We start from the raw sequence: 56,117 nt of genomic DNA, 5'->3' as shown, positions 1-56,117 counted from the left end.
CACGTCGTGAACAGCTCGGTGTCGTCGGGCACCGCGAACAGCCCGAGCCGCACCCCGGCGTCGAGCCAGCCGTAGCCGTACGAGTACGACGCGAGCGCGTTCACCGGGTCGCCGTCGGCGCGGAAGTGGCGCCCGTCGTCGAGGTACGACTCCGCCATCTCGGTCACGTCGGCGGCGGCCTCGCCGAGCGGCGTGTCGGCCGGGGGGCGGGGCTCCGCGACCGCCAGCGCGTCCGCGAGCATCCGCTCGTAGCGGTCGGTCTTCTCCTCTAAGTCGGCGGCCATACGCGAGTGTCCCGGCGGGCGGACAAAAGCGGCCGGGTCGGGCGGGGGCGAACGGGACGCCAGGTCGGGCGGGGGCGGCGACGACCGCGACGGCGACGAGGCCGTCGACCCGAAGGTTTTCGGCCCGCCGCCGCGAGCGGCCGGTATGAGCGGTGCGGCATCGTGTGACTACGTCCACGACGTCGGCGGGGAGCGGTTCGACGACGTCGACGGCGACGAGTGGCGCTGCCCGCGCGACCGCTACGCCGACACCGACTACTGCGTGTTTCACCAGCCGATCCGGTCGCTCTCGGAGCGGGGCGTCACGCCCGAGCGGATCGGGGAGGCGATAGTCGACCTCGTCGAGTCCGAGGAGACGGACGCGAACCGGCTGTTCGGCGCAGTCTGTCCGGGCGTCGACCTCGAATACGCCGTGGTAGACGGGGAGACGACCCGCCCGGTCGACCTGCGAGAGTCGTGGCTGCTCGGCCCCGTCGAGTGCGGCAACTGCCGGTTCGCGAACGTGGTCCGGTTCGACGGCGCCGTCTTCGAGTCTCGCGTCGTGTTCGAGGACGGGACCTTCGCCGCGAGCGCGAGCTTCTCCGACGCCGAGTTCCGGGGCCCGGCCGCGTTCAACCTGACCGCGTTCCGCCGCTGGGCCGACGTGAAGGACGCGACGTTCCGCAGGGAGGCCTGTTTCAGGGGCGCCTCGTTCGCGAAGGGCCTCTTCGGCGTGGGCGTCGCCTTCCGCGGCGCGGCCGACTTCATGAACGCCGACTTCGAGTCGGTCGCGAACTTCTACGACGCCGCGTTCGAGCGCGGCGGGCTGTTCTCCTCGGCGACGTTCCGCGGCGACGCGAAGTTCACCGCCTGCGACCTCGGCGCGCCGGTGGCCGTCGGGACGAACTTCGTCGACGACCCGTCGCTGGACGACTCCGAGCTGCCCTATCGAGACGGAACGGTCCCGGAGACCTGCCTCGCGCTCTCGTCGGCGCGCTGCGTGGGCGACCTCCAGCTGGCCGAGACGACCGCCGAGTCGCGGATCCTCGTCGCCGACGTGGACCTCCGCGGCGATGTGGAGCTGCGCGGCATGGAGTCGGCGTCCGGCGATCCGATCACTGTCGACCTCCGGAACGTCGACTCCGTCTCTGGGGCGATAGAGGTCACCGGCGACCACGTGTTCGACTTCGGCGGGAGTGTGCTCGGCGACGTGCGCCTGGAGGGGGTGGCGGCGGTCGAGCCCGACCTCGACAGCTTCCGGTTCGAGAACGCGGTGTTCGAGGGGTTCGACTTCGGCGCGTACCGGTCGCTGTTCGACCGGCTGGAGTGGCGCCTCCACGCGGACGACGACGCGACCCCGTCCGAGCGCGAGAACACGTACCTGCGGGCGAAGAACGGGGCGATCGAGGTCGGCGAGAACGCCGCCGCCCGCGAGTTCCACTTCCGGGAACTGCTCAACCGCGGCCGGTCCCACCGCCGGTCTGCGTTCGGCCCTGCGGACGCCGGGGCGGGGGATCTCGGGGGGCGGCTCCGCTTCGCGCGGAAGTGGCTGAGCAACCAGGTGCTCAGGTACACCTGCGGCTACGGGGAGCGGCCGGGGCGCGTCGTGTACGCCTCGGTCGGCGTGATCGGCGTCTACGCGCTCGTCTACGCGTGGCTCGGCGTCGAACTGACGTACAGGGGACCGTTCGCGCCGCTCGCGTTCAGCTTCCAGTCGTTCAACGCGCTCGTGTTGGGGATCCCGGAGGTGTCGACGCCGGGCCTCGGCGTGCTGGTCGCCAGCGAGGCGTTCATCGGCCCGTTCTTCGTCGCGCTGTTCGTCTTCGCGATCACCCAGGCGGTCGGCAGGTGACGCAGCCGGACGGAGCGGGCGGGCGCGACCGGGGAGCCGCTCCAGAACGTTTAGGTTTACCGCCCCGTGGTAACGGACAGATGGTCGCCCGCACTCGCCCTCCGGCGGGGAGCCGTTCGGCCCTCGCCCTCGTCGTCGCGACGAACCTGCTCCCGCTCGCCGGCGTGGTCGCGTTCGGCTGGCGCGTCGGCGAACTCCTCGCGGTGTACTGGATCGAGGTGGCCGTCCTCGTCCTCGCGCACGCCGCCGCCGCGATGTTCGCGGAGCGACCGATCGTCTTGGCGGACCGCTCGTTCTACATCACCGGCTACGACGAGGACGCCGAGCGCGACGAGGTGTGGGAGCGCGAGCCGGAGCCGACCCGTCTCGTCTCGTGGCTCCCGCCGATCTACCGGCGGAACTTCCGCGTCGTCCGCCGCTCGCTTGGGGTGTTCGCCTTCCTCCTGTTCCCGCTCGTGCCGGTCGGCTGGGACGCGCTCTCGTATTTCACGCCCACGGTCGCGCTGGCGACGCTCGGCGTCTGCGGCGCGCAGGTCGCGGAGGTGCGCCGGGAGTTCTTCGCCGAGCGCGCTTACGAGGAGCAGTCGCCGTACATGGTCGTTGAGGCCGCCCAGCGCGTCGTCTTCTTCTACGTCGTCATCGGCATGCTGACGGTCGTCCCGGTCACTATCGGCATTTTCGTCGTCGAGGCGGCGCTCGCTCCCGGACTGCTCGACCGCGTCGGCGACGCGTTCGGCGTCGGGGCCGTCCTCCTCCCGTACCTCCTCCCGATCACGCTCGCCAAGGCGGTCGTCGAGTGGGGGCGGCGACGGGCGTTCCGCGAGGACGATCCCGACGGCGTCGCGACGTGGTTCACCGGCGAGGACCCGCGCCGCGAGTGGAAGAAGGAGGAGGAGTCCGCCGGAGAGGGGTGACCGGCCGACGGGGGGCGGCGCCGAAGCGCAACGCCGATACCCGCGGCCGCGAAAGGAGGGGACATGTACGAGGCCGTTCACGCCGCCCCCGATGGGGAGGCGACCGCCGCCCGCCAGGCGGCGACCGCCGCGCGACACGGCTACGACGGGATCGTCGTGCGGTCGCGCGACGCGCTGGACCCGGCCGACGACGGCTCCGCCGCGGCCGCCGACGCGAGGGGGTCGGTCGGGACGGACCGCGCCGAGAGCCCGGTCCGCGACCCGGCCGCCATCGGCGAGGAGTACGGGATCGACGTGGTCGACGCGGTCGAGGTCGACGCCGACGACCCGACGAGCGCCTCCGGGGCGGTGGGGAACTACCGTTCGGACCGCACGGTGGTCTGCGTCGTCGGCGGCGACGACGCGCTGAACCGGTTCGCGGTCGAGCAGCCGCGCGTCGACGTGCTCGTCCGCCCCATGGCGGCCGGCGGCGACTTCAACCACGTCCTCGCGAAGGCGGCGCGCGACAACGGCGTCCACGTCGAGTTCGACTTCGGACCGGCGCTCCGCGAGACCGGCGGGAAGCGGGTCCGGGCGCTCGCCGACCTCCGGAAGCTCCGCGAGATCGTCGGCCACTACGACGCGCCGTACGTCGTGAGCGCGAACGCCCGGTCGCACCTCGAACTGCGGGCGCCGCGCGAACTCGTCGCGGTCGGCGAGGCGATCGGGTTCGACGCCGAGGCCGTCCGCGAGGGGCTCCGGGCGTGGGGCGACCTGGTCGACCGCAACCGCGAGCGCCGCTCCGAGGGCTTCATAGAGCCGGGGGTCCGACGTGGCAGGTATGAAGAAGACCGTCGCTGAACACGCGGAGCGGTTCTCCGAGAAGGCCGCGGAGTACGACGACTCGAAGAGCGAGGAGTACCACGCCTGCGCGAGCCTCGTGATCGACCACGCGTCGCCGGAGCCGGACGACGTGGTCCTCGACCTCGGCGCCGGCACCGGCGCCATCGCGCTCGCGGTCGCCGAGGACGCCGAGCGCGTCCTGGCCCGCGACATCAGCGAGGGGATGATGGACGAGGGGCGCCGGAAGGCCGAAGAGCGCGGGCTCGACAACGTCGAGTTCGCGTACGGCGAGTTCCGCGACCCCGAGGTCGACCCGGACCAGGGGGTCGACGTCGTCACCTCGAACTTCGCGCTCCACCACCTCGCGGACGACGAGAAGCGCGAGGCGATCCGGGTGATGGCCGAGACGGGCGCGCGCCGGATCGTCCTCGGTGACGTGGCCTTCTTCGAGGCGCCCGACCCCGACGAGCCGTTCTACAGCCCCGAGGTCGACGACCCCGCGACCGTCGGCACGCTCGTCGAGGCGTTCACGGCCGAGGGGTTCGCGGTGACCGCGGTCGAGCGCGTCCACGACCAGGTGGCGGTGATCGTCGCCGAGCGGATCCGGGAGCTCCCGGCGTGAGGGGGCCGTCGTGAAGCACCTCCCGAAACACCTGCGGCCGCGGTGGCGCTACGTCGCGGTCGGCATCGAGTCGTGGGCGGGCGCCGAGGTCGGTCGGCGGGCGTTCCAGCGCGCGCTGTGGTACAGCGCCGGCAACCTCCTCGGCGACGCCGGCAGCGCCGACGCCGACCTCACGCTGCTGTCGTTCGACCACGCGGACGGGAGCGGCGAGGCCGTCGTCCGCGTCAGACACGGCCACGTCGACGACGCGCGCGCCGCGATAGCCTGCGTGAGCGAGGTCGGCGGCGAGCCGGTCGGGATCCTCGTCAGGGGGATTTCGGGGACGGTGCGTGCCTGTGAAGAAAGATATATGGGTCGCGCGACCGCCAGTTCGACACAGCGAGACGTCGCGTTCGAGGGCGCCGAGCGGACCGCGACCGTGCGCGGAGACGCGTGCGACGTGCGGACCGAGTCGGGTCGCGTCGGCGCGACGACGTTCGACACCGAGTGATATCATGCAGGGCCAATCCCAACAGCAGGCGTACGACCGCGGCATCACAATCTTCTCTCCGGACGGCCGACTCTACCAGGTCGAGTACGCCCGGGAGGCGGTGAAGCGAGGGACGGCGAGCGTCGGCGTCCGCGCCGAGGACGGCGTCGTCCTCGCGGCCGACAAGCGCGCCCGCTCCCCGCTCATGGAGCCGGAGAGCATCGAGAAGCTCCACAAGGCCGACGACCACGTCGGCGTCGCGAGCGCCGGTCACGTCGCCGACGCGCGCCAGCTCATCGACTTCGCGCGGCGGCAGGCGCAGATCAACCAGCTCCGCTACGGCGAGCCCGTCGGCATCGAGACGCTGACGAAGAACATCACCGACCACATCCAGCAGTACACGCAGGTCGGCGGCGCGCGCCCGTTCGGCGTCGCGCTCATCGTCGGCGGCATCGAGGACGGCGAGCCGCGCCTCTTCGAGACCGACCCCTCGGGCACCCCCTACGAGTGGCAGGCGCTGTCGATCGGCTCGGACCGCAACGACCTCCGCGACTACCTCGAAGCGGAGTACGAGGAGGGCATCTCGACGGACGAGGCGGTCGGGCTCGCGCTCGACACCCTCGCGCAGTCGAACGACGGCGAACTGGAGCCCGACGGCGTCGGCGTCGCGACGATCACCGTCGACGACCCGCAGTACGGCGAGCTGCCCGCGGACGAGGTCGAGGGGATCCTCGACGAGCGGGACCTCCTCGCGACCGACGAGGACGAGGACGCGGCGGACGACGCCGAGAGCGACGAGGAGTAAGTCGTCGCCGCGGGCGCGACGGCCGGCGCCTCCCCGGCTCGACCGCCGTCGGTCGGGAGAGTTATGCCGTCGGAGGCTGACCGGAGACGCGTGCAGAAGACGGTACTCATCACCGGCTGTTCCTCGGGCATCGGCCGCGCCGCGGCGCACGCGTTCCTCGACGAGGGATGGACCGTGTACGCCACCGCGCGGAACCCGGCGGACGTCGAGGCGCTCGGCGAGGCGGGCTGTGAGCTCGCCACGCTCGACGTCACCGATCAGGACGACATCGACCGCGTCGTCGAGCGGATCCTAGACGAGGAGGGCGCGATCGACGCCCTGATTAACAACGCCGGCTACGGCCAGTTCGGCCCCGTCGAGGACGTCACCACGGACCGCGTCCACGACCAGTTCGACGTGAACGTGTACGGGCCGCACCGGCTGATCCGCGCGGTCCTGCCCGCGATGCGCCGCGAGCGCGACGGGACCATCGTCAACGTCTCCTCGGTCGCCGGCCGGGTGTCGATCCCCGGCGGCGGCGTGTACAGCGGCTCGAAGTTCGCCCTGGAGGCGATGTCGGACGCGCTCCGCAACGAGGTGGCCGACCTCGGCATCGACGTGGTCGTCGTCGAGCCCGGCCCCGTCAAGACGAACTTCTCCGAGCGCGCGGAGCGGGAGGCCGACCCCGAGGAGCGCGAGGGGATAGAGCGCACCGACGCCTACGAGGACTTCTACGCGATGTTCGAGGACGCCCAGCTGATGGGCGGCGACGGCCCCGGCGCCGTGGAACCGGAGCTCGTCGCGAACGCCATCTACGACGCCGCGAGTGCGACCCAGCCCCCCGCGCGGGTCCAGCCCGGGACGGTCGCCCGCGTCGGCGTGCTCGCGCGCTTCGTCCCCGACGCGCTGCTCGACCGGGTGTACGGCCTCGTCAGGAACGTCACGTCGTAGACGGCCGCGCGTCCGTCACCCGCTACCCCCCGCGTCGACCGCGAACGGGCTCTCTCCCTCCCGCCAGTCCCAGCCCGGCAGCCGCGTCTGGAACCCCGCCGCGAGCGCGGCGTCGAGGTCGTCAGCGCCCGCGGCGCCGGCGCCGGCCCGCTCCGTCTCGGCCGTCGCGTCCCGATCAACGTGGATGTCAGAGATGTGAAACGTCGCCTGCGCGAGCAGCGAGAGCGGGCGACCGCCGGCGATCGTCGCCGCCAGCTCGCGGCCCAGCACCTCGTCGACGACGAAGCCCGGGTAGTCGCCCTCGACGTCGAGGTCGCGCAAGAGCGCGACGCAGCCCGCGACGTTGACCGCGACCTCGCCGTCGGCGAAGACCGCGTCGACCTCGCGGCGATACGCGTCCGGCGGAACCGCGTCCACCTCCGTCTCGAAGAGGCGACCGAGGCGGTCGCGGGTGTCGTTGAGTATCGGGACGACCACGTCGGCGCGGTCGCGGACCCAGGCGTGTTCGTCGCGGACCGTCTGCGGCGTGACGCGCATGGCCCGGCTTGGGCCGGCCGGGGCTTGCCCTTTGCGAAGGCTTTTATAACGGCGGGGCAGTACCGTGATCCAAGCGGGTTTTCGCTGGCTGTTCCCGCGTACGGAACCAGTACGGACAGTACTTCCACTATGCCTACCCCGTCACGGTCGATCGATCGGCGCCGAGTCGCCGCGCGACGCGATTCGACGACGACGGCGGCCCCGACGACCCGCAGTGAGATATGAGTCAAGTCGACAAGCAGCTCGATACGTTGAAATCAGAGATCGAACAGGAGATTCCGAACGACATCACGGTCACCGACGTGAAATACGAGGGGCCGGAGCTGGTCGTGTACACGCGCGACCCGAAGCGGTTCGCCGGCGACGGCGACCTGATCCGGCGGCTCGCCTCGAAGCTTCGCAAGCGGATCACGGTCCGACCGGACCCGAGCGCCCTCTCGCCGCCGGCGCGGGCCGAGGACCAGGTCCGCGAGGTGATCCCCGAGGAGGCCGGCGTCACGGACCTCGACTTCCACGAGGACACCGGTGAGGTCGTCATCGAGGCCGAGAAGCCCGGCATGGTGATCGGCCGCCGCGGCTCGACGCTCCGCGAGATCACCCAGGAGGTCGGCTGGACCCCCGAGGTCGTTCGGACGCCGCCGATCGAGTCCTCCACCGTCTCGAACGTCCGCGGCTTCCTGAAGAACGAGCGCGAGGAGCGCCGCGACATCCTCGAACGCGTCGGCCGGCAGATCCACCGCGAGGAGATGTCCGACGACGAGTGGGTGCGGATCACGACGCTCGGCTGCTGTCGCGAGGTCGGCCGCGCCGCCTTCATCCTCTCGACGCCCGAGACCCGGATCCTCATCGACTGCGGCGACAAGCCGGGCGCCGAGGGCGAGGTGCCGTACCTCCAGGTCCCCGAGGCGCTCGGCGCGGGCGCCGCGACCCTCGACGCGGTCGTGCTCACCCACGCCCACCTCGACCACTCTGCGCTGGTCCCGCTCCTGTTCAAGTACGGCTACGACGGCCCCATCTACACGACGGAGCCGACGCGCGACCTGATGGGCCTGCTCACGCTCGACTACCTCGACGTGGCGGCGAAGGACGGCCGGACGCCGCCGTACGAGTCCGCGCAGGTCCGCGACGCGATCAAACACACCATCCCGCTGGAGTACGGCGACGTGACCGACGTGGCGCCGGACGTGAAGCTCACGTTCCACAACGCGGGCCACATCCTCGGCAGCGCAGTCACCCACTTCCACATCGGCGACGGCCTCTACAACGTCGCCTTCTCCGGCGACATCCACTACGAGGACACGCGGCTGTTCAACGGTGCCGTCAACGACTTCCCGCGCGTCGAGACGCTCGTTCTTGAGTCCACCTACGGCGGCCGCAACGACTACCAGACCGACCAGGAGGACTCCGAGGAGGCGCTCAAGCGCGTCATCAACGAGACGTACGAGCAGGGCGGGAAGGTCGTCATCCCCGCCTTCGCGGTCGGGCGCTCGCAGGAGATCATGCTCGTCTTGGAGGAGGCGATGCGCGAGGGCGAGATTCCCGAGATGCCCGTCCACCTCGACGGGATGATCTGGGAGGCGACGGCGATCCACACCACCTATCCCGAGTACCTCCGCGACGACCTCCGCGACCGCATCTTCCACGAGGACGAGAACCCGTTCCTCGCCGACCAGTTCAACCACATCGACGGCGGCGAGGAGGAGCGGCAGGACGTCGCCGACGGCGACGAGTGTATCATCATCTCCACGTCGGGGATGATCGAGGGCGGGCCGATCATGTCGTGGCTCCGCCACATCGGTCCCGATCCGGACTCGAACCTCGTCTTCGTCGGCTACCAGGCGCAGGGGACGCTCGGCCGCCGGATCCAGAACGGCTGGGACGAGATCCCGGTCGACGGCTGGGGCGGCGGGAGCCGCGGCGACACGCTCACGCTGGAGATGGACACCGAGGTCGTCGACGGCTTCTCCGGCCACGCCGACCGGCAGGGGTTAGAGAACTTCGTGAAGACGATGAACCCGCGCCCGGAGAAGGTGCTGTGCGTCCACGGCGACGAGAGCTCGGTCCAGGACCTCTCGTCGTCGCTGTACCACGACTACAACATGCGGACGTTCGCGCCGAAGAACCTGGAGACGTTCCGGTTCAAGTAAGCGCGGTGACGCGGCGGGGCCGCTTTCAGTTCACGACCAAGATCGCGACGCCGACGAGCGACAGCGCCGCTCCGAGGACGCGGTTGAGCCTCACCGCCCACTCCTTCGGTTCGCTCTCGGACCCGGACCGTCGGCTGCCGACAGCGTCGATCTGCTCGCGCAGCTTCGCGGCTTCGAGCGGCCAGATCGCGTGCGGGACCCCGACGACCACGAGGAGCAGCGCCGCGAGCGACTCCATGGGAAGATCAGTGAAACCCGCGTAATAGGCTTTCTGCGCGACGAGGGGCGACAGCACCACTCCGGGGCGGCCTCGTCTCGGTCTCGGTCGCCGCGGCTCAGTCGTCTCGCTGCTCAGCGGCGGCGGCCTCGTCCGGCGGCTCCGTGGCGTCGGCGTCACTGTCGAGGAACGTCGCCAGCGCGCCGGTGCGAGCGGTTCGCGAGCGCGCGTACGCCAGGTACCACGCGAGGCTTCCGAGGGTGATGCCGACCGCGCCGAGGATCGAGAGGCGCCCCATCTGGACGATCAGCACGGCGCCGCCGATCACGCCGAGTATCTGTAACACCGGGTACCCGGGAGACCGGAAGTCCGGGTCGTAGAAGTCGACGTCGGCCTCCCGGAAGACGATCACGGAGAGGTTCTCCAGCGAGAAGACGAGGATGAGGAAGGCGCTCGCCAGCTTCGCCAGGTCGACCACCGGGACGAACGCGATGAGCGCGAGCAGCAGCGCGCCGGTGACGAGCACGGCGTTCACTGGCGTGAGGAACCGGGGGTTGATCCGGCCGACGCGGGCGGGGATGAGCGAGTCGCGGCTCATCGCGAGCAGGAACCGAGAGGTCCCCAAGACGCCCGCGTTCGCCATGCTTGTGAGCGCGAGGACCGCGGTGACCGCGACGACGGTGACGCCGGCGCCGCCGAACACCCGCGCCGCGCTGTCGGCCATCGGCGTGAGGGAGGTCCCGCCGCCCGGACCGCCGGTGACAAGGGTCTCGCCCGGCACGACGCCGACGACGACGGCCACGACCGCCGTGTAGATGGCCATCATCACGCCGATTGAGACGAGCATCGCGAGCGGGATGTTCCGGTCCGGGTCGGCAATCTCCTCGGCGACGGACGCGACCTCGCCGATCCCCGCGTACGAGACGAACACGAAGGCGGCGGCGGTCGCGACCCCGCCGACGCCGTGGGTCGTGAACGGGACGTACTGCGCCGACTCCGCCGGCCGGATCCCGCCGACGACGTAGGCGCCCAGCACGAGCACGACGAAGGTGACGAGGACGCTTTGCACCTGCCCGCTCTTCTCCGTGCCGACGACGTTGAGCAGGATGACGACGACCCCGAGGACGAGTGCGACCGTCTTCACGAGGCCGACGGGGATGTTCACGAGCAACAGCAGGTAGGCGCCGAGGCCGACGAGCGCGAACGCGCTCTTGAACACGAGCGAGAACCAGACGCCGACGCCCGCGATCGTTCCGAACAGGGGGCCCATCGCGCGGTCGATGTAGATGTAGGTCCCGCCGTCCTCGGGCATCGCCGTCGCCATCTCGGCCTTCGAGAGCGCGTTCGGGAGGACGATCAGGCCGGCGATCAGGTACGCGAGGATGACCGCCGGGCCGGCCTTCTCGTAGCCGACCGCCGGGAGGACGAAGATGCCGCCGCCGATCATGGCGCCCATGCTCAGCGTCACCGCCGAATAGAGCCCGAGATCCCGGCTCAGGTCCCCTTCACCCATTACCTATCGCTTGGAACACCCACAGTTAATCCTTCGCGATCGGTAATACAGGGCTCGCGTATTTCGGGTTCGATAACGCGGCGGACGGCCGCCGCTCACTCTCGCCCGTCGTCGTCGGCTCCGTCGCCGCTCGCGTCGACCTTCCCGTCGCGCCGGTCTCGCTCCCGCGCCTCGGGGTCGCGCTCGGCGGGGTCGCCGTGCCCGCCGCCGCCCGGCGTGCGGACCGAGACCGTCGTGCCGGCCGGGACGTCGACGGACGCCTTCGCCGCGACCGGCTCCCCGTCGATCAGGTTCTCGCCGAGCGCGCCGTCGTCGCCGCCGTCGAGCCCGCGCGGCGCGGTCCGGCGTCGCTCCGTCAGCAGCGAGACAGTCGCGTCCGCCTCGACGGTGAGGCGCCGCTCGACGCCGAGGCCGCCCCGGTGCCGGCCGTCGCCGCCGCTCGACGGGCGGAGGGCGTAGCGCTCGACCCGGAGCGGGTACGCCGCCTCCAGCGCCTCGACCGGGGTGTTGAGCGTGTTCGTCATCCCGATTTGGACGCCGTCCATCCCGTCCTTGCCCGGCCTGGCGCCGAAGCCGCCGGCGATGGTCTCGTAGTAGGTGAACTCGCCGGCGCGGTCGCCGATGATCAGGTTGTTCATCGTCCCCTGACCGCCGGCCGGGACGACCTCCGGGACCGCCTCGGCGAGCGCCGCCAGCGTCACGTCGGTGACGCGCTGGCTCGTCTCGACGTTGCCGCCGACGACCGCGGCCGGCGGGCGCGGGTCGAGCAGCGACCCCTCGGGCGCCGATATCGACACCGGCTCGTAACAGCCGTGGTTCGGCGGGATCTCGGGGTCGGTGATCGCGCGGACCACGAAGTACACCGCGCTCTTCGCGACCGAGAACGGGGCGTTCAGGTTGCCCGGCACCTGGTCGGCGGTGCCGGCGAAGTCGACGTCGAGGGACGCGCCGTCGACGGTGACGGCGGCTTCGACCGGGATGTCACCGTCGGTCACGCCGTCGCCTTCGAGCACGTCTCCCGCGCGGTAGGTCCCGTCCGGGAGGTTCCGGATCTCGGCCTCGATCCGGTCGCGCGAGTAGTCGATGACGGCGTCGAACGCGTCGAGGAGCGCGTCGCCGTGCTCGTCGAGCAGCTCGCCGACCCGCTCCTCGGCGCGCGCGTTCGCGGCGCGCTGCGCCCGGAGGTCCGCCGCCCGCTCGTCCGGGGTGCGGACGTTGGCGAGGATCAGGTCGCGGACGGCCTCGTTCGGCTCGCCGCCGTCGACGAGCCGGACCGCCGGGAGCCGGAGCCCCTCCTCGTATATCTCCCGCGCGCCGGGCGGCATGCTGCCCGGCGCGCTCCCGCCCACGTCGGCGTGGTGCGCGCGCGACACCGCGTAGCCGACGACCTCGCCGCGGGGCGCGACCGTCGAGACGAGCGTCACGTCCGGGAGGTGGGTCCCGCCCGCGAACGGGTCGTTGACGACGAACACGTCGCCCGGCTTCGGGTCCTTCCCGAGGACGGTGTCGACGGCGTCCGGCATCGCCCCGAGGTGGACCGGGATGTGCTCGGCCTGGGCGACCATCCGGCCGTCGGCGTCGAACAGCGCCGTCGAGCAGTCCTGGCGCTCCTTGATGTTCGGCGAGTACGCCCCGCGGATCAGCACGTGGCCCATCTCGGCCGCGACGCTCTCCAGTTGGTTCCGGAGGATCTCCAGCGTGACCGGGTCGAGGTCGGCGCCCGTCACGCCTCGCTCACCTCCGCGACCAGCGCGCCGTCGCCGCGGAGCCGCACGCCCCACCCCGGCGGGACGACGACCGTGCTCTCCGGCCCCTCGACGACGACCGGCCCTTCGACGGTCTCGCCGAGCGGGAACCGGTCGCGGTCGTAGACCGGCGTCTCCCGGGCGCCATCGGGGAACACCGCCTCCCGCGTCGTCCGCGGGCCGGGGTCCTCGGGGGCGTCGACGCCGACCGCCGGGGCCGTCCGCGGGACGGTCGCCGTCGCGCGGCAGTTCACCAGTTCGACCGGCTCGTCGGCGCGGTAGCCGTACGCCGACTCGTGGGCCGCCGCGAACCGCTCGCCGACCGCCGCCGGGTCGAACGGTCGGTCGACGTCGACGGTCAGTTCGAAGCTCTGTCCGGCGTAGCGGCAGTCCGCCGCGTACTCCAGGCGGGCGGCCGCCGGGTCGCTGACCTCGTCCGACAGCCCCTCGGTCAGCTCCTCGTAGACGGCGTCGACCGCGTCGGGGTCGACCTCGGCGAGGGGGGCCTGCCGGGTCCGCACCGCGTCGCGCGTCTCGTCGGCCGCGAGCAGGCCGTACGCCGACAGCACGCCGGAGGCGCGCGGCACGACGACGCGCTCGACGTCGAGGGCGTCGGCGATCGCGACCGCGTGCATCGGGCCGGCGCCGCCGAACGCGACGAGGCCGAACCCGCGCGGGTCGTGGCCGCGCTCGACCGTGACGGAGCGGATCGCGCGGGTCATGTCGGCGTTCGCGACGCGGTGGACGCCGAGCGCGGCCGCGACCGGCCCCTCCATTCCCGCCTCGTCGGCGAGGTCGGCGAGCGCGTCGCGGGCGGCCGCCGCGTCGAGCGAGAGGTCGCCGCCGAGATCGGTGTCCGCGCCGACGTACCCCAAGACGAGGTCCGCGTCGGTGACGGTCGGCTCCGTGCCGCCCTTGCCGTAGCAGGCCGGGCCGGGGTCGGCGCCCGCGGAGCGCGGGCCGATCCGGAGCGCGCCGCCGGCGTCGACCCACGCGATCGACCCGCCGCCGGCGCCCACGGTCTCGACGTCGACCATCGGGGTGCCGATCGGCCGGTCGGCGATAGTCGACTCGGTCGTCCGCTCGACCTCGCCGTCCCGGACGAGGCTCACGTCGCTGGAGGTGCCGCCCATGTCGAAGGTGATCAGCCCGTCGCGCTCGGCGTCGGTCGCGGCCGTGGCGCTCGCGCCCACGACTCCGGCGGCGGGCCCGGAGAGGACGGTCGTCACGGCGTTCCGCCTGACCGTCTCGGCGTCGGTGACGCCGCCGTTGGCCTGCATGATCCGCGGCTGGGGCAGCCCGAGGTCCCGCGCCCGCTCGGTGAGGCGGCCGACGTAGCCGTCGATCGCCGGGCGGACGTAGGCGTCGACGACCGTGGTGGAGGTGCGCTCGTACTCGCGGAACTCCGGCAGCACCTCGTTGGAGGCCGAGACGGGGGCGTCGAGCGCGTCGCGCAGCGCCTCGGCGAGGCGGTCCTCGTTCTCGGGGTGGGCGTAGGCGTGGAGCAGGCACACCGCGACGGACTCGACGTCGGCGTCGCGGAGGTCGGCGACGAGCGACTCGATCGCCGCGTCGTCCACCGGCCGCTCGATCCCGTCGACGGTCGCGCGCTCGGGGACCTCGAACCGGCGGCGCCGGGGAACGAGGGGCGCCGGCTTCTCGGCGTCGAGGTCGTACAGCGACGGCCGGGTCTGTCGCCCGATCTCCAGCACGTCGCGGAAGCCCTCGGTCGTCACGAGCGCGGTCCGCGCGCCGTCGCCCTCCAGGAGCGCGTTGACGGAGACGGTCATCGCGTGGGAGAACTCGGTCACGCTCTCGGGGTCGATCCCGGCCGCCTCGCAGGCCTTCTCGATGCCGGCCGCGACGCCCTCGCTCTGGTCGTCGGTGCTCGGCACCTTCGCGGTGACGAGGCGGTCGTCGAGCGCGAGCGCGACGTCGGTGAACGTCCCGCCGACGTCGACGCCGACGGCTCGCGCGTCCGTCGCCCGGCCGTCCGCCGTTCCGCCGCCCATCTACGACACCCCCGCGGCGTCGCGGAGCGTCCGGACGCCGAGCGGCGACGTGGCTCGGTCGCGTGGCATGGCCCGTCCTCGTCACCGGACGGACTTAAGACCGCCCCGTTCGGCAGCCCGAGGCTCTCGGTCCGTTCCCCGCGCGGCGCTCGGGAATCGGGTTCCCGCGAGGCGGAGAGCGCGCGAACATCTTCGGGACCAGGCGGAGGGCGGCGGGAGTCCGTAATCCGCACATGGGCGCAGTTCCGGGCGGTATCGACGCGGAGCGCGGCCCGCCGATGACGGTGCCGCTTCGGCACTTCCTGGTCGGGCTAGCCTTCCTCGGCGCCGCCCTGCTCGTCGGGATCGGTCTGCTCGTCGGCGCGGTCCCGGGGCTCGGCGGCCTCGTCCACTTCCACCTGCTGTTAGTCGGGTGGGTGTGCGTGACGATCATGGGCGCGATGACGCAGTTCGTCCCGGTGTGGTCCGGGACGACGCTCCACTCCCGGCGGCTGGCGAGCGCCCAGCTCGGCTTGGTCGCCGTCGGCCTCGTCGGCTTCGCGACCGCGCTCGCGCTGGGGCGGCTCCCGTGGCTTGCGGGGTTCGGGGCCGTCATGCTCGCCGGCTTCTGGGCGTTCGTCTACAACGTCGGGCGGACGCTCGCGACCGTCGACGACCTCGACGTGACCGAGCGCCACTTCGCCGTCGCGCTCGCCTGCTTCGTCGCCCTGACCGGGCTCGGCGTCCTGCTGGCGGCCGACCTCGGCTCCGGCCTCCTCGCCGGGCTCGGGGTCTCGCACGCCGGGGTCCGCGGCGCGCACGTCACCCTCGCCGTCTTCGGCGCGGTGCTCACCACCGTCTACGGCGCCCTCTACCAGCTCGCCACGATGTTCACGCAGACGGAGCTCCGCGGGGTCGACCACCGGCTCCGCGCGGTCGAGGAGGTCGGCCACCCGGTCGGCGTCGCCGCGCTCGCGGGCGGGCGGCTGCTCGGCGCGGCAGCGCTCGCCCGCGTCGGCGCGGTCCTCGTGCTGCTCGCCGCGCTGGCGTTCGCCGCCGTCCTGGCCCGTCGGCTCCTCGAGATGCGCGTCGAGCGCACCCCGATCCACACGCGGTACGCCGTCGTCGCGCTCGCGCTCGTCGGGTGGGTCGCGACGGCCGCGCCCGCGTGGCTCCGGTCGCCGCTCGCCGCCGAGACCGTCCTCGGCGGACCGGGCAGCGCGCCGCTGTTGCTCCTCGGCGCTGTCGCGTTCGTCGTCCTCGGCACGCTGTACCACGTCGTTCCTTTCGTCGTGTGGGTCGAGCGGTACAGCGACCGGCTCGGCTTCGAGGCGGTGCCGATGGTCGACGACCTCTACGACGACCGGCTCGCGGCCGCCGACGGCGCGCTCCTGTTCCTCGGCACCGCGCTCGTCGTCGGCGCGGACGTCGCCGCCGGCGCCTCGGGGGCGACGCTCGCCGGCGCGGCCACGCGCCCCGCGCTCGTCGGGCTGTCGCTCGCGACGCTCGGCGTCGCGGTGTTCGCGGCCAACGCCCTGCTGGTGATCCGCCGGCACAGCCCCGGGACGCTGGCCCGCGTCGCGCTCGGCCGGTTCGGGGCGTCCTCGGCGTCCGGGGGAACAGACGGCGGCGACGGCCCGAACGACGGCGACGGTCCAGGCGACGGCCCCGCGGCGGCGGAGTGACCGCCGCGGCGAGGCGAGCGCTTAAGCGACGCCGGGGCGAGCGCCACGTATGCGCATCGCGCTCATCGCACACGACGAGCTGAAAGACGAGATGGTCGCGTTCGTCGAGCGACACACCGGCGTCCTCGACGAGTGCGAACTGGTCACCACCGGGACGACGGGCAAGCGCATCGCGGACGCGACCGGACTCGCCGTGAACCGACAGGCCTCGGGGCCGTACGGCGGCGACCTCCAGATCGGGGGGATGATCGCGAACGACCGGATCGACGGGGTCGTCTTCCTCCGCGACCCCCTGACCGCGCAGGCGCACGAACCCGACATCTCGGCGCTGCTGCGGGTCTGTGACGTGAAGGACGTGCCGCTGGCGACGAACGTGGCGTCCGCGGAGCTGCTCGTCGAGGGGCTCTTGGACGGCGATTCTCTCGACTGATACCGCGGACCGCGGTGATTTAACCCGGGCGGTCGAAGGGGCGGGCGATGACGCGCCCGCAACGGATCCGCGCCCTCGCCCTCTCGCTGCTGCTGCTCGCCGCGATCGTCGGCGTCGGAGCGGTCGCGGGCCAGCCCGCGGCGCCCGGAGCGGACGCCCGCGCGCAGGGGGCGACCGTCCAGTCGGTCGGCGGCGCGCCCGCGGACGGTCCGGCGACCGTCGGCACCGGCGCCGACGCGAACCGGAGTTCGGCGCCGCCGATCACGCGCTGTTTCACCGGGCGGGGATATCCCATCTCGATCGGCGACGGCGAGGGCGGAGCGACGATGGAGACGGTGGTCCACCTCTCCGTGCTGACCGACCCCGCCGCGGGCAACGAGTTCGGCGTCGAGACCGCCGGGCGCCTCGACGGCGAGCCGATCGTGACGCTCGCGGCGGGGGTCAGGCTGACCGGGCGGGAGGCGATCGCGAACGGCTTCGACCCGCTCGCGGCGTTCGACGTGCTGTACACCTACGAGATGCGGCTCCCGATGTTCGCCGGCGCGGTCGGCGACGCGGACTACGAGGACGACGGATCGCCGATCGAGTCGAGCGCCGGCGCGGTCGCCTGCTGACCGGGCCTCACGAGCGCTCGACCGCGTCCGACGCCGCCGGCGCGGTCGCCTGCTGACCGGGCCTCACGAGCGCTCGACCGCGTCCGACGCCGCCGGCGGCCGAACGCCTCGGACCAGTCGCAACACGTCCTGACGGGTCGCTTCGAACCCGTCGCCGGTCGGGTAGGCGCCGCCGGCGAGCAGGTACTCGCCGGCCTCCCACACCGCCAGCAGCGCCTCCACCGGGACCCGCTCGCCGTCGACCGCGCAGCGCCCGTGGAACACGGTGAGCGTGGCGGGCGACGCCGCGGGGTCGTCGACGTCGAGGCGCCGCTCGTCGCGGCGCGCGAGGTCGCCGATGCGCCGGTCGGCGAGGCGGTCGCGGAACCCCTCGCGGGCCCGGGACTCGACGAGCCGCGTCAGGGCGGGGTTCGGCCCGGTGTCGGGCGAGATGCGGAGCCGGCTCGCGAAGAAGAACGGCCGCGGGGGCTGGGTCTCGCGCTCGTACCGCGCCGTCCCCGCCGTGACCGAAACGGGGCCAGCCTCGAACGGGCGTTCCGTCGCCTCCGCGACGAGCGTCCAGCCCTCGAGGCGGTCGCGGGGGACGACCGGTGGCTCCATGGTCCCGCCTCTCTCCGGACGGGAATAAAACGGACGGGCGAGGAAGGGGCGGTCGGGCGGGCGCGTCGGTGCTCAGTGGTCGTCTTCGCGCCACTTGTGCTCGCACTCGGTACAGACGAAAAAGCGCGTCTCGGACTCGTCGGCCGCGCGGATCTGCTGCATGTACCAGTACGCCTGGTCGTTGTCGCACTCCGGACACTGGGCCGTCGTCGTCGGGAGCCCCTTGTCCTCGGCGTCGCTCACGTCGACGATCTCCGACTCCACCTGCGACTCGGTCGTCCACTCGTCGTCGCCCTCGTCGCGCCCGATCTCGTGGCCGCAGGAGTCGCACACCCAGTGGTCCTCGCCCTCGCCGGACTTCATCATGGATCCGCACTCGTCGCAGAACTTCATGCCCGAACCTACCGCGGATCGTATTTAAACGGCGGGATCGCGGGCGAGCGGCGGACGCGCCCGCGGGGCGCCCACGCCGCCGTCAGTCCGCGTCGACGTGTTCGGCGAGCGCGAACCGGACGCGCTCCTCCTCGGGGCCCTTCGTCTCCCGGCCGGTGACGACGACCTCCCCGATATCGGCGGTGTTCGCGACGTGGGTCCCCGCGCAGGCGGTGCGGTCGTACGGCTCGTCGTCGCCGTCCGCGCCCGCTATCTCGACGATCCGCAGCTCCTCGATCGAGTCGGGGAGGAGGTCGATCCGCGTCCGGTCGGTGTCCAGCGTCGCCTCCGCGGTCTCGCGGTCCATCGTGTAGCTCGACACCGCCCGCCCGTCGGCGACGAGCTCGTTGAGCCGGGCCTCGATCCGGTCGAGGTCGTCGTCCGTGAACCGGTCGTACTCGGCGTCGAGGCGCGCGCGGTCGCGGTACAGCTGGTTGCCGGTCGTCGGCGCGTCGAACTCGTCGAGCAGCAGCGCCGACAGCAGGTGCTGTGCGGTGTGGTACCGCGAGTGCGCCGCGCGCCGGTCGGCGTCGACCTCGCAGGCGACCGCCGTCCCCGGCTCCGGGAGCGAGACCGACTCGCCCCCGTCGCCCGCGTCGTCGTCCGCGCCGCCCGCGTCCTCGTTCGCGCCGTCCGTGCCGTCGACCGGTTCGACCTCGTGGTACACCGTGTCTCGCATCTCGACGTCGACGACGCGCCACCGAGTGCTCCCGTCGCCGTCGACCGCGCGGATCGTCCCGGTGTCGTGCGGCTGGCCGCCCCCGGTCGGGTAGAAGTGCGTCCGGTCGAGGACGATCCGGTGCGGGTCGGAGAGGACGCGCTTGACGGTTGCCTCGAACGTCGTCACCGCGTCGTCCGCGAGGTAGAGTCGCTCGGTCACGGGTCCGGGAAGGGGCGCCGGCGAGATATATCCCCGGTCCGCCGCGGCCGCGGCCGACGCCCCCGGAGCGGAGCGACCGCCCGAATCCGCGGCTATCGGGACTGATAGCCGGGAGTCCACGTTTATCAGCGCGGGCGGCCTACCGGCCCGCATGAACGGAGGCGAGCGCGGAGCGACCGCCGAGCGCGCCCAGAGCGAGGTGCTCGGGACGGTCCTCCTGTTGGGGCTGACGGTCGCCGTCGTCGGCACCACCGTCGCGCTCGGCGGCGCCGCGCTCGACGACTCGCAGGCGTCGGCGGACCTCCAGCGCGTCGAGGGCGCGATGACGCAGGTGGACTCGAAGGCCAGCCTCGTCGCGCACGGCGAGTCGCCCGCCCAGCGCGTCCGCCTGGACGTGGGCCGGAGCGCCGACTTCCGGGTCGACGGCGACGCCGGGTGGATGCGCATCGAGGTGACGACGAGCGAGAACCCGAACGCCACGAACAGGACCATCCCGCTCGGTGCGGTGACCTACGAGCGCGACGGCGAGACGATCGCGTACCAGGGCGGCGGCGTCTGGCGGTCGCGCGGCGGCGGCTCCGAGATGGTCTCGCCGCCGGAGTTCCACTACCGCGGGAGCGGCGGGACCGAGACGCTCACGCTCCCGCTCGTGACGATCCGGAACGGCTCCGCGCCGATCGGCGACGCGGTCCGCATCACCGACACGGGCGGCCGGTCCGAGCGGGTGTTCCCCTCGCCGAACGGGTCGAACCCGCTCCTCGGCGGCAACGTCACGATCACGGTCCAGAGCGACTACGCGGACGCGTGGGGGCGCTTCTTCGAGACCCGGACGAGCGCGGCGGTGACCGACGTCAGCGACCGGCGGGTGGAGGTCCGGCTCCGGACCACCACGGTCCATCCCACGCTGAGCGCCGGGGTCTCCGCGACCGGTCGGTCGACGTTCGACACCGGCGGCGTCGACGAGCTGTACGCCGACAGCTACGACTCGGACGCCGGCGCCTACGACGACCAGTCGCCGGGGGAGGGCGCGGTCATCCAGACGCGCGACCAGTTCCGGCTCACCGCGGGCGGGGGCGGCAACACCCAGTCGATCACGATCCGCGGGGACCTGATCGCCGAGTCGTACAACATCCCACCCGGGCAGGCGGACAAGCTGAACGTCACCGGAGAGCGGCGCACGGAGACGGCGTTCGACGACGTGGCGTCGGTCGACGGCGCGATCAGCCAGCGGATCGAGGGCGTTCGAGACCGGGACCTCGCCGCGAACGGCGACTACCGCGGGGGCGACATCGACCTCTCCGGGAGCGAGACCGAGACGATAGACGCGGACACGTACGTCGACGGCGACATCTCCGTCGCCGACGGCGCGACCCTCACGGTCACCGACGGCGCGACGCTCCACGTCGCGGGCGGCCTGAGCGTCTCCGCGGACGCGGGCGGCGTCGACCTCGACACCGGCGGCGGCGAGGTCGAGGTGCTGGTCGAGGAGTCGACGACCGTCAGCGGTGACACGACGGTCAGGGCGACGGGCGGCGGGCAGGCCACGCTCTACGTCGACGACACGCTCACTGTCCGGAACACCGCGTCGGTAACGAGCGCTCCGGACACGCGGTTGGAGGTACAAAACACCGCCGGGATCGACCTCGAAGACAGCGCCGTGGTCGCCGCCGACGAGGACGTGGCGGGGAACCTCTGGGTGTACTCCAGCGGGGACCGGATCGACGTGACGGCCGAGGACGACGACCCCGTCCGGTTCGGCGGGGTGTTCTACGCGCCACAGAGCACGACCGAGCTCGCCGGCAACATGACGATCAAGGGGTCGTTCACCTTCGAGCTCTTCGAGTTCGACGACGCGGAGATACGGATCCACTACGACGAGTCGCTGGCGACCCAACAGCCGTTCGAGGGCGACTCGGTCCCCGTGGTGAGCCACCTCCACGTCTCCGTCCACGAGGTCGCCGTCGAGTCCGAGTGACCCCGGACCGACGCCTCAATCGGAGAAGTCGATCCGCGTCTCCGTGCGGTGGACCACGAACCGCTCGTAGTGGTCGGCGTCGAACGTCACCGTGAGGTCCGGCCCGCCGGCCGTCGACACCGAGACGTGGTCGTGTTCCGCCGCAAGCTCTGAATAGTACCGCTCCCAGACCGTCGCCTGCGACGAGTTGATAGCCAGGGTAACGTTGTCGGTCGCCGCGCGGTCGTCGAGGGCGGCCTCCCGGGTGCCCAGCTGTCCGATCACCAGGACCGTCCGGTCGCCGCTCTCGGACTGCGGCGGCCCGCCGAGCCCGTACAGCGAGTAGACGACGGTGTCGCCGAGCAGGAGGTCGGGCTCGTAGAGCATGACCCCGTTGTCCCCCTGCATGCGGAAGACGGCCCCGTTCTCGTACACGATGCGCGTGTCGCCGGCGCCGCGGTACGTGAGCGACCCGGTCTCGACTATCGTCCCCGGCGTCGCGGTGTGATTGATGCGGAACGTCGACTCCTGTTCCAACACCAGCTCGCCGCCGCCGAGCTGGATCTCGGTCGCCCGGCTCGGCACGCCGTCGCGGCTGACGTCGTCGAGGTTGTCCTGGAGCACGTCGAACGCGCGCTCGACGTTGTTGTCGCGCTCGGCGAGCTGCGCGTCCTCGAGCCCGCCCAGACCGACGGTGAACGTGACCGCTATCGTCGACGTGATCAGCGCGAACACCAGCACGAACCCGACCGTCTCGCTCACGCCGCGGTCGTCCGAGCCGAGACCGGCGACGGCGTCGCGGAGGCTCACGCCGCGCTCACCACCACTTCGCCGTCGGCCCCGGCGTCGGGGTCCCACCAGATCCGGAGGTCGCCGCCGTCGACGGTCGCGTTCCGGACCGCCACGTCCTCGGTCGAGCGGAACGGGACCTCGACGGTCGTGTCGCTCCGGTCGCTCTCGAGCGCGACCGTCCCCTCGGTGCCGTTCGCGCTCACTCGTATCCGATAGCCGGTCCCGGAGGCCCTGTCCGGGAGCGTCAGGGATCGGTTAACGGTGAGGTCTTCTCGGGACGCCCCGCTCGCGACGAGCCTATCGACGGTGCCGAGGTCGGCCGCGACCCGCTCGCCGACGACGGTGAGCTCCCCCTGCGCCGCGCGTTCGCGCTCCGACTCGACGAACGACCCCCCGGCGACGAACAGGCCGGAGAGCAGCAGGGTCGAGACGGCGAGCGTCATCACGTAGCCGACGGTGACCGACACCGCGCGGTCCGTCCCGCCCGGGCCGTCACGCATCGCGCTCACCCGGCGCGAGCCGGACCGTGTCGCCGTAGGTCAGCCCCGGCGTCCGGTGGAGGACCTCGACCTCGACGCTGTAGATCCCCTCGACGACGTACGGCCGCGAGGAGTCGGTGAGGGGGGAGGTCCCGTCGCGCTCGCCGACGACGAGGTGGTACGTCCCCCGCGCCTCGGTGCCGTTCTCGTAGCGAACGTCGTACGAGTCGTACGGCTCGCTCCCGTTCTGAACGCCCTCCGCCCAGACGAGTGCGGGGAACCGCTGGCCGTCCACGGTGCCGGCGGTCAGGTCGATCGTGACGTTCTCGCCCGAGCCGTGGAGGAAGGTCTCGGTGACGGAGTCGGTCTCGTTGCGCACCGTCACGTCGATAGCGTCGGCCGCGTCGTTCGACAGCGAGACCGACCAGTTCCCGCCCGCTCCGTCGGCCACGACGGTGAACGCGGCCCCAGCGCTGGTCGCGACGGACGTCGAGTCGACGGTCAACCGGTAGTTGCGCGTCCGGTCGACCCCGCCCGCGACGGTCCAGTCGGCGGTCGTTCCGTCGGGCGCCGTCATGTCGCGCAACCCGGCGCCGGTCTCGTTCTGCGCGATGAAGTGCCCCGACTCGACGGTGGAGGCGTTGACGCGCACGTCGGCGACCACGCCGTCGCGCGCGCGAATCTCCCCGACCGTCCGCCCGTAGCGCTCCGCGCTCGCGAGGAACGGGGCCGTCGCGTTGGCCGATCCGTTCCGGTGCTCGCGGTACAGGATCCCGGCGAGGTCGTCCACGGAGCCGTCGCGGAACTCGACCGCCTCCGCCCCGCCCGCGTCGACCCCGCGGGTCGCGAGGTTCTCGGTGTAGATGACGGTGTTCAACAGGAGGACGACCGCGACGAACAGCACCGCGAGGGTCAGCCCCGTGATCAGGATGATCTGCCCGCGGTCCTCGTCTGCGCTCTCCCCCGCGTCGCGGCCGCGGCGCCCCCAGTCGGCGCGGTCGGGGGGCGTGCGCCCGGCGGACGCGCCGCTCTCGGACGCCGCCCTCGTCGCGTCGCTCCCGTCGCCGTCGGAGCGCGTCGTCACATCTGCCATGCGGTGATGCGCACCTCCACGACCGTGTACAGCGTGTCGCCGGCGCCGACGGGCGCGGCGAAGTACCCGCCGGGGCCGTCGTCGGCGAGGACGTACTGGCCGGACGCCCCGAAGCGGTCGTCGCCGTACAGCGCCACCCGCGTGCTCGCCGTCGCCGCGTTGTCGCTCGGCGACCCCATGTCGATCATCCGCGTCCGGTCGAGCCCCTCGCCGTCGGCGGCCGGGTAGTAGACGTCGACGTCGAACGCGATCCGCCTGCTGTCGAACGCCTCGCGGAGCTGCCCGTGGAGCGGGTGCGACGCGTTCGGGAGCCCGGTGTAGTACTCGTCGTCGGCGCCCACGAAGCCGTCGTCGTAGTACAGCAGCGCGGCCCTGAGCTCGCCGCTCGCCTCGGCGGTCGTCAGCACGTCCTGGGCCGCGATCGCCGCCTGGTTCTCGACGTGCTGGTTCGACGTGCTCGCCGAGAGTGGCGTGACGGCCGTCGCCTGCGTCGCGAAGACGAGCCCGGCGACCAACAGCAGCGCCGCCGTGAACGCCTCTAAGGTGTGCGCCTGCCCTCGGTCGTCGGGGAGGTGTTCGACGAACATCGTCACCACACCCGCAGCGTGAGCCGGTGCGTCTCGCGGCCGACGTCGTCCCCGGGGTCGACGTCGATGGCGACGATTCGACTCGCGGCCGCGACGCTCCGGTCGCGCGGCGGCGCGGGGCCGGCGCGCATCGGCACGGCGGCCCCGCCCGGGTCAAGCGTCCGAACGGTCCCGTTCCGCGTCACGGTGAGGTTGAGCCCCCGGAAGTCGTCGACGCCGAGCTCCGCGTGGAGGTCGTCGGCGTTGGCCGCCCAGTCGCAGCCGGACTCGGCGGCCGCCGTCGCCGGGTCCGTGCCGTCGAAGAACGCGAGGGTACACGCGTGCGACAGCGTCGCCGTCGAGCCCGCGCCGGCGAGCGACGACTCGGCGAGCCGCGCGGCGCCGCGCTCCGCGACGATGACGGTCGCCCCCTCGCCGACGGCGTACGGTTCGAGCAGCGACGGGACGAACGCGAACGTGAACCCGACCGCGACGAGGAACACCGACATCCCGACGACGAAGTCGAGCACCGTCTGCGCGCGGTCAGCCGACATAGATCCACACCCCCAGCGCCAGCGTCATCAGGACCACGGCGTACTTGACGCCGGATATCAGCTCCGCGTCGCGGATGTAGCCGCTGATGAACCCGGAGAGGACCGCCTGGATCGTCACCGCGTGGAAGAACAGCATCGAGAGCACGTCGGGATCGATGCTGCCGCCGCCGCCGAACCCGGCCCCGCCGGTGCTCCCGGCGCCGTCGCTCTGCGCGACCAGGTCGCCCATCACGTCGATGAACTGCGTCTGGAGGATGGCCATCACGCCGAGCAGCGTGACGTACGTCATCACGATGATCGCCACCTGCATCCGGGTCCGCGACTTCCGCTCGCGCTCGATGTCGTCCTGGTTCTCCGAGGCCTGCGCGGCCGTCGTCAGCACGTCCGTGATCTGCGAGGACGCCTCCTGGGCCTCGGTGATCAGCTTCACCGTCCGCGCGAGCCGCGGGACCGCGTAGGCGTTGTTGAACTCGACGAGCGCGTCCCGGAGGCTCATCCCGTAGTTCACCTTCGCGTGGATCACCTCGAACTCCTCGGCGAGCTTCCCGGTCGAGGTCTCCGAGACCGTGCGCACCGATTCGAGCAGCGTCTGTCCGGTGTCGTTCGCCGAGGAGAGCTTCCGGAGCGTCTCCGAGAGCTTGCCGGTCACCGCCCGCCGCGAGCGCTGGTGCCACTCGTAGAACACCCCGAGCGGGACCAGCACGACGTAGAGCGGGACGTAGACCCAGACGAACGCCGACCACACCGGGCGGGCGATCCAGCCGTCGATCGTCGTCGGCGCCGACCCGGCCGCGGCCGCGACGACGACCAGCGCGAGCGCCGCGGGCACGGTCAACGCGAGGGTGTACAGCGGGTTCTCGCGGAGGAAGAGGTGCGGCGCCGAGAGGATCTCCATCGTCTTGTGGGTCCCCTCGCGGTCGCGGATGCGGTCGAAGACGCCGAACGTCCCGACGAACGCCTCCACGAGCCCGAAGTGGAAGAGCCCCTCCTGGCTCGTCTGTTGGAGGCGCTCGCTGCCACCGTCGGGCTGGAGGTAGCCGTCGCCGGGGTCGTCCTGTTTCACCGTCGAGACCAGCACGAGGAAGCCGACGCCGACCAGGGGGATGAGCAGGTACACCGTGACGTACAGCAGGCGGTCGTCGGCCTCGCCCATCATCCCCATGATGACGAGGATGATGATGAGAAGCAGGGGGAACAACGAGAGCGTCATGTACATCTCGCCGAACAGCTCCAGGGTCTCCAAGGTCATCTCGCGCTCCTGTTTCGACGTGCGGAGGTGCTTCTCCTTTTTGTCCTTCAGGAAGCCCTCCATGTCGCCGCCGGAGTTGACGATGGAGAGCATGTCGGCGAGGAACTGCGAGAGCTCGTCGGAGGGGGTCTCCATGGACTGCTGGCGGATGGCGTTCCGGTAGTCGGTCCCGAAGTACTCCGTCTCGTTGACGATGCTCTGGAACTCGCGCGACACCTCGCCGTAGGTGTCCTCCGCCGTCGCCATCGCGCGGAGGATCTCCAGCTGGTTCAGCCCGCCGACGGAGAGCGCGTACATGAACGACACCGAGTCCGCGAGCAGGAGATTGATCTCCCGCTTCCGGGAGGAGGCGCGCGAGTACGGGACCGCGACGAGGCCGCCGAACCCGATCGCGAACCCGATCGAGCCGAAGACGAGGCCGCTGAGAAGCACCGCGGTCGGCACGACGAGCGAGCGTAGCAGCTCCTGGATCGCCGTCGTCGGCGCCGGCACGCCGAGCGAGAGCGTCGACGGGTCGATCAGCCCGAGCGAGAACACGCCGTAGCCGATCAGCGTGCCGAGCGCCCAGAGCAGCCCGCCGACCAGCAGGCCGACCGCCAGCGCCAGCGAGACGTACATCTCGACCTGGTCGGGCATCCGCGCCTCCGCGAGCTTGCGCTCCACGTCCGCGACGAAGTCGCCGTCGGGGTCGAAAAGCAGCTCGAACACCGGGTAACACAGCTCCGCGAGGACGTTCGCGTCGACGCCGCCGTCGCCCGCGTCCACGTCGAGACTCACGGGACGGCCCTCACGAGGAACACGGCGTCACCCGTCCTCCGCGGGCTCGACGGCGTCGAACCCCCATTCGTCGATGTCGTCGCCCGTTCCGTCGTCGGCCTCGTCGGGGTCGTCCCCCTGCTCGGTCTCGTCGGCATCCGCCGCTTCAGCCGCTGCGTCTGCCGCGTCAGGCTCGTCCGGCGTGTCCGACTCCCCCGGCTCGTCTGCCGCGTCCACCGCGTTCGGCTTGTTCGGCGCGTCCATCTCGTCCGTGTCGAACGCCTCGCCGTCGTCGGCCTCCGCGGAGGGCTCGCCCTCCACGGGCTCTGCGGCGCTGAACCCCTCGCTCACGTCGGGTGACGCGTCGGCGTCGCCCCTGCCGGCGTCGGGCGGGGCGCCGGGCTCGGAGGGGCCCGCGGGCGAGGAGAGCACGTCGACGCCCTCGTCGAACGGCTCGCCGAAGTCGATCCCGTCGAGGTCGCCCGAGCCGTCGCCGGCCGCCTCGGAGACGCCCTCGAAGTCGCCGTGCGCGGGGTCCGGCGACGGCGTCCCCGAGGGGGCCGCGTCTTCCGGTTCCGCGGGCGTCCCGTCGGCATCGGCGTCGTCGGCGTCGTCCGCGTCGGTCGCGCCGGGCGCCGGCTCCGGACCGGCCGGCTCGTCGTACGCCGCGTCCGCCTCGCGGGCCGCCTCCGCGAGGGCCTCGTGGTCGCTCGCCGGGGCGGCCTCCACGTCGCCCGCGTGGTTCATCTCCAGGAGGGCGTCGGCGACGGAGTCGGGGACCTGCCCGCGGTACGTCTCGAAGAGGTCCTCGGCGGCGTCGAGTATCTCGGCGGCCTCCGCCTCGCCGTCAGCGTCCGGCGTCGGGCGCGGGACGAGCGCCTCCTTCTCGCGGTCGACGTTGATCAGGACCGACTCCATCTCGCGGAGGTCCTCCAGCGAGCGCTCCAGCTCCTCGTTGGCCATCAGCGCGAGCACCGTCTCCGGGTCGTTGATGAACGCCTGGAACGTCGCCGCCACCTGCGCGTAGCTGTTGAGGCCGCGGTCGATGAGGTACGCCAGGACGACCCGCCGCTTCCGCAGCTCCTCGTCGAGGGTCGCCCGGCTCCAGCCGCGGTCGAACATGATGTCTTCGAGCGTGTTCGAGTCGCCCATCTGGAGGAACTCGTCCGTCTCCGCCTGCCACTGGAACACGTCTTGGACGTTGATCTCGTCGTTCTCGGCGTCGTAGTGGTTGATCTCGGTGATCGACTTGTTCCGGCGCACCTTCTTGCCCTGAACGCGGGTCGAGGTCTGGATCGAGACCAGATCGAGCGCGGTGAACATCGTCTTCGAGACGTTGATCGGGTCGGTGGTGAACCGCTTGAGCACCTCGCCGACGGAGTCGGCGTGGAACGTGGTGTAGGTGGTGTGACCGGTCGACATGACCTGGAACGCCGTCCGCCCCTCCTCGCCGCGGATCTCGCCCATGACGATGTAGTCGGGGCGCTGGCGGAGCGCGGCCTCCAGCAGGTCGAACTCGTCGATGTCGCCCTTGTCGTCGTCCGAGAACGAGGGGCGCGTGACGGAGGCGATCCAGTTGCGCTGCGGGAGCTCGACCTCGCGGGTGTCCTCGATGGAGACGATCTTCGCGTTCGAGGGGATGAAAAGCGAGACCGCGTTCAGGCTCGTCGTCTTCCCGGAGGCGGTGCCGCCGGCGAAGATCAGGCTCTTGTGGTTCTCGATGGAGAGCCAGAGGAACGCCATCTCGTCGAGCGAGAACGTTCCAGTTGATGAGGTCGATCGGGGTGAAGGGGACGTCGTTGAACTGTCGGATCGTGTAGTTGGTCCCGTGGTCGGACACCTCGCGGCCGAGGGTGAGCTGCGCGCGCGAGCCGTCCGGGAGCGTGGCGTCGACCTGCGGCCGGCGCTTCGAGATGCCCTTCCCGGAGCGCTGCGCGAGCTTCACGACGAAGTCGTCGAGCTCGTCGGTGCCGTGGTAGACGTTGGTGATGATCTGCTCGTACTCGGAGTGATAGACGAAGACGGGGGAGTTGTACCCGTCACAGGAGATGTCCTCGACGTTGATGTCGTACTTGATCGGGTCGATCCGCTCGTAGCCGACGAAGTCGCGCTTCAGGTAGTACAGGAGCTTCTCGACCTGGTGAGCGGACAGCGTGCGGGCGTCCTCCGCGAGCACCGCGGGCTCGGGGCGGGCGCTGATCTCCGGCGGGTCGTCGGGCTCCTCGGTCGGCGGCTCGTACCCGAGCGACTCCGCGATCCGCCCGGCGATCCCCTCCGTCGGGTCGATGCCGAAGCGGTCGACCAGCGTGTCGGCGATGCCCCGCTCGTCCTCCTCGTCCTCGTAGAGCCCGTAGCGGTCGAGGAGCGTGCGCGCCTCCTCGACGATCACCTCCTCGCGGAACGCCTCGTCGCCGCCCGCGATCGACTCGTCTGCGTACTTGATCGAGGTCCGGAGCTTCCCGGTGAGGAACTCCGTGAGGTCCGTCTCAATCTCGGTGCGGTACGGCTGGACGGCGTAGTACTTCGCCTCGTTCTCCTTCCGCGACCGGAAGACGATGACGAACGCGTACGGCTTGTTCACCCAGTAGCGCTCCTCCTCCCGGAAGTGGGTCTTCTTCTGCATCGGGACCGCCTTCTCCAGGTCGTACCGGTTCGTCAGCGTGGTGTGGCCCTCGTCGGTCGAGAAGAACGCGTCCTCGTCGACCTCCGGGTTCACGTCCACGGTCCGCTCGTCGACGAGGTCGGCGAGCTCGGCCGCGGCGCTCCCGCCGGCGCCGAGCAGCTCCTCGGTGCAGTCCGGGTCGAACCCGAGTGCCTCCGTCTTGTCCTCGTGGGTGAACTCCAGCGGCACCGGCTCGCCCTCCTCGTTCTCCTCGGTCGGCGGGTTCCCGTCCTCGTCTAAGAAGAACTCCTCGCGGTAGTTCTCCCACGTGTAGTACCCCTTCAACACCGGGACCGAGTACGGGTCGTAGCGGGCCGCGCACATGTCCCAGAGGACGTCGCCGACCGCGGCGGCCGCGCGGAACCGGTAGTCGGTCTCGCTCGGGTCGAACCCCAGCAGCGTCGCCGGGTCGAACTCGACCCGGTCCCACTCGTCGGAGGTCAGCGCGCGAGAGGGGACCGACTCGACGCCGTCGCCGGGCGCGACGACGAGCCCCGAGACGCCCTCCCGACCGACCGGACGGTCGAAGACCGTCTCGGGGCCGGTATCGGCGGGTTCGGTCGCCCCGGAGTCGGACCCTTCGCCGGCGTCCTCGTCTCGGTCAGCAGCCGGGGCGTCGCTCTCCTCGGCGTCGCTTCCCGGGGCGTCTTCCGCTTCTCCTGAGTCCGTCGCATCCGTGTCGTCGTCGGCCTCGTCCGCGTCGTCGGCCTCGTCTGTATCGCCCGCCTCGTCCGCGTCGTCAGGCTCGTCCGTCCCCTCACCTGTCTCGCCGCCGCCGTCCGCGGTGTCGTCCTCGCGCTCGCCGGTCTCTACGGGAGCGGGCGTCGGCGGTGCCGCCACCCGCTCGCCGGTCGGCACGACGGCGGCGCCGCTCAGGACCACGGCGTCCGGGCCCACCACGAGCGTGCCCCGCTCCGGGGTGCCGTGCCCGGGCACCTCGGTCTCGCCGTCCGCCTCGAACGGCTCGTCGACGCCCGCCGCGCGGAGCACGTCGCTCGCACCGTTCGGGAGGTGGAGCGCGACGGCGTCCGCCGGAACCGCCGGGGCGTCCGGCACGTCGGCGTAGACGCGCTTCGCGGCCGCCTCGTGTCCCCGGTCCGTCAGCAGCGACCGCCACGTGTACCGATCGGTGACGACCGGGGATCCCGGGCTCGTCTCCTCCCGCTCGGCGTCCTCCGGGCGGTCGAGCGATCCCTCTCGCAGATCGCCGGGGTCCGCCCGCGGCGCCGACTCGACCTCGCCCCCGTCCGCTTCGGTCGGGTCCGCGTCCGGGTCCGTCGCGTCGGACTCGGCCGCGTCGGACGCCGATCGATCGCCCTGGGGGGCGGATCGGTGGGCGGACCGCTCGGCGTCCTCGTTGGCCATAATCGCGAGAACGGCGCGTCCGTTGAAAAAGGTGTCTCGCTAAACACCGTGATTGATAATCGTCGGCGACGGGCGGATTTTAGGCCTCCGCGCTCCGAGCGGGTAGCGTGTCCCGCGCCGAACGGCTCCGACGGCTTCGACGGCTCCGCCGCCCGGCGGTCAGGCGGCGCGTCCGGGCGGCGATAGCGGCGGAGCTGCTCGGGAGCCCGCGGAGCCTCGCCGTCGTCTGCGCGTTCACCGCGTTCATGCTCGCGGTGGGGGTCGCGTACTACGCGCCGACTGCGGGCGAGGTGCCGGTCCCCCTCTGGCCGCTGTACGCGGACTCGGCGGTCGCGGTCGCGCTCGGCGGCGCCGTCCTCGCGAGCCTCGTCGCGACCGTTCGGCGCGGCGGCGACGTCACTGCGGACGCCCCGGCGTCGCGGCCGCTGGCGTACCTCCACACGCTCGCGTTCGTCTGGTTGGTCACGTTCGGCCTCTGGCCGCTGGTCTCGCTGAACCTCGCGTTCGGCGAGTACGTCGCCGCGCCCGACGCCTGGATCTACTACTGGGGCGTGATCGGCACGCACCTGCTGTTCGTGGGGCTCGCGCTGCTGTTCCCGGCGTTCGGCCGCACGACGCGCGGCGCGCTCGCGACGGCGCTGGCGCTCGGCGTCGCGAACGTCGTCCTCGACTACGGGTTCGGCTATCACCCGCCGCTCCTGTACGAGCCCGGCCCGCTGCTGGCGGCCGCGACGCTGGCCATCGCGGTCGGAGCGGTCGCGCTCGCGGCGCGGTCCTTCCCGCGGCTGGACGAGGACGCGGGCTGAAGAGCGGGACGGACCGGAACGTCAAATAAGCGGACACCGATCGGCCGACATGGCCGAGGAATACGACAAACTGGTCCGAGACGAGATCCCGGATATCATCGAGGCGGACGGCGGGCGGGCGCAGACGCACGTCGCCGGCGAGGACGAGTACGCGGACCGGCTCGCCGCGAAGCTGGCCGAGGAGACCGCAGAGTACCGGGAGAGCCGCGACCCACGGGAACTGGCGGACGTGCTGGAGGTGGTCCACGCGCTCCGCGAACTGAACGGGCTCACCCCCGAGGAACTGGCGGAACTACGGGCGGAGAAAGCCGAGGAACGGGGGCGGTTCGACGAACGGATCGTCCTCGAACGGGTCGAGGAGTAGTCGTACGCAATGGATTACCGGCGGGCGCGGCGCGACGGGATTCGAATTCGATAGCGAGACTCACCTCGTTCGTCTCGCGTGGTTCGGATCCGCGGCCCGCTACTGCGCACTTCGTTCGCAGGTAGCAGGCGCGGCGGGATCCACGCGAGCGAACGCAGTGAGCGAGCGTGGAGCCAGTCGCGCCCGTGACTGAGCGAAGCGAAGTCACGGGCGCGACGGGATTCGAACCCGCGATCGAGAGGTTAGGAACCTCTCGCCCTGTCCGCTAGGCCACGCGCCCAGAACGGGTGGAGAAAACGGTACGGCGGGGATCGGTCGGCGTCGGGGCCGGCTTACGCGCTCGTTTCCTTCTCGGTCTCGGTCTCCAGCTCGTCGAGGTCGTCGTCCTCGTCGTCGAGCGTCGAGTCCGCGCTCTTGCCCTCTTGCATGTCTTTCAGCTCCTCTTCGACCTGTTCGCGGCCCTTCTTGAACTCACCCATCGCCTGGCCGGTCGACCGAGCGAGCTTCGGGATCTTGTTCGCCCCGAACAGCAGGACCAGGACGAGCAGGATTATGAGGAGTTCCGGCCCCGCCGGAATGCCGCCGATCAGTGGAATCGCACTTGTCATCTCTGTCTCGCTGTAGCCCTGTGTCGATTATAGTCTTTTTGCCTCGTCGGGTCGTCGCACGGCGCCTCGCACGGTGCGACGGGCCGTGCGGAGGGCGTCGTCGCTCGGGCGTCGATCGGCCGGCAAACGGTCGTCAGCACGCGAACGGACCGAGTCAGTCGGCGCGCGCGAGTTGCGCGAAGTACCAGTCGCCGTCGTAGCGGACGAGCGGGGCGACGCCGTCGCCCGTCGAGACGGCGTCGACGACGGCCGCGAACTGATCGGAGAGCGGCGGGGCCTCCGCGTACTCGGAGTCGATCGCCGCGTCGAGGACCGCGCGCTGGTCCCCGGTCGGGTCGTCGAGCGAGCGGCCGCGCTCCTCGCCGACCGCCTCGCGGAAGCCGCGCTGCGACGAGGCGACGCGGTCGGCGCGGACGGCGACGGTCCGCACCTCGACCGACCGCTCCTCCTCGAACGAAAACCGGATGAGTTCGCCGTCCCACGCGACCCGCTGGCCGTCGTTCTCGGGGACGAAACGGGAGCGCTCGCGCCGCTCGGCGGACAGGTACGCGAAGGTGACCCCGAACGGCGGGTAGTGCGGCGCGTGGACGAGCGACGCGTCGCCGAGCGCGTCGAGGACGGCGTCGCGGTCGTGGGCCGGCAGGTCGGCGAACGACGTGCTCTGCGGGGGACCAAGGAGGAACGAATCGAGGGCGTCGACCGCCACCGTGTACGCGTAGCCCGGCACCGAGGCGGATCGGACCGTCTCCGTCGCGATCCGGTAGTACTCGGGGTCGTCGGTGACGACGTACGGCGCCGAGATATCGGGGCCGTAGTACCCGTCGACCGTGCCTTCCTCGCCGTCGATCGCGGTCCTGACGGCGGCCCGTCCCGCGTGGCCGACGGCGTCGACCGGGGTGCTGAACTCGTTCGAGACGCCGACCGGCGAGGCCTCGTCGAGTCGCAGCACCGTCCGCGAGCGGCCGTCGTCCGGGGAGCCGTCCCTGAGACAGCCGGACAACCCGGTCAGCGATGCGGTCGCGGTCATCAGCGCCACCTGTCGGCGGGAGGGGCCGCGTGGAGGGCGGGGCATCGGCGGCACTTCGGCGGCGCACTTGATTCCGTCCCCGACCGCGGAACGCGTTGCCCGGGCTGCCGACTGGAGACAGGCAGGCGGGGAGTCCGGGACTCCGGTGTGGGTTCCGCCGTCGAAACGGTGATACGCCCGGCCGACGAGGTCCCGGTATGCCAGACGTCGGCGACGACGCCCCAGACTTCACCGGATCGCTCGTGGACGGCGACATCGCGCCGTTCGAACTCTCGGACCACCTCGGCGACGAACCGGTCGTCCTCGCCTTCTTCCCGGCGGCCTTCTCGAACACCTGTACCGACGAGATGGAGGCGCTCCGCGACGGGTTCGACCGCGACGACTGTACGCTGTTCGGCGTGAGCACCGACCTCCCGCACGCGCTCGGCGCGTACCGGGCCCAGTACGACCTCCCGTTCGCGCTGGTCGGCGACCCCGACCACCGCGCGATCGAGGCGTACGACGTGATCGAGGACTTCGAGCACTACGGCGTCGAGACGGTCGCGCAGCGCGCCGTGTTCGTGATCGACGCGGACGGGACCGTGACGTACCGCTGGCTCGCGGACAACGCCGGCCAGGAGCCGGACTACGAGGAGCTGGCCGCGGCGGTGGCGGACGCGAGCGCCTGACGGGCGCGACGCCCGGGTCGGCGCGGGCCTCGCTCAGGCCGGATCGCGGAGCGAGTCGAGCGCCTCGGGGTTCTCCATCGAGGAGAGGTCTCCTGGGTCCTCGCCGACGTACACCGACTCGATCGCGCGGCGGATGATCTTCCCCGACTGCGTCTTCGGGAAGGCCTCGACGAACAGCAGCTCGCGCGGCCGGAACGGCTTGCCGTGCTCGTCGCCCACCAGCGCGCGGAGCTCCTCCCGGAGGTCGTCGCTCGGGTCGACGCCCGGTTCGAGCACGACGTACGCGACGACCGCGGTGCCGGTGGTGTCGTCGGGGACGCCGACCGCCGCCGCCTGGTTGACGGCGTCGTGGTCGATGAGGACGCCCTCTATCTCGGCCGGACCCACCTTCCGGCCCGCGACGTTCAGAGCGTCGTCGGCGCGCCCGTGGAGGAACCAGAAGCCGTCCGCGTCCTTCTGCGCGAAGTCGCCGTGGTCCCACAGGTCGGGCCACGTCGACCAGTACTCCTCGAGGTAGCGCTCGTCGCCCGACCACAGCGACTTCGTCATCGAGGGGCAGGAGTCGCGCGCGACGAGGTAGCCGCGCTCGCCCGACTCTTTCACCGACTCGCCGGTCTCGTCGACGATGTCGATGTCCATCCCGAGCCCGGGGCCGCCGAGCGTACAGGGCTTCAGCGGCTGGTTCGGCATCGGCATGAGGAAGCAGCCGCAGATCTCCGTGCCGCCGGAGATGTTGATTATCGGGCACTCGCCGCCGCCGACGGCGTCGTGGAACCAGCGCCACGACTCGGGGTCCCACGGCTCGCCGGTGGAGCCCAAGATCCGGAGCGAGGAGAGGTCGTGGCCCTCGACCCACTCGTCGCCGTGCTTGCGGAGCGCGCGGATCGCGGTCGGCGAGATGCCGAACTGCGTGATCGAATGCCGGTCGATCATCTCCCAGAAGCGGTCCGGCTCGGGGTGGTCCGGCGCGCCCTCGTACATCACCACCGTCCCGCCGAACGCGTGGTTGCCGATCAGCGTCCACGGGCCCATCATCCAGCCGATGTCGGAGACCCAGAAGAACCGGTCCGCGGGCTTCTGGTCGAAGCCGAAGTGGATCTCCTTCGCGCACTGCGTGAGGACGCCGGCGTGGGTGTGGACGATCCCCTTCGGGGTCCCCGTCGTCCCCGAGGAGTACAACAGCATGGACTCCTGGTCGCTCGGCAGCCGCTTCGTCTCGTACGTCGCCGGCTGCGAGCCGACCGCCTCGTCCCAGGTGCGATCGCGGCCGTCGGTCCACGGGACGGGATCGCCGTCGGTTCCCCCCTCCTCGTCGCCGGCCGGCGTCGCCCCCAGCCTGTCGTACACGACCACCTCCTCGACCTGTCCGGCGTCGGCGATCGCGTCGTCCGCGGTCCCCTTCAGCCGGACCTCGTCGCCCCGGCGGTAGAACCCGTCGCCGGTGAAAAGCACCGCGGGCTCCGCGTCGTCGATCCGCGTCGCGGTCGCCTCGCGGCCGAACCCGGAGAAGATCGGGACGGCGACCGCGCCGACCTTCAGGCAGCCGTAGAGGATCGAGACGACCTCGGGCACCATCGGCATGTAGAGGCCGACCGTGTCGCCGGTCTCGATCCCGGCCTCCGTCAGGTAGTTCGCCACGCGGTCGCTCTGCCGGCGGAGCTCGTGGAACGTGACCTCGCGGACGTCGCCCGGCTCGCCCTCCCAGATCAGCGAGACGCGGTTGCGGTTCGGCGAGTCGACCGCGGCGTGGCGGTCGACGACGTTGTGCGCGACGTTGATCTCCCCGCCGGGGTACCAGTCGGAGAACTGCGGCCCCTCGGCGTCGTCGCGAACGGCGTCGTAGTCGGCGTAGAAGTCGATGTCGAGGTAGTCGACGATCTCGTCCCAGAACCAGTCGACGCCCGACTCGGGCTCGCCCGCGACCTCGGAGGTGGTGCGTTCGACGAGCGCCTCGTAGTCGTCGATCCCGTACTCCCGCATGAACGCGGCGACGTTCGTCGACTCGGCGAACGCCTCGCTCGGTTCGTGTACGACCTCGTCTATCCCCTCGTACTCGTCCATCTCGCCCGGTGATTTTCGCGGCGACAGTAAGTAACTTTCCTGAAGGACTACCGCGGCTCGGCGCACTCGCCCGCGACCTCGACGGCCTCGGCGTCGACCGCGACGCGACCGTCGTACAGGGCGCAGGTGCCCGCGTCCCACGCGAGTCCGCCCTCCCAGTCGGAACCGGTCACCGCGGCCTCGTGTCGGCCCGCCGCGCCCACGGTGACCTCGAACGCGCGGGCGACGCCCGGCTCCACGCGGTCGGACTCCTCGGCGTAGGTCGACCCGTCGTCGCCCGTGACGACCACGTCCACGTCCACGGGAGCGTCGCCGTCGTTGCGGACCGTGAGGTCGAGTCGGCTCGGCTCGGGGTCGCCGAGACAGCCGGCCGCCGCGCCGGCCAGCGCGCCGGCGCTCGCGGCGAGGAGGCTCCGTCGTTCCATGGCGACCGGTCGTCGGGGCGGGACTTCAACCCCGCACACCGCGGGGGGTGAGTCCGCGAAGAGAAAGTCGGCGTCCGGTCGGCTACTCGTCGTCGCTCTCGCCGTCGTCGTCAGCCTCGTCGTCCGCGGCCGCGTGGACCGACTCGGGGACGATGTCGACGGAGGCGACCTCGTCGTCGGGGTCGAGGTTCATCACGATGACGCCCTTCGTGTTGCGGCTCACCGTCGATATCTCCTCGACGCGGGTCCGCATGATCTGTCCGGCGGCGCTCATCGCGATCAGGTGGTCGCCGTGGGTGACCGCCTCGATGGCGACGACCTCGCCGTTGCGGTCGCCGGTCTTGATGTCGACGAGGCCCTTCCCGTTCCGGGACTGCGGGCGGTACTCGTCGAGGTCGGATCGCTTCCCGTAGCCGTTCTCCGTGACGGTGAGCACCCAGTTGTGGTACTCGTCGTCGATGGCGGCGACGCCCGCGACGGCGTCGCCCTCGCGGAGGTCCATGCCGATCACGCCGCGGGCCGTCCGGCCCATCGCGCGGGCGTCCGACTCGTCGAAGCGGATCGCCATCCCGTCGCGGCTCCCGATGACGATGTCGCGCTCCCCGTCGGTCACCTCGACGTCGACCAGCTCGTCGCCGTCCTCCAGCCGGATCGCGCGAATTCCGGTCGACCGGATGTTGCCGAACTCCTCGACGGCGGTCCGCTTGATGTAGCCGTCGCGGGTGACCATCGTGAGGAACTCGTCGTCGTCCAAGTCCTCCGTGTTGACCACCGACTCGATCTCCTCGCCGTCGTCCAGATCGAGGAGGTTGACCGCGGACTTCCCGCGGGCCGTGCGGGACATCTCCGGGATCTCGTAGGTCTTCAGCTCGTAGATCTGGCCGTGGTTCGTGAAGACGAGCAGGTAGTCGTGGGAGTTGGCCGCGAACACCGAGGAGACGCGGTCGCCCTCCTTGAGCCCGGTGCCGATGATCCCCTTGCCGCCGCGGTTCTGCGCGCGGAACTCGTCGAGGGGCATCCGCTTGATGTAGTCGTCCTCGCTCATCACGACGACCTGCTCTTCTTCCGGAATCAGGTCCTCGTGGGTCACGTCGCCCGCGTCCTCGATGAAGCTCGTGCGGCGCTCGTCGTCGTACTCGGCCTTGATCGCCTGCAGCTCGTCGACGATCACCTGGTCGAGCTCGTCGGGGTCCGAGAGGATGGTCTCCAGCCGCTCGATCCGGGCCTTGACCTCCTCGTACTCCTCCTCGATCTCGGCCGTCTCCATCGAGGTGAGCGAGCCGAGCTGCATCCGGACGATGTGGGCCGCCTGCGCCTCGGTGAAGTCGAACGCGGACTCCAGCGCGGCCTTCGCGGCGTCGCGGTCGTCGGAGTCCTGGATCGTCTCGACGACGCTGTCGACGTTGTCGAGCGCCTTCAGGCGCCCTTCGAGGATGTGCGCGCGGTCCTCGCGCTCGGCGAGCTCGTGCTCGGAGCGGCGGCGCACGACCTCGCGCCGGTGGTCGACGTAGTGTTCGAGCGTCTGCTTGAGGTCGAGCACCTGCGGCGAGCCGTCGACCAAGGCGAGGTTGATGACGCCGAACGTGCGTTCGAGGTGGCTCTCTAACAGCTGGTTTTTCACCACGTCCGCCATCGCGTCGCGCTTCAGCTCGACGACGATCCGGATCCCGTCGCGGTCGGACTCGTCGCGGAGGTCGCGGATCCCCTCGATGGCGCCCTCGTTGACGTCCTCGGCGATGCGCTCGACCAGGCGCGACTTGTTCTGCTGGAAGGGGAGCTCGCTGATGACGATCCGGCCCTCCTCCTCGTCGACCTCGAACTCCGCGCGGACGCGGATCCGGCCGCGACCGGTCTTGTACGCCTTGTGGACCGCGTTCCGCCCGACGATGTTCGCGCCGGTCGGGAAGTCCGGCCCCTTGACGTGTTCCATCAGGTCCTCGACGCTCGCGTCCGGGGTCTCGATCAGCTCGACGGTGGCGTCGACCACCTCGCCGAGGTTGTGCGGCGGGATGTTCGTCGACATCCCGACGGCGATGCCCGACGAGCCGTTGACGAGCAGGTTCGGGAACGCGGCCGGGAGCACCTCGGGCTCTTCGAGGCGGTCGTCGTAGTTCGCCTGGAAGTCGACGGTGTCGCGCTCGATGTCCGCCATGAGCTCCTCGGCGATGGGGGACATCCGGGCCTCCGTGTACCGCATCGCGGCCGGCGGGTCGCCGTCGACCGAGCCGAAGTTCCCCTGCCCGTCGACGAGCGGGTAGCGCATCGAGAAGTCCTGGGCCATCCGCGCGAGCGTGTCGTAGATGGCGCTGTCGCCGTGCGGGTGGTAATCGCCCATCGTCTCGCCGACGACGGAGGAGGACTTGCGGTGCGCGGAGTTGCTCGTCACGCCCGCCTCGTTCATCGCGAAGAGGATCCGGCGGTGGACGGGCTTGAGCCCGTCGCGCACGTCGGGGAGCGCCCGTCCCGCGATGACGGACATCGCGTAGTCGATGTACGACTGCTCCATCTCGTCTTCGATCCGCGCGTTCGTCACCTGCGCGGCGCGTACGTCGCCGGGGTCGGCGTCTGGCGTCTCCGAGCTCATATGTCCACCCACTCCGCCTCGGTCGCGTGCTCCTTGATGAACTGCTTGCGCGGCTCGACCGCGTCACCCATCAGCACGTTGAACATCCGGTCCGCCGCGGCCGCGTCGTCGATGGTGATCCGCTTGAGCCGGCGGTTCTCCGGGTCCATCGTGGTGTCCCACAGCTGGTCGGGGTTCATCTCGCCGAGCCCCTTGAACCGCTGGACCTGCGTCGGGTTGCCGTCGCACTCCTCCTCGACGATGCGGTCGCGCTCGGCCTCCGTCATCGCGTCGTACGTGTTCCCGCGGTAGCGGACGCGGTACAGCGGCGGCTGGGCCGCGTACACGTAGCCGGCTTCGAGTAGGGGCTTCATGTGGCGGTACAAAAGCGTCAACAGCAGCGTCCGGATGTGAGCGCCGTCGACGTCGGCGTCCGTCATCAGGATGATCTTGTTGTACCGGACGTCGTCGATGTCGAACTCCTCGCCGATGCCCGCGCCGATCGCGGTGATCAGCGCGCGGATCTCGTCGTTCTCCAGAATGCGGTCGAGGCGGTGCTTCTCGACGTTGAGGATCTTCCCTTTCAGCGGGAGGATCGCCTGGTTCTCGCGGTTGCGGCCCTGCTTCGCGGAGCCGCCCGCGGAGTCGCCCTCGACCACGAACAGCTCCGCCTCCTCCGGGTCGCGGGTCTGACAGTCGGCGAGCTTGCCGGGTAAGGCGGTGGACTCGAGCGCCGACTTCCGGCGGGTGAGCTCCTCGGCCTTCTTCGCGGCCTTCCGGGCGCGCGCGGCCTCGGCGGCCTTGTGGACGACCTTCTCGGCGGTGTCCGGGTTCTCCTCGAAGAAGGTGCCGAGCTTCTCGTGGGTCGCGGACTCGACGACGCCGCGCACCTCGCTGTTGCCGAGCTTCGTCTTCGTCTGCCCCTCGAACTGCGGGTCGGGGTGTTTCACCGAGACGACCGCGGTGAGGCCCTCGCGCACGTCCTCCCCCTTGAGGTTCGCGTCGAGGTCGTCGACGAGCCCGTGCTCGTTGGCGTAGTCGTTGACCGTCCGCGTGAGCGCGGTCTTGAAGCCGGTGAGGTGGGTGCCGCCCTCGCGGGTGTTGATGTTGTTCGCGAACGCGTGGACGGAGCCCTGGAGCTCCTCGGTCGCCTGCATCGCGACCTCGACGTGGACGCCGTCGGTCTCGTCCTCGAAGTAGATGACCTCCTCGTGGATCGGCGAGCGCGTCTCGTTGAGGTACGCGACGAACTCGCGGATCCCGCCGTCGTACTTGAACGTCTCCGCGGTGTCGTCGCGGTCGTCGACGAGTCGGATCTCGACGCCGGAGTTGAGGAAGGCGAGCTCGCGGAGCCGGTTCGCGAGCGTCGACGTCTGGAACTCGGTCGTCTCGAATATCTCCGCGTCCGGCCAGAATCGGATCTCCGTCCCGGTCGACTCGTCGCTGTCCATGTCGCGGACGCGCTCGAAGCCGTCCTCGGCGGGCTCGCCCCCGGCGAACCGGTGCCGGAAGACGCCGCCGTCGCGCTTGACCTCGACCTCCAGGCGCTCGGAGAGCGCGTTGACGACGCTGACGCCGACGCCGTGGAGCCCGCCCGAGACCTGGTACGACTTGGAGTCGAACTTCCCGCCGGCGTGGAGGACGGTCAGGATGACCTCCAGCGCGGGCCGGTCGTACTCCTCGTGCGTGTCGACCGGGATCCCGCGCCCGTCGTCGCTGACGGAGACGGAGCCGTCCTCGTGGATCCGCACCTCGATCTCCTCGCAGTACCCCGCGAGTGCCTCGTCGATGGAGTTGTCGACGACCTCGTAGACGAGGTGGTGGAGCCCTCGACCGTCCGTGGACCCGATGTACATCGCCGGTCGCTTACGGACGGCCTGTAGGCCCTCGAGGACCTGGATTTGGCCGGCTCCGTATTCACTCTGCTCTGACATAGGAACTTACTACCGCTAATCGCTGTCGGGTTATAAAGCCGGCGCACGCGCGCGGGCGTGAACGGCACCGCCGACGGACCGACGAGACGCGATCGGCACCGCCGGGACCGAGGGCGCGACCGTCGCGTGGGTGACGTTCCCACAGCTACAAGCCGCGCCCCCGCGTACCGATCGGCGAATGCTACCGATCGCGGACTCCTTCGAACACGTACACCGCGGCTGCGAGATCCGGTACGGACGGGGGCGAATCGCCGACCTCGGGGGCTGGCTCGCCGAGCGCGGCCTCGACGACGCCCTGGTCGTCTGCGGCTCGAACACGGGCGCGAACGACGCGCTGATGGACCCGATACGGGCCGGGCTCGGCGACCGGCTCGCCGGCGTCTTCGACGGGACGTCCCCCGACAAGCGGGTCGAGACCGCCTACGACCTGCTGGACGCGCGCGAGGAGGCGGGCGCCGACGTGCTCGTCGCGGTCGGCGGCGGCGCGAGCCTCGACGTCGCGCGGCAGGCGACGCTGCTCGCCGCCGACGGCCGCGACCTCGACGACCTCCGCGCCGACGCGGAAGCGGGGGCGGACGCGCTCGGCGACCTCGCGCCCGAGAGCGGTCCGGCGGTCCCGTTCGTCGTCGTGCCGACGACGTTCGCGGGCGCGGACGTCTCCACGGGCGGGTCGCTGGAGGTGTTCTCCGCCGACGAGTCGCCGACCGGCCAGCCGGTGACCGTCAGCGGGAGTGGCGCGTGGCCGATCGCGGACGTGGCCGACCCGGCGCTGTTCGAGACGACGCCGACCTCGGTGCTGGCCGGGTCGGCGATGAACGGCTTCGACAAGGGGATCGAGACGCCGTACGCCCGCGACGCCGACCCGGTGAGCGACGCGGCCGCGGTCCACGGGCTCCGGCTCCTCTCCGACGCGTTGCCCCGCGTGGCCGGCGACCGACCGGGCGGCGAGGACGCGACGGACCGCGCGGTGGTGGGGTCGCTGCTCGTCCAACTGGACCGCAAGATCAGCGTGATCCACGCGTTCGGGCACGGGTTTGCCCGCCGCTACGACGTCCAGCAGGGCGCGATCCACGCGGTCGTCGCGCCGCACGCGCTGGCGTACCTCTTCGACGAGGTCGACGGGAGCCGCCGGGCGCTCGCGGCCGGGCTGGGGGTCCCGACCGACGGGCGCGACGACGGCGCGATCGCCGAGGACGTGGTCGAGGCGGTCGCCGACGTCCGCGACGCGCTCGACGTGCCGAGCCGGCTCCGAGACCTCCCCGAAACGGACGAGGCGGACCTCCCGGCGATCGCCGAGTTCGTCGCCGAGGACCCGCCGATGGAGCGAGCGCCGGCCGACCTCGACGCGACCGCGGCGGGGATCCTCGGCGTGTTGCGCGCGGCTTGGTAAGGAGGGGGCCTCAATCGTCCGCCGCCGCGTACGTCTCCAGCGCCGTCAGCCGTCCGCCCGCCGCGTCGAACACGTCGACGAACGCGAACAGGACCTCGCCGTCGGCGTCGAGCAGTCGCCCGCGGACGGCCACGCCGGGGCCGGACGGGTACACGCCGTCGACCGCGTGGGTCGTGTCGGTGTTCGGCCGCTCGTCGCGCATGAACGCGACGAAGCGCTCGCGTCCCTCGAAGGTGCGGTCGGGGCGCCGCTGGACGAAGTCCGGGTCGAGCAGCGACGCCAGCCGGTCGTACTCGCCCGCGTCGAGCGCGTCGTAGTAGGCCCGCGCGAGGGCGGTCGGGTCCGAGGGCGTCGCCTCCGCTCGCTCCCCGCCCTCACGCCGCGAGGGCATGGAACTCCTCCGCCGAGGTCCGGGTTCCCTTCGAGATGATCACGTCGCCGCCCCGAAGGGTGGTGTCGATGTCGGGGCCGACCAGCCAGCCGTCGTCCGGGCGCCGGATCGCGAGGACGCTCGTCGAGATGTCGGTCGCGGGCACGCCGTCGACGACCGCGGTCCCGTCGAGGTCGCTCCCCGCGCCGACCGCGGTCCGGGTGATGATCTCGTCGGACTCCTGGACCGCCATCTCCACGACCGGGTGGACGTCGAGGTCGCGGCGGACCCCCTCGGTGATCGCCAGCGCGGCGTCGGATATCTCCTCGGTCGCGACGCCGAGGTGGATGAGCCCGCGCAGCGACACCGGGTCGTCGGCCTCGGCCGCGGCGCGGAGCGTCCACGCCTCGAAGCGCGACTGGAGCGCGTCGACCTCCACCTCGAGGTTGCTCACCTCCTCCGCCAGCTCCTCGTTGTCGAAGAGGACGGAGCCGTACGCGAGGTCGACCGCGAGCTCAGAGAGGTTCTTCATCAACACGATCGAGTCGACCGCGCGTTCGAGGTCGTCGATCCCCGGCTCGACCGCGGGCCGCGGCTCGAACGGCTCGCCGCTCAGCTCGGGGACCACGTCCGCGACGCCGGCCTCGGGGCCGCGCAGGAGCGTCACGTCGCCCGCCTCCAGCCGGGTGGTCGGCCCGGGGTTGAGGATCCAGTCGTCGTCGCGCCGGACCGCGATGACGCGGACGCCGGTCTCCGACTCGAGGTCGATGTCGTCGAGCGTGCGGCCGGCGTACGCCGAGTCGGCCGCCGCGGTCGCGCGGACGAGCGTCTCGACGCCCGCCGAGAGCGCGCCGCGCATCGCGTCCGGGAGCCCGATCTCCTCGGTGACGATCTTGGCGATGTCGCCCGCGGCGTCGGCCACCTTGTCGGCGGCCGCGATGACCCCGAGGACCGGCGCGAGCGTCTCCGCCTCGCTCGGGTTCCGCGCCGCGAGCATCAGGCTCATCCGGGCGCGAAGCTGGAGCACGTCCATCCGGTGTTCCAGCTCGACGACCTCGTGCGCGACCGTCGGGCTCCCGTGGAGGACCGCCGAGTACGACAGGTCGATCAGGAGCTCCGCCGTGTCCTTCATCTCGACGAGCAGGTCCTTGACGCTCGTCGGCTCGTAGCGGACCGTGCGCCCGTCGAAACGTCCCATGCGACTCCCTCTCCGGCGGCGAGTAAAAGGCTTGTTGCGGGGACGACGAGACGGTCGGACGCCCCTCCGACCGGCTCAGAGCGCGTCGCCGGCGACGTACCCGGCGTCTGTCAAAGGCCCCTCCGACCGCTCCGTCGCGTCCGGGTCGCCGCCGACCGGCGCGGCGAGGTCGACGAGGGCGAGCCACCTGAGGAGGCGGGCGGCGCGGTCGCGCCACGCGGCCTCCCAGTCGGGATTGCGGGCCCTGTCGTGGCGCGGGACTCGGTCGCGGGTGGCCGCGAAGAGGCCGTCGGGCGTCAGGGGGGCCTCCGGGGAGGCCTCCCGCAGCGCGGCGAGCGCCTCCGGGACGAGGAGGACCCCCTCGCGGAGCCCCTCGCGGACGCGCTCCGGGGTCGGCTCGGCGTCGGCGCGGACGAAGCCGCGCGGGGTCTCCTCGACCAGGTCGAGCGCGCGCAGGAAGGCGAGCCAGTCGTTCGCGGTCTGCCGGTCGGGGAGGTCGCGGCGCCGCCGGAGCCGCGCGCAGCAGTCGTCCGTGTCGCCCGGCACGAGCGGCACCGCCCGCTGGTACTCGCGGAGCGCGTCGAGGTCGGCCGGGGGGTCGGGGACGGGCTTGAGTCGCACGGGATTCTGGGCGGTGTGGGCGCTCGCTCGTCTCAGCGGTAGCCGAACGACTCCGCGAGCAGTTCCTCGTCGGTCTCGCCGACGGTGTAGACGGGGCCGTCGACCACGTCGACGGTGACCTGCGCCGGCGCGAAGACGCTCTCGGGCACGTCGTAGAAGTCCCAGTCCGCGTCCTCGAACACCTCCACGAAGGGCGTCCCGTACTCCTCGCCGGCGGTCGAGACGATCTCGTCGAAGCGGTCGTCGTCGCGGGCGACCTGGAGGTGGACCTCGCCGCCGTACGCGAGCGCGTCGTTCGTCCGGCCCATCGCCTCCGTCTCGTCGCGGGTCGCGGGCGCGAGCGGCGCGGACCCCGAGGCGTGGAGCACGTCCGTGGGCTCGTAGCCGATCTCCAGCAGGCGGAAGACGGCGAGCTCGGCGGCGCGGGCCGCCGTGGTGACGGAGCCCGCGGTCGAGCCGGTGGCGAACGCCGGGAGGAACACGCCGTCGGTGTCGACCTCGGCCAGCTCCGCGACCTGCTCGGCCACCGCCTCGTCGGGCAGCGCCGTCGACTCGACCGCCAGCGTGGCGAACTCCGAGGAGTCGTAGTAGCCGACGCGCTCGAACTCGGTCTCGCGGCCGACGAGCGCCCGGGCCGGCCCCGAGCCGAGCCCCTCGAAGCCGCCCTCGGTCGTGATCTCCCAGCCCGCCTTCTGCGAGCACAGCAGCGCGACAGCGGGGTGGTCGGTCGACAGCTCGACGTACTGGCGGGGCGCGCCCGCGAGCTCGCCCATCCGGGTCTGGAGGTTCGCCAGCCCGGCGGTCTGTATCTCCGCGAGCAGCAGTCCCGCCTCGACGCCGCCGGCCGCGTCGACACCGAAGTCGACGACCGTGGCGCCGTTGTCAAGCTCGTAGCCGACGACGTCCAGCTCGCCGGCGAAATCGAGCGCCTCGTCGACCAGCTCGATCGCGGTCCGGTTGATGCTCTCCATGTCCCGGCCTACTCGCTCACCGTTTAAGGCGTTTGGCTGTTCGGCTCGCGGGCCGCTCGTGACTCTGCGAGATGGTCCGCATCGCTGAACCAGGCGGTGGCGCGTGCCTCTGAGTGGCCGCCGAAGGTGGCCGCGAGGAGCACGCGCGAGGGAGTCGGGCGGCCGGAGCGAAGCGGAGGCCGGCCGACGAGGCTGGGGAGGCGTGAGGTGCTGTGGTGAGCGGTGCGGGGTGGGAATCGAAGGGGCAGCCGGGAGAGCGGCGCAGGCGACGTAAGCACCACAATGAAGGAGCGAACGAAGTGAGCGACCGAGTGAGGCGCGCAGCGAGTCGCGCGAGTCCTCCCGGCTGGGGCTTTGGAGGTGTTCACCGCCGAGTCGTGGTCATCAGCCTACAAGGAGACAACTGCGTAGTCACCAGAAGCCGCCGTCGGAGTCGCTCGGTCCGCCGGCCTCGCCGGGACCGGACGGCCCGCGAGGACCGCTCGGGCGCGGATCGGGATTGATCGCGACGGGCTCCGACTCCGCTCGCGGGTCGATCTCGCGGCCCTCCTCGTAGCGGACGAACGAGAGGTAAAACGGCTCGCCGCAGCCGACGCCGTCCGCGTCCGGCTCCCGATACGGCTCGTCGCCGCCAACGTCGGTGCCGCGGACGCCGTCGTGGGGGTCCCAGTCGACGCCGTCGCTCTCGCCGCAGACGAACCGGACGCCGTCGGCCTCGACCGCGTCGTCGCCCTCATCCGCACCTCCCTCGCCCTCCTCGGCGTCGAACGGTTCCGTCGGCGCGACGTACGTCCACCCCTCCAGCGGGTACGGCGTCACCGACTTGTCCGCGAGGTACCCCTCGCGTTCGAGCGCGACGAGCGTCCCGCAGTGGGGACAGTAGTACGTGACCGGGTAGCTCATACCCCTCGTAGGGGAGCGACCGATAAACAGCCGTCGCCGCGTCAGCTATTTGATCGTTCGGGGCGACCGATCGGTATCTCCTCCAACACCTCGCGGGACGGCGACGACGACGCGGACGGTCTCATCACCCGACGCCGACTCCTCTACGGCGTCGCGGGCGGCGTCGGGCTCCTCGGCGGCGGTGGCCTCTACGTCGCGAACGCGCTCGACGGCGACTTCGGCGGGTACGACGCGCCGGAGACGCAGCCGATGGTGTCGACGCGCGGGCGCCTCGACGCCGCCGAGCCGACCGAGCGCTCGGGGTCGTGGGCGTTCGGCGGCGCCGACTCCGTGGTCCTGTACGTCCACGGGCTGGGCGCGGACGCCGAGTCGGCGCGCGACCAGGCGTACACCGCTCGACTCGCGCTCGCCGCGGCCACGGGCGAGGGAACGGAGACCGAGGCGGCGGCGGAGGGCGACGCCGCGGTCGGGGACGCCCACCCGGTGATCGGCTACTCGTGGGCGTCGAACGTCGACTGGGGGCCGGCGAAGGAGACCGCCGACGCCAACGCCGCGCCGCTCGCGGACTGGCTGACGGCGTGGGCGGACGCGGACGGCCGGCCGGTCCACCTGTTCGCCCACTCGCTCGGCGCCCGCGTGACGGGGGCGACGCTCCGCGAGCTGGCGGCCCGCGGGCGGACGGGCGTCCTCGCCTCGGCGTCGCTGTTCGGCGGCGCGATCCCGGACGAGAGCGCCGGGGGCGACGGGCGGTACGGCGAGGCGATCGCGGCGCTCGACGCCCCCGTCTACAACTTCCACAGCCGGAACGACCGCGTGCTCGGCTGGGTGTACCGCGCGTCGGACCGGACCCGGGCGGTTGGCCACGGGGGGCTCCCGGAGTCGGCGACCGCGCCGGACGGCTACGCCGACGTCGACGTCACCGACCTGGTCGCGGACCACTACTCGTACGTCGAGCCCGAGGCGGGGTGCGTGCCGCGCGCGGTCGAGCGTCTGGGGCTCGAATAGTCGGCGCGCCGACGCGTCCCCGGAACCCCTTTTACGAGCGCGGTCGACCGTTGGGGCATGATCGACGAGACCGTCGCCGAGATCCGGGCGATGCGGACCCACAGCACGTCCGCGGTGGCCGTGAAGGCGACGCGGTCGCTCGCGGACCTGCTGGACCGCGAGTACGTGACCGTCGACGAGTTCGAGCGCGACCTCGAACACAACGCGGGCGTCTTGCGCCGCTCGAACCCCTCCCACGCGGCGCTCCACAACGCGATGCGCGAGGTCGAGCGCTCGATCGTCGGCGAGGCGACGAGCGTCGAGGGCGCGAAACAGCTGCTGGAGGACGTGATCGCCCGCGTGGTCGACGACATCGAGACGGCCAAGGGGGAGGCGGCCGCCAACGCGGCCGAACACCTCGACGACGGCGACACGCTGCTGGTCCACGACTACTCGACGACCGTGCTCGAAGCCATCGAGGACGCCGCCCGCGACGGCGCCCACCTCACCGTCTACGTCACCGAGGCGCGCCCGCGGACCCTCGGGCGCAAGACCGCGCGCGTCCTCGCCGGGATGTCGCGCGTCGAGACGCGGATGGTCGTCGACAGCGCGATGGGGTACGCGCTCCGCGACTGCGACCGCGTCCTGCTGGGGATCACCTGTATCACCGGCGGGACCTACTACAACCGCATCGGCACGTTCCCGCTGGTCGTCACCGCCCGCGAACTCGGCGTGCCCGTCACCGCGGTCGGCTCGGGCGCGAAGACCATCGAGGAGTTCCGGTTCGAAAACGAGTTTCGCGACGCCGTCGAGGTGATGCGCGAGCCCGTCGAGGACGTGGAGATCGAGAACCCGAGCTACGACGCCACGCCGATCGGGATGATCGACACCGTGATCACCGACGACGGCGTCCGGAACTGACCCCGGAACCGGGACAGAAACCGCCGTAACCCGGCCAACGCCGCCGACGAGACCAAAGCGCTTTGTGTGTGTACCGTGTTAACAGACCCAAATGACTGTTCAGCCGGGTTCGGCGGCGGTGTTTCAGATCCCCGATCGGGGACTGACGGAGGGGTGTTCAAGCGGCTGGTGCGAGTTGGGCGCGATCGCGACTGAGCCGGGGGTCGTCACGGCGGTCGCGCTCGTGGGGGTGCTCGCGCTGCTCGCGTTCGCGTACGTGCGCGACGCCGAGTCCGCCTGCCGTCGCGAGCGCCGCCGCGTCCTCGACGAGCGGGACGCGTTCGAGTCGTTCGCCGACCGCGTGGCGCAGATCGACGCCGTCTCCGTCGCGGCGGACGCGACGCCGACCGGGGTGCCGGCCGGCGCCCTCCGTCGGATCGACGGCGACGGCGGCGGCCCGCCGGGCGGGGGGCCGAGCGGCCGGAGCGTCACCCTCAGGCGGGTGATGGCCGCGTACCGCGACACGGTGCTGTCGCTGCCGCACTACCGGGCCGAGTACGACGAGACGCCCGCGGAGAGCCTGGCGGCCGAGCTCGGCCCCGACGCGGCGACCGCGCTGGCGACCGACGGCGCCCTGTCGAGCGGCGCCCAGTCGGCGCTCGTCGACCGGAGCCGGCGCGCCGCGGACGCCCGCGAGCGGCTCGCCGACGCGATCGGCACGGAGATCGACGAACTGGACGACCGCGAGGCGGCGCTGTCGGCGATCGACCGCCGCCGCCGGTGCCTGGTCGGCCATCTGGACGGGATCCGGTCCGAGGGCGAGACCGGCGCGGCGATCGACGTCTGGAACCGGCTGACGGAGCTGGAGCGGGAGTGCGACGAGCTCGCCGCCGACCGGCAGCGCTCGCTCGACGACCCGCCGCTGACCCCGGAGTCGCCGCTCGACGGCGAGAGCGACCACCCGTTCCACGACTACCTCTACGGCGCCGAGGACGGCCCTCGCTACCCGGTGTTGGCGCAGATCGCGGAGATGGCCGACGACGTCCGCGCGGACAGGGACCGCGTCGGCAGGCGCATCGCCGGGAGCGACTGACTACCGACCTAGCGAGGCGCATCGCTGGCGGCAACTTACTGCCGCTCCGACAAAGCGGATCGACGGCGGCGACCGACGGCCGACGTGGGAGGCGACCGATGCCGCGGCGAGAAACTACAAACTACCGGTTTGTTTATGATGGTAGGGTGGGACTGAGGGTGTATGAGTTGGCAAGCGGCGGAACGAGCGTTCACGGACGAGGCCATCGCCCGGGAGACGCTCCCCGAGATGTTCGAGCGCACCGCGGAGCGGCACGCGGACCAAATCGCTCAGCGGTACAAGGGCGGCACCTACGACCGGTCGCTCGTCGCCGCCGGGGTGGTTCCGCCGGCGCCGGCCGGCGACTACGCCGACCTGACGTACGCCGAGATGCGGGGGATCGTCCGGAACCTCGCGGCCGGGCTCCGCGAGCTGGGCGTCGACGGCGACACGCGGGTCGCGATGTACTCGCAGACCCGCATGGAGTGGGCCCAGACCGACTTCGCGGCGCTGGCCGCGGGCGCCGTCGTGACGACCGTGTACGCCTCGTCGTCGCCGAGCCAGCTGCGCTACCTGCTGGAGGACCCGGAGGCGACGGTCGTCGTCGCCGAGAACGGCGAGATGCTGGAAGACGTGCTCGCGGTGCGCGACGACCTCGACCACGACCTCGACGCGATAGTGACCGTCGACGAGGTCGACGGCGACGCGGTCGATGCCGACGACCTCGACGACGTGTACAGCCTCGGCGAAGTCCACGAACTCGGCGCCGAGGCGTTCGACGAGGCGACCTACGAGGGGTGGGTCGACGGGGTCGAGGTCGGCGACCTCGCCAGCCTGATCTACACCTCGGGGACCACCGGGAAGCCGAAGGGCGTCCGGCTCACGCACGCGAACTTCCGCGACAACGTCTCGCAGTGCTACCGGCGCTTCGCCGACCGGCCCGACCGCGACCCGTCGGTCCCCGGGATCTCCGCCGAGTCGACCACGCTCTCGTTCCTCCCGCTTGCGCACGTCTTCGAGCGGATGGCCGGCCACTACATGATGTTCGCCGCGGGCGCGACCGTCGCGTACGCCGAGATCCCGGACACCCTCCGCGAGGACTTCGGGCTCGTGCGCCCGACGACGACGACCAGCGTCCCGCGGGTCTACGAGAAGTTGTACGACGCGATCCGCGAGCAGGCGAGCGAGTCCCCCGTCAAGGAGCGCATCTTCGAGTGGGCGGTCGACGTGGGGCGCGCCCACCACGAGGCCGACGACCCCGGCGTCCTGCTCGACGCCAAGCGGGCGATCGCCGACCGGCTCGTCTTCTCGTCGGTCCGCGAGGCGATCGGCGGCAACATCGAGTTCTTCATCTCGGGCGGCGGGTCGCTGTCGGCCGAGCTGTGCGCGCTGTACCACGCGATGGACCTTCCGATCCTGGAGGGGTACGGGCTGACCGAGACCTCGCCGGTCATCAGCGTCAACCCGCCCGAGGAGCCGAAGGTCGGCACCATCGGGCCGCCGGTGGTCGACACCGAGATAGCGATCGACGGCTCCGTCGTCGGCGAGGAGGTGGCCGACCTCGCCGGCGACGTCGGCGAGCTGCTCGTCCGCGGCCCGCAGGTGAGCGACGGCTACTGGAACCGCCCGGACGCGACCGCGGAGGCGTTCGTCGACGCGGACGATCTCCCGCCCGACGCTGTGACCGCCGGGACCCCCGCCGACGAGCGCATCGGCGTCGACGGCGACGGCTCGGACGACGGTGGCGACGCGGAGGCCGCCGCGGAGCCGTGGTTCCGCACCGGCGACATCGTCCAGCTCCGCCCGGACGGGTACGTCGCCTTCCGCGAGCGCGCCAAGCAGCTGCTCGTGCTCTCGACCGGGAAGAACGTCGCGCCCGGGCCGATCGAGGACCGCTTCGCCGCCAACGAGTTCGTCGAGCAGTGCGTCGTCCTCGGCGACGGCCGGAAGTTCGTCTCGGCGCTCATCGTCCCGAACTTCGAGCGGGTGGCGGCGTGGGCCGACGAGAACGGGGTCGACCTTCCCGAGGACCGCGCGGCGGTCTGCCGCGACGACCGCGTCCGGGAGCGCATCCAGACGGAGGTCGACCGCGTGAACGAGGAGTTCGAGTCCTACGAGAAGATCAAGCAGTTCCGCCTCGTCGAAGAGGAGTTCACCGAGGCGAACGACCTGCTCACGCCGACGATGAAGAAGAAGCGGCGGAACATCTTAGACCGGTTCGCCGACGAGGTCGAGATGATCTACGACGACGGCTGAAGATGATCTACGACGACGGCTGACCCCTGCCGTCGCACCCGCCCCGCTGGGAAACCCATAAGCCCCGTGGCGGAGTACGGGTCCCGATGGCCTCCCTCGTCACCCCCCGAGTCGGGTTCGGCGCGCTCGGCACGCTCTGTGCCGGCCTCGGCGTCGGTCACCTGGCGTTACAGGGGGGAGACGTGGGGGCGCTGCTCGAATCGGCGCTGATCGTCGGGCTCTCCGGGTTCGTCTTCTACACCGTGTACGACCTGCCGGACTGGGGGATATCCCCGCCCGGGCAGTGGCGAGCGGTCCGGATCGCCGCCCTCACCGCCCTCTCGTTCGCCTCGCTCGCGGGCGTCGTCTGGCTCATCTGGCTGCTCGATCACCACGCGTTCAAGCTCTCCTTCCTTATCGCGTTCGCCACGAGCCTCGGCGGGGCGGTCGGGTCCCGGGCGGGGCCGTACGCGGTGAAGGCCGACGAGCAGCTCGCCGAGGCCCAGGAGCTGGCGACCCTGCTCTCGATCAACGACCGCGTGCTGCGCCACAACATCCGGAACGAGCTGTCGGTCGCGCTCGGCTACCTCGACGGGATCGAGGACGTGGAGGACGACGCGGAAGTCGCGGAGCGCGCCGCGATCGTTCGCGACCACCTGTCGGAGCTCTCAGAGACGAGCGAGCGGACCCGCCGCATCGCGTCGATCTGGCGGACCGAGTCGCTCCAGTCGTTCGACCTCGTGCCCCTCGTTCGGGAGCGGGTCGACCGGGTGACCGCGGAAAACCCCGAGGCGGCGATCGAGACGGAGCTACCGGACCGGCGCATCGTCCGCGCACACCCGTCGCTGCCGCTCGCGTTCGAGGAGGCGCTCCGGAACGCGGTCGAGCACAACGGCGACGACGTGACCGTCACGGTGCGCGTCGGACGCGACGGCGACGCGACGACCCTCGTCGTCGCGGACACCGGGCGCGGCCTCCCCGCGACCGAGCGGGAGACGCTTCGGAACGCCGAGGAGACGCCGCTCGAACACACCGAGGAGCTCGGGCTGTGGCTGATCTACTGGACGGTGACGCGGGGCGGCGGGACGGTCGAGTTCGCGGAGAACGACCCGCGCGGGACCGTCGTCCGGATCCGGCTCCCGGACCGTCCCGAGTCCGACGGCCCGAGCGGGCCCGTCCCGGAGGCCGCCGAGCTCAGGAGGCGAGCGAAACGGGCCGCGATGTGGGGGGATCCGGACGTCCCGGGCGCCGGGACGGCGGATCCCGAGGCGGACGAGTCCGCCTGAGCCCCGCATCGGCCGGAGAGAACGAGGTGGCTCCGACCCTCACGCGGACGAGGCCGTCGACTCGGGCCGGTCGTCCCGCTCGACGTCGCCGTCGACGGGGTCGCGCCCGGGCATCACGGGGTCGCCGAACGCGTACACCGTGTTGTGCCCGGTGACCTCGACCGTGACGAAGTCGCCGACCTCGACCCCGCGCTCGGCGGCGTTCTGGACGATGATCTGTCGGTAGGCGCCGTCGCGGCACTTCACGGAGTCGCCGGTGCCCTCCTCGACGACGAGGGCCTCGAACGTCTCGCCGACCATCGACTCGTACGCCTCGCCGACGACCTCCATCTTCAGCTCGGACATCGCCTTCGAGCGCTCCTTCTTGACCGTCCCGCCGAGCCCCTTCATGTCGGCGGCGTCGGTGCCGGGGCGCTTCGAGAAGCGGGTGACGTTGATCTTCGCCGGGCGGACCTCGGCGAGGAGGTCCATCGACAGCTCGTGGTCGGCCTCGTCCTCGGTGGGGAAGCCGACGATGAAGTCCGTCGAGAGCGTCCAGTGGTCGAGCCGGTCGTCGAACGTCGCGACGATCTCGCGGAACTTCTCCACGCGGTGTTGCCGGCGCATGTCCTCGAGCACGTCGTCGGAGCCGGACTGGACCGGCGCGTGGATGAAGTCGTACAGCTCCTCGTTCGCGGCGAACACGTCCGCCAGCTCCTCGTGGATCCCGTGGATCCCGCCGGGGTTCGCCATCCCCAGCCGGACCCGGAAGTCGCCGTCGATGTCGCAGATCCGGTCGAGCAGCTCCGGGAGCTTCCGCTCGCCGTCGTCCCAGCCGTAGACGCCCGTGTCCTGGCCGGTGACGCGGATCTCCTTCGCGCCGGCGTGAACGAGGGCGCGGGCCTTCTCGACGTTCTCCTCGACCGACGGCGAGTCGACGCGGCCGGTGGCGAACTTGGTGATGCAGTACGAGCAGTTGCTCATACAGCCGCGCGCGATGGGGAGGATGCCGACGACGCCGTCGAGGACCGGCTCCGCGTCGGGCGTGACCGTCGGGCACTCCCCGTTGAGCACGTATTCGGGGACCTCGTCCCAGTGGAGGATCTCGGCGTCGACGTCCGCCTCGTCGAACAGGTCGCCCTGCGCGAGCGCCATACAGCCGGTGACGACGAGTTCGGCGGTCGTCTCGGCCAGCTCCTCCGCGCGCCGGAGCATGTTGCGCTCGGTCTTCTCGACGACGGTACAGGTGTTGAGGATGGCGACGTCCGCGTCGTCGGGGCCGTCGGCCGGTCGGTGCCCGCCGTCGCGGAGGGCACGCTCGATCTCCCGGCTCTCTCCCCGGTTCGAGCTACAGCCGTAGGTTTCGATGTGGTACGTCGCCATCGGAGTGCGCTCACTACCGGTCGCGGGGGCAAAAGCGCGACGGATCCGAGCGTCGGTTCGGCGGCGGTGCGGCGGTGCGGCGGCGGCGGTGCGGACCGGGCTCAGTCCTCGGCGACCGCGGCGGCCGGGGCGTCGGCCTCGGTGGCGGAGTCGGCGGTCGCCTCGGGCTCGTCGACGGGGTCGCGCTCCGCGGGCGGCACGGCCTGGTAGACCGAGCGGCGGGCGTCGCGGGGGCACAGCCCCTCCTCAACGAGGCCGACCTCGGTGAGCTTCTCGACCGCGAACCGGACGGTGCGCGTCGAGAGGCGCGTCTCCTCGGCGAGGCCGGTCTGGTCGAACCGGCCCTCCGCGTCGAGCACGTAGTAGACCAGCTTGGCGCTCGGCGGGAGCGGTTCGAGCAGCTCGCGGGTTCCTTCGTCCATACGTTACACACAGTGGCGATTCGCGCATAACCGTGGCCCGCCTGTGCGCCGGTGGCGCACGGCAACCGGGTTTTTATATAGTGGTTCCGCTCCGGAACTCGAAGCGGGCGCCGTCGTCGCCGTCGATCGAGAGCTCCCAGCCGTGTGCGGCCGCTATCTCGCGCACGATCGCGAGGCCGAACCCGGTCCCCCGCTCCGTGCTCGACCGGCCGTACTCCGTCGCCTCCTGCGGGTCGATCCCGAAGCCGGCCCCGTCGTCCGCGACGTAGAACCCGTCGGGGAGGGAGCCGACGGTCACGGTGAGTCCGTCGTCGCCATCGGTGTCGCTTTTCGAGCCGTGTTCCACACTGTTCGTGAACAGGTTCTCGAACAGCGTGCGGAGCCGCTCCGGGTCGGCCTCGGCCGTCGAAGCCGCCTCGGCCGCGTCGAGCGTCGCGTCACCCGTGTCGACCGTGCGCCACGCCCGTTCGGCCGCCTCCTTCAGCGGGACGGACTCGAGTTCGTCGACCGTCCGGCCCTGCCGCGCCAGCGCGAGCAGGTCGTCTATCAGCTGGCTCATCCGCTCGTGGGCGTCCTCGACCCGGTCGAGTTCGCCAAGGACCGCCTCGTCGTCGCTCAGCGATCGGGCTAGGTCGGTCCGGCCGGCGGCGACGTTGAGCGGGTTCCGAAGGTCGTGCGAGACCAGGCCGGCGAACTTCTCTAAGCGGTCTATCTCGCGCTGGAGCGCGGCGTCCCGGTCGCGGAGCTGTTCGGTCCGCTCGGCGTGATCGAGCGCGACGGTGACGTTCGCGGCGAGGACGCGCGCCAGCTGGAGGTCGCTCTCGTCGAAGAACCCCGGTTCGCGCGACCCGAGGGGCATGACCCCGTGCTCGCCGAGGGGCACGACGAGGAGGCTCCGGAGGTCGCCGTACCCGACCGCGGTGTCGACCGCGTCGAGGTCGTCGACGACGATCGGCTGGCCGGACTCGAACGCCTCCCAGATCCGGCCGTCGCCCGGCCCGAACGGGGG

The 56,117-nt window shown here is 71.6% G+C and carries 50 protein-coding genes, 1 tRNA gene and 1 pseudogene (2 of these 52 cut by a window edge); 21 read left to right on the top strand and 31 right to left on the bottom strand.

Features of this window, described 5'->3' with window-relative positions; translation table 11 throughout:
- On the bottom strand, positions 1 to 284 hold the 5' portion of the coding sequence (locus DVK05_RS15150; RefSeq protein ID WP_121564685.1) for a DUF357 domain-containing protein. It extends 1 nt beyond the left edge of the window; 284 of the gene's 285 nt are visible here — the first part of the coding sequence; it begins with the start codon at positions 282 to 284; its stop codon straddles the left edge of the window (only 2 of its three bases are visible, at positions 1 to 2).
- Between the two features lie 145 nt (positions 285 to 429).
- On the opposite strand from DVK05_RS15150, the gene DVK05_RS15145 reads away from it, so the two are divergent.
- The 7 genes from DVK05_RS15145 to DVK05_RS17415 all read left to right on the top strand — a co-directional run bounded on the left by DVK05_RS15145 (position 430) and on the right by DVK05_RS17415 (position 6,677).
- Positions 430 to 2,115, top strand: a complete 1,686-nt coding sequence (locus tag DVK05_RS15145) for a pentapeptide repeat-containing protein (protein ID WP_121564683.1) — start codon at positions 430 to 432, stop codon at positions 2,113 to 2,115.
- Positions 2,116 to 2,195: 80 nt separating this feature from the next.
- Positions 2,196 to 3,029, top strand: coding sequence for a DUF6498-containing protein (locus tag DVK05_RS15140; protein ID WP_121564681.1), 834 nt, complete (start codon positions 2,196 to 2,198; stop codon positions 3,027 to 3,029).
- A gap of 63 nt (positions 3,030 to 3,092) precedes the next feature.
- Positions 3,093 to 3,869 carry an RNase P subunit p30 family protein gene (locus DVK05_RS15135; RefSeq protein WP_121564679.1) on the top strand — a complete coding sequence of 259 codons (777 nt, stop codon included), beginning with the start codon at positions 3,093 to 3,095 and terminating at the stop codon, positions 3,867 to 3,869.
- A complete protein-coding gene (locus DVK05_RS15130; protein ID WP_121564677.1) occupies positions 3,850 to 4,473 on the top strand; it encodes a class I SAM-dependent methyltransferase in 624 nt (207 codons plus the stop codon). The genes DVK05_RS15135 and DVK05_RS15130 overlap by 20 nt, the downstream gene beginning before the upstream one ends.
- Positions 4,474 to 4,483: 10 nt before the next feature.
- A complete protein-coding gene (locus DVK05_RS15125; protein ID WP_121564675.1) occupies positions 4,484 to 4,963 on the top strand; it encodes an Rpp14/Pop5 family protein in 480 nt (159 codons plus the stop codon).
- A gap of 4 nt (positions 4,964 to 4,967) precedes the next feature.
- Complete coding sequence (psmA, locus tag DVK05_RS17420; protein WP_199712342.1) at positions 4,968 to 5,747, top strand: archaeal proteasome endopeptidase complex subunit alpha; 780 nt, start codon at positions 4,968 to 4,970, stop codon at positions 5,745 to 5,747.
- Between the two features lie 63 nt (positions 5,748 to 5,810).
- Complete coding sequence (locus DVK05_RS17415; RefSeq protein WP_199712341.1) at positions 5,811 to 6,677, top strand: SDR family oxidoreductase; 867 nt, start codon at positions 5,811 to 5,813, stop codon at positions 6,675 to 6,677.
- A 15-nt stretch (positions 6,678 to 6,692) separates the two neighbouring features.
- On the opposite strand, the gene DVK05_RS15115 is transcribed toward DVK05_RS17415, so the two are convergent.
- Positions 6,693 to 7,214 carry a hypothetical protein gene (locus DVK05_RS15115; RefSeq protein ID WP_121564673.1) on the bottom strand — a complete coding sequence of 174 codons (522 nt, stop codon included), beginning with the start codon at positions 7,212 to 7,214 and terminating at the stop codon, positions 6,693 to 6,695.
- Positions 7,215 to 7,435: 221 nt separating this feature from the next.
- Between DVK05_RS15115 and DVK05_RS15110 the strand changes: the two genes are divergently transcribed.
- Complete coding sequence (locus DVK05_RS15110; protein ID WP_053771313.1) at positions 7,436 to 9,361, top strand: beta-CASP ribonuclease aCPSF1; 1,926 nt, start codon at positions 7,436 to 7,438, stop codon at positions 9,359 to 9,361.
- 25 nt (positions 9,362 to 9,386) lie between these two features.
- Here the strand turns inward: DVK05_RS15110 and DVK05_RS15105 are convergent, their stop codons facing one another.
- The 4 genes from DVK05_RS15105 to DVK05_RS15090 all read right to left on the bottom strand — a co-directional run bounded on the left by DVK05_RS15105 (position 9,387) and on the right by DVK05_RS15090 (position 14,848).
- A complete protein-coding gene (locus DVK05_RS15105; protein ID WP_121564671.1) occupies positions 9,387 to 9,599 on the bottom strand; it encodes a hypothetical protein in 213 nt (70 codons plus the stop codon).
- A gap of 97 nt (positions 9,600 to 9,696) precedes the next feature.
- A complete protein-coding gene (locus DVK05_RS15100; protein ID WP_121564668.1) occupies positions 9,697 to 11,091 on the bottom strand; it encodes an APC family permease in 1,395 nt (464 codons plus the stop codon).
- Positions 11,092 to 11,186: 95 nt separating this feature from the next.
- Positions 11,187 to 12,818 (bottom strand): hydantoinase B/oxoprolinase family protein, encoded by a 1,632-nt coding sequence (locus DVK05_RS15095; RefSeq protein WP_121564666.1) that lies wholly within the window; start codon positions 12,816 to 12,818, stop codon positions 11,187 to 11,189.
- A complete protein-coding gene (locus DVK05_RS15090; protein WP_121564664.1) occupies positions 12,815 to 14,848 on the bottom strand; it encodes a hydantoinase/oxoprolinase family protein in 2,034 nt (677 codons plus the stop codon). Before DVK05_RS15090 ends, DVK05_RS15095 begins: the two co-directional genes overlap by 4 nt.
- 278 nt (positions 14,849 to 15,126) lie before the next feature.
- On the opposite strand from DVK05_RS15090, the gene DVK05_RS15085 reads away from it, so the two are divergent.
- Genes DVK05_RS15085 through DVK05_RS15075 form a run of 3 tightly spaced genes read left to right on the top strand, consistent with a single transcriptional unit; the run spans position 15,127 to position 17,556 of the window.
- Entirely contained in the window at positions 15,127 to 16,512 is a 1,386-nt protein-coding gene (locus DVK05_RS15085) for a hypothetical protein (RefSeq protein WP_121564734.1), read from the top strand.
- Between the two features lie 49 nt (positions 16,513 to 16,561).
- Positions 16,562 to 16,942: a methylglyoxal synthase gene (locus tag DVK05_RS15080; protein WP_121564662.1), complete on the top strand. Its 381-nt coding sequence runs from the start codon at positions 16,562 to 16,564 to the stop codon at positions 16,940 to 16,942.
- Positions 16,943 to 16,989: 47 nt separating this feature from the next.
- Positions 16,990 to 17,556 (top strand): hypothetical protein, encoded by a 567-nt coding sequence (locus tag DVK05_RS15075; RefSeq protein WP_121564660.1) that lies wholly within the window; start codon positions 16,990 to 16,992, stop codon positions 17,554 to 17,556.
- A gap of 63 nt (positions 17,557 to 17,619) precedes the next feature.
- On the opposite strand, the gene DVK05_RS15070 is transcribed toward DVK05_RS15075, so the two are convergent.
- The 3 genes from DVK05_RS15070 to DVK05_RS15060 all read right to left on the bottom strand — a co-directional run bounded on the left by DVK05_RS15070 (position 17,620) and on the right by DVK05_RS15060 (position 19,468).
- A complete protein-coding gene (locus DVK05_RS15070; RefSeq protein ID WP_121564658.1) occupies positions 17,620 to 18,156 on the bottom strand; it encodes a DUF6517 family protein in 537 nt (178 codons plus the stop codon).
- Between the two features lie 72 nt (positions 18,157 to 18,228).
- Entirely contained in the window at positions 18,229 to 18,549 is a 321-nt protein-coding gene (locus DVK05_RS15065; RefSeq protein WP_053771321.1) for a transcription factor S, read from the bottom strand.
- Between the two features lie 82 nt (positions 18,550 to 18,631).
- The gene (locus tag DVK05_RS15060) at positions 18,632 to 19,468 is read right to left on the bottom strand and encodes an alanyl-tRNA editing protein (protein WP_121564656.1); all 837 of its coding nucleotides are present in this window, start codon (positions 19,466 to 19,468) and stop codon (positions 18,632 to 18,634) included.
- 151 nt (positions 19,469 to 19,619) lie between these two features.
- Here DVK05_RS15060 and DVK05_RS15055 point away from each other — a divergent pair, with 151 nt between their 5' ends.
- Positions 19,620 to 21,443 (top strand): hypothetical protein, encoded by a 1,824-nt coding sequence (locus DVK05_RS15055; protein ID WP_121564654.1) that lies wholly within the window; start codon positions 19,620 to 19,622, stop codon positions 21,441 to 21,443.
- Between the two features lie 15 nt (positions 21,444 to 21,458).
- On the opposite strand, the gene DVK05_RS15050 is transcribed toward DVK05_RS15055, so the two are convergent.
- From DVK05_RS15050 to DVK05_RS15020, 7 genes and pseudogenes are all read right to left on the bottom strand, one after another.
- Positions 21,459 to 22,232, bottom strand: coding sequence for a hypothetical protein (locus DVK05_RS15050; protein WP_121564652.1), 774 nt, complete (start codon positions 22,230 to 22,232; stop codon positions 21,459 to 21,461).
- The gene (locus DVK05_RS15045; RefSeq protein WP_121564650.1) at positions 22,229 to 22,714 is read right to left on the bottom strand and encodes a hypothetical protein; all 486 of its coding nucleotides are present in this window, start codon (positions 22,712 to 22,714) and stop codon (positions 22,229 to 22,231) included. Before DVK05_RS15045 ends, DVK05_RS15050 begins: the two co-directional genes overlap by 4 nt.
- Positions 22,707 to 23,786, bottom strand: coding sequence for a hypothetical protein (locus tag DVK05_RS15040; protein ID WP_233559440.1), 1,080 nt, complete (start codon positions 23,784 to 23,786; stop codon positions 22,707 to 22,709). The genes DVK05_RS15045 and DVK05_RS15040 overlap by 8 nt, the downstream gene beginning before the upstream one ends.
- On the bottom strand, positions 23,774 to 24,373 hold the full coding sequence (locus DVK05_RS15035; protein WP_121564730.1) for a hypothetical protein: 600 nt from the start codon (positions 24,371 to 24,373) through the stop codon (positions 23,774 to 23,776). Before DVK05_RS15035 ends, DVK05_RS15040 begins: the two co-directional genes overlap by 13 nt.
- 2 nt (positions 24,374 to 24,375) lie before the next feature.
- Complete coding sequence (locus DVK05_RS15030) at positions 24,376 to 24,906, bottom strand: hypothetical protein (RefSeq protein WP_121564648.1); 531 nt, start codon at positions 24,904 to 24,906, stop codon at positions 24,376 to 24,378.
- Positions 24,896 to 26,932, bottom strand: a complete 2,037-nt coding sequence (locus DVK05_RS15025; protein ID WP_121564646.1) for a type II secretion system F family protein — start codon at positions 26,930 to 26,932, stop codon at positions 24,896 to 24,898. Before DVK05_RS15025 ends, DVK05_RS15030 begins: the two co-directional genes overlap by 11 nt.
- A gap of 27 nt (positions 26,933 to 26,959) precedes the next feature.
- Positions 26,960 to 30,938: pseudogene (locus DVK05_RS15020) on the bottom strand (ATPase, T2SS/T4P/T4SS family).
- 107 nt (positions 30,939 to 31,045) lie between these two features.
- Between DVK05_RS15020 and DVK05_RS15015 the strand changes: the two are divergent.
- Both DVK05_RS15015 and DVK05_RS15010 read left to right on the top strand, forming a co-directional pair.
- Positions 31,046 to 31,744, top strand: coding sequence for a DUF1405 domain-containing protein (locus DVK05_RS15015; RefSeq protein ID WP_121564644.1), 699 nt, complete (start codon positions 31,046 to 31,048; stop codon positions 31,742 to 31,744).
- Between the two features lie 49 nt (positions 31,745 to 31,793).
- Positions 31,794 to 32,108, top strand: a complete 315-nt coding sequence (locus DVK05_RS15010) for a nucleoside triphosphate pyrophosphohydrolase (RefSeq protein ID WP_121564642.1) — start codon at positions 31,794 to 31,796, stop codon at positions 32,106 to 32,108.
- A 207-nt stretch (positions 32,109 to 32,315) separates the two neighbouring features.
- Here DVK05_RS15010 and DVK05_RS15005 read toward each other — a convergent pair.
- From DVK05_RS15005 to DVK05_RS14995, 3 genes are all read right to left on the bottom strand, one after another.
- Positions 32,316 to 32,388: transfer RNA gene (locus tag DVK05_RS15005), tRNA-Arg, on the bottom strand.
- A gap of 52 nt (positions 32,389 to 32,440) precedes the next feature.
- Positions 32,441 to 32,716, bottom strand: a complete 276-nt coding sequence (locus DVK05_RS15000; protein WP_121564640.1) for a twin-arginine translocase TatA/TatE family subunit — start codon at positions 32,714 to 32,716, stop codon at positions 32,441 to 32,443.
- Between the two features lie 154 nt (positions 32,717 to 32,870).
- On the bottom strand, positions 32,871 to 33,743 hold the full coding sequence (locus tag DVK05_RS14995) for a hypothetical protein (protein WP_233559439.1): 873 nt from the start codon (positions 33,741 to 33,743) through the stop codon (positions 32,871 to 32,873).
- 197 nt (positions 33,744 to 33,940) lie between these two features.
- Here DVK05_RS14995 and DVK05_RS14990 point away from each other — a divergent pair, with 197 nt between their 5' ends.
- Complete coding sequence (locus DVK05_RS14990; protein WP_121564636.1) at positions 33,941 to 34,411, top strand: redoxin domain-containing protein; 471 nt, start codon at positions 33,941 to 33,943, stop codon at positions 34,409 to 34,411.
- Positions 34,412 to 34,444: 33 nt separating this feature from the next.
- Here DVK05_RS14990 and DVK05_RS14985 read toward each other — a convergent pair whose 3' ends face one another.
- The 4 genes from DVK05_RS14985 to gyrB form a co-directional block, all read right to left on the bottom strand.
- On the bottom strand, positions 34,445 to 36,472 hold the full coding sequence (locus DVK05_RS14985) for an AMP-binding protein (RefSeq protein WP_121564634.1): 2,028 nt from the start codon (positions 36,470 to 36,472) through the stop codon (positions 34,445 to 34,447).
- A gap of 47 nt (positions 36,473 to 36,519) precedes the next feature.
- Positions 36,520 to 36,897: a hypothetical protein gene (locus DVK05_RS14980; RefSeq protein WP_121564632.1), complete on the bottom strand. Its 378-nt coding sequence runs from the start codon at positions 36,895 to 36,897 to the stop codon at positions 36,520 to 36,522.
- An 82-nt stretch (positions 36,898 to 36,979) separates the two neighbouring features.
- The gene (gene gyrA / locus DVK05_RS14975) at positions 36,980 to 39,481 is read right to left on the bottom strand and encodes a DNA gyrase subunit A (protein WP_121564630.1); all 2,502 of its coding nucleotides are present in this window, start codon (positions 39,479 to 39,481) and stop codon (positions 36,980 to 36,982) included.
- Positions 39,478 to 41,394: a DNA topoisomerase (ATP-hydrolyzing) subunit B gene (gyrB, locus tag DVK05_RS14970; RefSeq protein WP_121564629.1), complete on the bottom strand. Its 1,917-nt coding sequence runs from the start codon at positions 41,392 to 41,394 to the stop codon at positions 39,478 to 39,480. The genes gyrA and gyrB overlap by 4 nt, the downstream gene beginning before the upstream one ends.
- Before the next feature lie 178 nt (positions 41,395 to 41,572).
- Here gyrB and DVK05_RS14965 point away from each other — a divergent pair, with 178 nt between their 5' ends.
- Positions 41,573 to 42,784: an iron-containing alcohol dehydrogenase family protein gene (locus DVK05_RS14965; RefSeq protein ID WP_121564627.1), complete on the top strand. Its 1,212-nt coding sequence runs from the start codon at positions 41,573 to 41,575 to the stop codon at positions 42,782 to 42,784.
- A gap of 10 nt (positions 42,785 to 42,794) precedes the next feature.
- Here the strand turns inward: DVK05_RS14965 and DVK05_RS14960 are convergent, their stop codons facing one another.
- The 5 genes from DVK05_RS14960 to DVK05_RS14940 all read right to left on the bottom strand — a co-directional run bounded on the left by DVK05_RS14960 (position 42,795) and on the right by DVK05_RS14940 (position 46,847).
- Positions 42,795 to 43,175 carry a nuclear transport factor 2 family protein gene (locus tag DVK05_RS14960; protein WP_121564625.1) on the bottom strand — a complete coding sequence of 127 codons (381 nt, stop codon included), beginning with the start codon at positions 43,173 to 43,175 and terminating at the stop codon, positions 42,795 to 42,797.
- Positions 43,159 to 44,352 carry a potassium channel family protein gene (locus DVK05_RS14955; RefSeq protein WP_121564623.1) on the bottom strand — a complete coding sequence of 398 codons (1,194 nt, stop codon included), beginning with the start codon at positions 44,350 to 44,352 and terminating at the stop codon, positions 43,159 to 43,161. The genes DVK05_RS14960 and DVK05_RS14955 overlap by 17 nt, the downstream gene beginning before the upstream one ends.
- 75 nt (positions 44,353 to 44,427) lie before the next feature.
- Positions 44,428 to 44,973, bottom strand: a complete 546-nt coding sequence (locus tag DVK05_RS14950) for a hypothetical protein (protein ID WP_121564622.1) — start codon at positions 44,971 to 44,973, stop codon at positions 44,428 to 44,430.
- A gap of 32 nt (positions 44,974 to 45,005) precedes the next feature.
- Positions 45,006 to 45,944 carry a methenyltetrahydromethanopterin cyclohydrolase gene (gene mch, locus DVK05_RS14945; protein WP_053771343.1) on the bottom strand — a complete coding sequence of 313 codons (939 nt, stop codon included), beginning with the start codon at positions 45,942 to 45,944 and terminating at the stop codon, positions 45,006 to 45,008.
- 411 nt (positions 45,945 to 46,355) lie between these two features.
- Positions 46,356 to 46,847 carry a hypothetical protein gene (locus tag DVK05_RS14940; protein ID WP_121564620.1) on the bottom strand — a complete coding sequence of 164 codons (492 nt, stop codon included), beginning with the start codon at positions 46,845 to 46,847 and terminating at the stop codon, positions 46,356 to 46,358.
- A 249-nt stretch (positions 46,848 to 47,096) separates the two neighbouring features.
- Between DVK05_RS14940 and DVK05_RS14935 the strand changes: the two genes are divergently transcribed.
- The 5 genes from DVK05_RS14935 to DVK05_RS14915 all read left to right on the top strand — a co-directional run bounded on the left by DVK05_RS14935 (position 47,097) and on the right by DVK05_RS14915 (position 53,324).
- Positions 47,097 to 47,852, top strand: a complete 756-nt coding sequence (locus tag DVK05_RS14935; RefSeq protein WP_121564618.1) for a DUF726 domain-containing protein — start codon at positions 47,097 to 47,099, stop codon at positions 47,850 to 47,852.
- Positions 47,853 to 47,909: 57 nt separating this feature from the next.
- Positions 47,910 to 48,752, top strand: coding sequence for a translation initiation factor eIF-2B (locus DVK05_RS14930; RefSeq protein ID WP_121564616.1), 843 nt, complete (start codon positions 47,910 to 47,912; stop codon positions 48,750 to 48,752).
- Positions 48,753 to 48,843: 91 nt separating this feature from the next.
- Entirely contained in the window at positions 48,844 to 49,824 is a 981-nt protein-coding gene (locus tag DVK05_RS14925) for a hypothetical protein (RefSeq protein ID WP_121564614.1), read from the top strand.
- 162 nt (positions 49,825 to 49,986) lie between these two features.
- A complete protein-coding gene (locus tag DVK05_RS14920) occupies positions 49,987 to 52,059 on the top strand; it encodes a long-chain fatty acid--CoA ligase (protein WP_121564612.1) in 2,073 nt (690 codons plus the stop codon).
- An 86-nt stretch (positions 52,060 to 52,145) separates the two neighbouring features.
- Positions 52,146 to 53,324 (top strand): sensor histidine kinase KdpD, encoded by a 1,179-nt coding sequence (locus DVK05_RS14915; RefSeq protein ID WP_121564610.1) that lies wholly within the window; start codon positions 52,146 to 52,148, stop codon positions 53,322 to 53,324.
- 39 nt (positions 53,325 to 53,363) lie between these two features.
- Here the strand turns inward: DVK05_RS14915 and DVK05_RS14910 are convergent, their stop codons facing one another.
- The 3 genes from DVK05_RS14910 to DVK05_RS14900 all read right to left on the bottom strand — a co-directional run.
- Positions 53,364 to 54,686, bottom strand: a complete 1,323-nt coding sequence (locus DVK05_RS14910) for a tRNA (N(6)-L-threonylcarbamoyladenosine(37)-C(2))-methylthiotransferase (RefSeq protein WP_121564608.1) — start codon at positions 54,684 to 54,686, stop codon at positions 53,364 to 53,366.
- A gap of 101 nt (positions 54,687 to 54,787) precedes the next feature.
- Positions 54,788 to 55,108: an ArsR family transcriptional regulator gene (locus DVK05_RS14905; RefSeq protein ID WP_121564606.1), complete on the bottom strand. Its 321-nt coding sequence runs from the start codon at positions 55,106 to 55,108 to the stop codon at positions 54,788 to 54,790.
- A gap of 73 nt (positions 55,109 to 55,181) precedes the next feature.
- Positions 55,182 to 56,117, bottom strand: the 3' portion of a protein-coding gene (locus tag DVK05_RS14900) for a GAF domain-containing protein (RefSeq protein WP_121564604.1). Its footprint extends 1,581 nt past the window's final position; the window shows 936 of its 2,517 coding nt (coding positions 1,582-2,517); its start codon lies off the right edge, out of view; it ends in the stop codon at positions 55,182 to 55,184.

The sequence above is a fragment of the Halorubrum sp. Atlit-8R genome, assembly GCF_003666025.1.
Taxonomy (GTDB): Archaea; Halobacteriota; Halobacteria; order Halobacteriales; family Haloferacaceae; genus Halorubrum; species Halorubrum salinarum.
Note: the sequence above shows the minus strand (reverse complement) of the source record. Positions and strands in the feature narration are given on the sequence as shown.

Coding starts and splice junctions, on each gene's coding strand:
- DVK05_RS15010 (WP_121564642.1), top strand. CDS start 31,794: ATGGCCGAGGAATACGACAAACTGGTCCGAGACGAGATCCCGGATATC.
- DVK05_RS15085 (WP_121564734.1), top strand. CDS start 15,127: ATGACGGTGCCGCTTCGGCACTTCCTGGTCGGGCTAGCCTTCCTCGGC.
- DVK05_RS15045 (WP_121564650.1), bottom strand. CDS start 22,714: ATGCGTGACGGCCCGGGCGGGACGGACCGCGCGGTGTCGGTCACCGTC.
- DVK05_RS14940 (WP_121564620.1), bottom strand. CDS start 46,847: ATGAGCTACCCGGTCACGTACTACTGTCCCCACTGCGGGACGCTCGTC.
- DVK05_RS15040 (WP_233559440.1), bottom strand. CDS start 23,786: ATGGCAGATGTGACGACGCGCTCCGACGGCGACGGGAGCGACGCGACG.
- DVK05_RS17415 (WP_199712341.1), top strand. CDS start 5,811: ATGCCGTCGGAGGCTGACCGGAGACGCGTGCAGAAGACGGTACTCATC.
- gyrB (WP_121564629.1), bottom strand. CDS start 41,394: ATGTCAGAGCAGAGTGAATACGGAGCCGGCCAAATCCAGGTCCTCGAG.
- psmA (WP_199712342.1), top strand. CDS start 4,968: ATGCAGGGCCAATCCCAACAGCAGGCGTACGACCGCGGCATCACAATC.
- DVK05_RS15135 (WP_121564679.1), top strand. CDS start 3,093: ATGTACGAGGCCGTTCACGCCGCCCCCGATGGGGAGGCGACCGCCGCC.
- DVK05_RS14980 (WP_121564632.1), bottom strand. CDS start 36,897: ATGGAACGACGGAGCCTCCTCGCCGCGAGCGCCGGCGCGCTGGCCGGC.
- DVK05_RS15140 (WP_121564681.1), top strand. CDS start 2,196: ATGGTCGCCCGCACTCGCCCTCCGGCGGGGAGCCGTTCGGCCCTCGCC.
- DVK05_RS15000 (WP_121564640.1), bottom strand. CDS start 32,716: ATGACAAGTGCGATTCCACTGATCGGCGGCATTCCGGCGGGGCCGGAA.
- DVK05_RS15030 (WP_121564648.1), bottom strand. CDS start 24,906: ATGTCGGCTGACCGCGCGCAGACGGTGCTCGACTTCGTCGTCGGGATG.
- DVK05_RS14905 (WP_121564606.1), bottom strand. CDS start 55,108: ATGGACGAAGGAACCCGCGAGCTGCTCGAACCGCTCCCGCCGAGCGCC.
- gyrA (WP_121564630.1), bottom strand. CDS start 39,481: ATGAGCTCGGAGACGCCAGACGCCGACCCCGGCGACGTACGCGCCGCG.
- DVK05_RS14915 (WP_121564610.1), top strand. CDS start 52,146: ATGGCCTCCCTCGTCACCCCCCGAGTCGGGTTCGGCGCGCTCGGCACG.
- DVK05_RS15090 (WP_121564664.1), bottom strand. CDS start 14,848: ATGGGCGGCGGAACGGCGGACGGCCGGGCGACGGACGCGCGAGCCGTC.
- DVK05_RS15035 (WP_121564730.1), bottom strand. CDS start 24,373: ATGTTCGTCGAACACCTCCCCGACGACCGAGGGCAGGCGCACACCTTA.
- DVK05_RS15100 (WP_121564668.1), bottom strand. CDS start 11,091: ATGGGTGAAGGGGACCTGAGCCGGGATCTCGGGCTCTATTCGGCGGTG.
- DVK05_RS14925 (WP_121564614.1), top strand. CDS start 48,844: ATGACTGTTCAGCCGGGTTCGGCGGCGGTGTTTCAGATCCCCGATCGG.
- DVK05_RS15055 (WP_121564654.1), top strand. CDS start 19,620: ATGAACGGAGGCGAGCGCGGAGCGACCGCCGAGCGCGCCCAGAGCGAG.
- DVK05_RS15110 (WP_053771313.1), top strand. CDS start 7,436: ATGAGTCAAGTCGACAAGCAGCTCGATACGTTGAAATCAGAGATCGAA.
- DVK05_RS15105 (WP_121564671.1), bottom strand. CDS start 9,599: ATGGAGTCGCTCGCGGCGCTGCTCCTCGTGGTCGTCGGGGTCCCGCAC.
- DVK05_RS14910 (WP_121564608.1), bottom strand. CDS start 54,686: ATGGCGACGTACCACATCGAAACCTACGGCTGTAGCTCGAACCGGGGA.
- DVK05_RS14920 (WP_121564612.1), top strand. CDS start 49,987: ATGAGTTGGCAAGCGGCGGAACGAGCGTTCACGGACGAGGCCATCGCC.
- DVK05_RS14990 (WP_121564636.1), top strand. CDS start 33,941: ATGCCAGACGTCGGCGACGACGCCCCAGACTTCACCGGATCGCTCGTG.
- DVK05_RS14935 (WP_121564618.1), top strand. CDS start 47,097: ATGGTGTCGACGCGCGGGCGCCTCGACGCCGCCGAGCCGACCGAGCGC.
- DVK05_RS15145 (WP_121564683.1), top strand. CDS start 430: ATGAGCGGTGCGGCATCGTGTGACTACGTCCACGACGTCGGCGGGGAG.
- DVK05_RS15075 (WP_121564660.1), top strand. CDS start 16,990: ATGACGCGCCCGCAACGGATCCGCGCCCTCGCCCTCTCGCTGCTGCTG.
- DVK05_RS14955 (WP_121564623.1), bottom strand. CDS start 44,352: ATGGGACGTTTCGACGGGCGCACGGTCCGCTACGAGCCGACGAGCGTC.
- DVK05_RS15130 (WP_121564677.1), top strand. CDS start 3,850: ATGAAGAAGACCGTCGCTGAACACGCGGAGCGGTTCTCCGAGAAGGCC.
- DVK05_RS15080 (WP_121564662.1), top strand. CDS start 16,562: ATGCGCATCGCGCTCATCGCACACGACGAGCTGAAAGACGAGATGGTC.
- DVK05_RS15115 (WP_121564673.1), bottom strand. CDS start 7,214: ATGCGCGTCACGCCGCAGACGGTCCGCGACGAACACGCCTGGGTCCGC.
- DVK05_RS14965 (WP_121564627.1), top strand. CDS start 41,573: ATGCTACCGATCGCGGACTCCTTCGAACACGTACACCGCGGCTGCGAG.
- DVK05_RS14985 (WP_121564634.1), bottom strand. CDS start 36,472: ATGGACGAGTACGAGGGGATAGACGAGGTCGTACACGAACCGAGCGAG.
- DVK05_RS15070 (WP_121564658.1), bottom strand. CDS start 18,156: ATGGAGCCACCGGTCGTCCCCCGCGACCGCCTCGAGGGCTGGACGCTC.
- mch (WP_053771343.1), bottom strand. CDS start 45,944: ATGGAGAGCATCAACCGGACCGCGATCGAGCTGGTCGACGAGGCGCTC.
- DVK05_RS14995 (WP_233559439.1), bottom strand. CDS start 33,743: ATGACCGCGACCGCATCGCTGACCGGGTTGTCCGGCTGTCTCAGGGAC.
- DVK05_RS14960 (WP_121564625.1), bottom strand. CDS start 43,175: ATGCCCTCGCGGCGTGAGGGCGGGGAGCGAGCGGAGGCGACGCCCTCG.
- DVK05_RS15065 (WP_053771321.1), bottom strand. CDS start 18,549: ATGAAGTTCTGCGACGAGTGCGGATCCATGATGAAGTCCGGCGAGGGC.
- DVK05_RS14930 (WP_121564616.1), top strand. CDS start 47,910: ATGATCGACGAGACCGTCGCCGAGATCCGGGCGATGCGGACCCACAGC.